Annotated in this window: 41 protein-coding genes and 18 pseudogenes (1 of these 59 cut by a window edge); 34 read left to right on the top strand and 25 right to left on the bottom strand. The window is 68.3% G+C overall.

The genetic code is table 11. The features are described from left to right. From TU31_RS35115 to TU31_RS35100, 4 genes are all read left to right on the top strand, one after another. Positions 1 to 670: ATP-binding protein (locus tag TU31_RS35115; protein WP_042162360.1), on the top strand; the 670-nt coding region annotated here is incomplete at its 5' end. Beyond that, on the top strand, positions 663 to 1,361 hold the full coding sequence (locus TU31_RS35110) for a response regulator (RefSeq protein ID WP_042162321.1): 699 nt from the start codon (positions 663 to 665) through the stop codon (positions 1,359 to 1,361). The genes TU31_RS35115 and TU31_RS35110, both read left to right, overlap by 8 nt. A gap of 181 nt (positions 1,362 to 1,542) precedes the next feature. Continuing rightward, complete coding sequence (locus tag TU31_RS35105; RefSeq protein WP_042162319.1) at positions 1,543 to 2,325, top strand: ABC transporter ATP-binding protein; 783 nt, start codon at positions 1,543 to 1,545, stop codon at positions 2,323 to 2,325. Positions 2,326 to 2,398: 73 nt separating this feature from the next. Continuing rightward, on the top strand, positions 2,399 to 4,972 hold the full coding sequence (locus tag TU31_RS35100; protein ID WP_042162317.1) for an ABC transporter permease: 2,574 nt from the start codon (positions 2,399 to 2,401) through the stop codon (positions 4,970 to 4,972). Positions 4,973 to 5,181: 209 nt separating this feature from the next. Here TU31_RS35100 and TU31_RS35095 read toward each other — a convergent pair whose 3' ends face one another. After that, entirely contained in the window at positions 5,182 to 6,258 is a 1,077-nt protein-coding gene (locus tag TU31_RS35095) for an Lrp/AsnC family transcriptional regulator (protein WP_042162315.1), read from the bottom strand. Positions 6,259 to 6,480: 222 nt separating this feature from the next. Here TU31_RS35095 and TU31_RS35090 point away from each other — a divergent pair. The 3 genes and pseudogenes from TU31_RS35090 to TU31_RS38920 all read left to right on the top strand — a co-directional run. Further along, positions 6,481 to 7,749: pseudogene (locus tag TU31_RS35090) on the top strand (M20 family metallopeptidase); the annotation flags it as partial. 97 nt (positions 7,750 to 7,846) lie between these two features. After that, entirely contained in the window at positions 7,847 to 9,391 is a 1,545-nt protein-coding gene (locus TU31_RS35085; protein WP_042162313.1) for an AbgT family transporter, read from the top strand. 37 nt (positions 9,392 to 9,428) lie between these two features. Continuing rightward, on the top strand, positions 9,429 to 9,566 hold the full coding sequence (locus TU31_RS38920; RefSeq protein WP_158894864.1) for a hypothetical protein: 138 nt from the start codon (positions 9,429 to 9,431) through the stop codon (positions 9,564 to 9,566). A 603-nt stretch (positions 9,567 to 10,169) separates the two neighbouring features. Here TU31_RS38920 and TU31_RS35080 read toward each other — a convergent pair. Beyond that, positions 10,170 to 10,676 carry a fascin domain-containing protein gene (locus TU31_RS35080; RefSeq protein ID WP_042162311.1) on the bottom strand — a complete coding sequence of 169 codons (507 nt, stop codon included), beginning with the start codon at positions 10,674 to 10,676 and terminating at the stop codon, positions 10,170 to 10,172. A 392-nt stretch (positions 10,677 to 11,068) separates the two neighbouring features. Between TU31_RS35080 and TU31_RS40075 the strand changes: the two are divergent. From TU31_RS40075 to TU31_RS35065, 4 genes and pseudogenes are all read left to right on the top strand, one after another. Continuing rightward, positions 11,069 to 11,167: pseudogene (locus TU31_RS40075) on the top strand (VOC family protein); the annotation flags it as partial. Positions 11,168 to 11,330: 163 nt separating this feature from the next. After that, positions 11,331 to 11,564: pseudogene (locus TU31_RS35075) on the top strand (nuclear transport factor 2 family protein); the annotation flags it as partial. Positions 11,565 to 12,005: 441 nt separating this feature from the next. Next, on the top strand, positions 12,006 to 12,413 hold the full coding sequence (locus tag TU31_RS35070) for a RidA family protein (protein WP_042162308.1): 408 nt from the start codon (positions 12,006 to 12,008) through the stop codon (positions 12,411 to 12,413). Between the two features lie 365 nt (positions 12,414 to 12,778). Continuing rightward, on the top strand, positions 12,779 to 14,188 hold the full coding sequence (locus tag TU31_RS35065; RefSeq protein ID WP_245698985.1) for an FG-GAP-like repeat-containing protein: 1,410 nt from the start codon (positions 12,779 to 12,781) through the stop codon (positions 14,186 to 14,188). Between the two features lie 723 nt (positions 14,189 to 14,911). On the opposite strand, the gene efeU is transcribed toward TU31_RS35065, so the two are convergent. The 3 genes from efeU to TU31_RS35050 are packed head-to-tail and all read right to left on the bottom strand — an operon-like array spanning position 14,912 to position 17,025. Continuing rightward, the gene (gene efeU, locus TU31_RS35060; protein WP_042162304.1) at positions 14,912 to 15,733 is read right to left on the bottom strand and encodes an iron uptake transporter permease EfeU; all 822 of its coding nucleotides are present in this window, start codon (positions 15,731 to 15,733) and stop codon (positions 14,912 to 14,914) included. A 60-nt stretch (positions 15,734 to 15,793) separates the two neighbouring features. After that, complete coding sequence (locus TU31_RS35055; RefSeq protein ID WP_052719148.1) at positions 15,794 to 16,420, bottom strand: hypothetical protein; 627 nt, start codon at positions 16,418 to 16,420, stop codon at positions 15,794 to 15,796. Between the two features lie 2 nt (positions 16,421 to 16,422). Further along, the gene (locus TU31_RS35050) at positions 16,423 to 17,025 is read right to left on the bottom strand and encodes an iron transporter (protein ID WP_042162302.1); all 603 of its coding nucleotides are present in this window, start codon (positions 17,023 to 17,025) and stop codon (positions 16,423 to 16,425) included. 275 nt (positions 17,026 to 17,300) lie between these two features. Here TU31_RS35050 and TU31_RS35045 point away from each other — a divergent pair, with 275 nt between their 5' ends. From TU31_RS35045 to TU31_RS38915, 3 genes are all read left to right on the top strand, one after another. Then, positions 17,301 to 17,702 carry a cupredoxin domain-containing protein gene (locus TU31_RS35045; RefSeq protein WP_245698983.1) on the top strand — a complete coding sequence of 134 codons (402 nt, stop codon included), beginning with the start codon at positions 17,301 to 17,303 and terminating at the stop codon, positions 17,700 to 17,702. Between the two features lie 416 nt (positions 17,703 to 18,118). Then, a complete protein-coding gene (locus TU31_RS35040; RefSeq protein ID WP_370682787.1) occupies positions 18,119 to 18,523 on the top strand; it encodes a hypothetical protein in 405 nt (134 codons plus the stop codon). A 336-nt stretch (positions 18,524 to 18,859) separates the two neighbouring features. Then, positions 18,860 to 19,021: a hypothetical protein gene (locus TU31_RS38915; RefSeq protein ID WP_158894861.1), complete on the top strand. Its 162-nt coding sequence runs from the start codon at positions 18,860 to 18,862 to the stop codon at positions 19,019 to 19,021. Between the two features lie 102 nt (positions 19,022 to 19,123). Here TU31_RS38915 and TU31_RS35035 read toward each other — a convergent pair whose 3' ends face one another. The 7 genes and pseudogenes from TU31_RS35035 to TU31_RS40375 form a co-directional block, all read right to left on the bottom strand. Beyond that, positions 19,124 to 20,104: a glycine betaine ABC transporter substrate-binding protein gene (locus tag TU31_RS35035; protein WP_042162296.1), complete on the bottom strand. Its 981-nt coding sequence runs from the start codon at positions 20,102 to 20,104 to the stop codon at positions 19,124 to 19,126. After that, positions 20,104 to 20,415, bottom strand: a pseudogene (locus TU31_RS38325) (ABC transporter permease subunit); the annotation flags it as partial. The pseudogene TU31_RS38325 and the gene TU31_RS35035, both read right to left, overlap by 1 nt. A 70-nt stretch (positions 20,416 to 20,485) precedes the next feature. Next, a pseudogene (locus TU31_RS40070) lies at positions 20,486 to 20,695 on the bottom strand (ATP-binding cassette domain-containing protein); the annotation flags it as partial. Positions 20,696 to 20,900: 205 nt separating this feature from the next. Further along, a pseudogene (locus TU31_RS35025) lies at positions 20,901 to 21,547 on the bottom strand (ABC transporter permease). 58 nt (positions 21,548 to 21,605) lie between these two features. Continuing rightward, a pseudogene (locus TU31_RS37620) lies at positions 21,606 to 21,768 on the bottom strand (Lrp/AsnC family transcriptional regulator); the annotation flags it as partial. A gap of 49 nt (positions 21,769 to 21,817) precedes the next feature. After that, positions 21,818 to 22,909 carry a serine hydrolase gene (locus TU31_RS39445; protein WP_275451879.1) on the bottom strand — a complete coding sequence of 364 codons (1,092 nt, stop codon included), beginning with the start codon at positions 22,907 to 22,909 and terminating at the stop codon, positions 21,818 to 21,820. Beyond that, on the bottom strand, positions 22,831 to 23,271 hold the full coding sequence (locus TU31_RS40375) for a serine hydrolase (RefSeq protein WP_219819241.1): 441 nt from the start codon (positions 23,269 to 23,271) through the stop codon (positions 22,831 to 22,833). Before TU31_RS40375 ends, TU31_RS39445 begins: the two co-directional genes overlap by 79 nt. Before the next feature lie 759 nt (positions 23,272 to 24,030). Here TU31_RS40375 and TU31_RS35015 point away from each other — a divergent pair. The 4 genes and pseudogenes from TU31_RS35015 to TU31_RS35005 all read left to right on the top strand — a co-directional run bounded on the left by TU31_RS35015 (position 24,031) and on the right by TU31_RS35005 (position 30,499). After that, the gene (locus tag TU31_RS35015) at positions 24,031 to 27,405 is read left to right on the top strand and encodes a pyruvate carboxylase (protein WP_042162294.1); all 3,375 of its coding nucleotides are present in this window, start codon (positions 24,031 to 24,033) and stop codon (positions 27,403 to 27,405) included. A 472-nt stretch (positions 27,406 to 27,877) separates the two neighbouring features. Further along, positions 27,878 to 28,361 (top strand): annotated as a pseudogene (locus TU31_RS37605) (IS5 family transposase); the annotation flags it as partial. A 310-nt stretch (positions 28,362 to 28,671) separates the two neighbouring features. Continuing rightward, positions 28,672 to 28,914, top strand: a complete 243-nt coding sequence (locus TU31_RS35010) for a hypothetical protein (protein WP_042162291.1) — start codon at positions 28,672 to 28,674, stop codon at positions 28,912 to 28,914. A 424-nt stretch (positions 28,915 to 29,338) separates the two neighbouring features. Continuing rightward, the gene (locus TU31_RS35005) at positions 29,339 to 30,499 is read left to right on the top strand and encodes a hypothetical protein (protein ID WP_042162289.1); all 1,161 of its coding nucleotides are present in this window, start codon (positions 29,339 to 29,341) and stop codon (positions 30,497 to 30,499) included. A 36-nt stretch (positions 30,500 to 30,535) separates the two neighbouring features. Here TU31_RS35005 and TU31_RS35000 read toward each other — a convergent pair whose 3' ends face one another. Together TU31_RS35000 and TU31_RS40065 are read right to left on the bottom strand one after the other, a co-directional pair. Beyond that, positions 30,536 to 31,006, bottom strand: coding sequence for a GNAT family N-acetyltransferase (locus TU31_RS35000; RefSeq protein WP_042162287.1), 471 nt, complete (start codon positions 31,004 to 31,006; stop codon positions 30,536 to 30,538). An 89-nt stretch (positions 31,007 to 31,095) separates the two neighbouring features. Next, positions 31,096 to 31,230 (bottom strand): annotated as a pseudogene (locus TU31_RS40065) (IS5/IS1182 family transposase); the annotation flags it as partial. A 104-nt stretch (positions 31,231 to 31,334) separates the two neighbouring features. On the opposite strand from TU31_RS40065, the pseudogene TU31_RS34995 reads away from it, so the two are divergent. The 3 genes and pseudogenes from TU31_RS34995 (at position 31,335) to TU31_RS40805 (ending at position 33,691) form a co-directional block, all read left to right on the top strand. Beyond that, positions 31,335 to 32,104, top strand: a pseudogene (locus TU31_RS34995) (transposase). A 245-nt stretch (positions 32,105 to 32,349) separates the two neighbouring features. Continuing rightward, complete coding sequence (locus TU31_RS34990; protein ID WP_042162285.1) at positions 32,350 to 33,462, top strand: ABC transporter substrate-binding protein; 1,113 nt, start codon at positions 32,350 to 32,352, stop codon at positions 33,460 to 33,462. A gap of 52 nt (positions 33,463 to 33,514) precedes the next feature. Next, positions 33,515 to 33,691, top strand: a complete 177-nt coding sequence (locus TU31_RS40805; RefSeq protein WP_181018739.1) for a hypothetical protein — start codon at positions 33,515 to 33,517, stop codon at positions 33,689 to 33,691. An 11-nt stretch (positions 33,692 to 33,702) separates the two neighbouring features. Here TU31_RS40805 and TU31_RS40800 read toward each other — a convergent pair whose 3' ends face one another. Further along, the gene (locus TU31_RS40800) at positions 33,703 to 33,921 is read right to left on the bottom strand and encodes a hypothetical protein (RefSeq protein WP_181018742.1); all 219 of its coding nucleotides are present in this window, start codon (positions 33,919 to 33,921) and stop codon (positions 33,703 to 33,705) included. 100 nt (positions 33,922 to 34,021) lie between these two features. On the opposite strand from TU31_RS40800, the pseudogene TU31_RS37590 reads away from it, so the two are divergent. Further along, positions 34,022 to 34,499 (top strand): annotated as a pseudogene (locus tag TU31_RS37590) (IS5 family transposase); the annotation flags it as partial. A 434-nt stretch (positions 34,500 to 34,933) separates the two neighbouring features. After that, positions 34,934 to 35,546, top strand: a pseudogene (locus TU31_RS34975) (transposase family protein). A gap of 238 nt (positions 35,547 to 35,784) precedes the next feature. Here the strand turns inward: TU31_RS34975 and TU31_RS34970 are convergent. Beyond that, positions 35,785 to 36,060 carry a hypothetical protein gene (locus TU31_RS34970; protein WP_306304282.1) on the bottom strand — a complete coding sequence of 92 codons (276 nt, stop codon included), beginning with the start codon at positions 36,058 to 36,060 and terminating at the stop codon, positions 35,785 to 35,787. 475 nt (positions 36,061 to 36,535) lie between these two features. Between TU31_RS34970 and TU31_RS34965 the strand changes: the two genes are divergently transcribed. Further along, positions 36,536 to 37,342, top strand: coding sequence for a pyridoxamine 5'-phosphate oxidase family protein (locus tag TU31_RS34965; RefSeq protein WP_052719150.1), 807 nt, complete (start codon positions 36,536 to 36,538; stop codon positions 37,340 to 37,342). Positions 37,343 to 37,505: 163 nt separating this feature from the next. Here the strand turns inward: TU31_RS34965 and TU31_RS40055 are convergent. Then, positions 37,506 to 37,592 (bottom strand): annotated as a pseudogene (locus TU31_RS40055) (DUF4287 domain-containing protein); the annotation flags it as partial. Further along, a pseudogene (locus TU31_RS40050) lies at positions 37,585 to 37,923 on the bottom strand (penicillin-binding transpeptidase domain-containing protein); the annotation flags it as partial. The pseudogenes TU31_RS40050 and TU31_RS40055, both read right to left, overlap by 8 nt. Before the next feature lie 24 nt (positions 37,924 to 37,947). Between TU31_RS40050 and TU31_RS40045 the strand changes: the two are divergent. The 3 genes and pseudogenes from TU31_RS40045 to TU31_RS34955 all read left to right on the top strand — a co-directional run. After that, positions 37,948 to 38,088, top strand: a pseudogene (locus tag TU31_RS40045) (helix-turn-helix transcriptional regulator); the annotation flags it as partial. 602 nt (positions 38,089 to 38,690) lie between these two features. After that, positions 38,691 to 39,251: a hypothetical protein gene (locus TU31_RS34960; RefSeq protein ID WP_042162282.1), complete on the top strand. Its 561-nt coding sequence runs from the start codon at positions 38,691 to 38,693 to the stop codon at positions 39,249 to 39,251. Between the two features lie 37 nt (positions 39,252 to 39,288). After that, positions 39,289 to 39,762 (top strand): hypothetical protein, encoded by a 474-nt coding sequence (locus TU31_RS34955; protein WP_042162280.1) that lies wholly within the window; start codon positions 39,289 to 39,291, stop codon positions 39,760 to 39,762. Positions 39,763 to 40,325: 563 nt separating this feature from the next. Here the strand turns inward: TU31_RS34955 and TU31_RS34950 are convergent. The 6 genes and pseudogenes from TU31_RS34950 to TU31_RS37570 form a co-directional block, all read right to left on the bottom strand. Then, positions 40,326 to 41,399: a PP2C family protein-serine/threonine phosphatase gene (locus TU31_RS34950; RefSeq protein WP_078886126.1), complete on the bottom strand. Its 1,074-nt coding sequence runs from the start codon at positions 41,397 to 41,399 to the stop codon at positions 40,326 to 40,328. 138 nt (positions 41,400 to 41,537) lie between these two features. After that, positions 41,538 to 41,912 (bottom strand): hypothetical protein, encoded by a 375-nt coding sequence (locus TU31_RS34945; RefSeq protein WP_052719146.1) that lies wholly within the window; start codon positions 41,910 to 41,912, stop codon positions 41,538 to 41,540. Between the two features lie 144 nt (positions 41,913 to 42,056). After that, on the bottom strand, positions 42,057 to 42,212 hold the full coding sequence (locus TU31_RS39290) for a DUF6131 family protein (protein ID WP_181018737.1): 156 nt from the start codon (positions 42,210 to 42,212) through the stop codon (positions 42,057 to 42,059). Positions 42,213 to 42,377: 165 nt separating this feature from the next. After that, positions 42,378 to 43,263, bottom strand: a pseudogene (locus TU31_RS34940) (SigB/SigF/SigG family RNA polymerase sigma factor). Positions 43,264 to 43,331: 68 nt separating this feature from the next. Further along, positions 43,332 to 43,631 (bottom strand): annotated as a pseudogene (locus tag TU31_RS34935) (YhjD/YihY/BrkB family envelope integrity protein); the annotation flags it as partial. A gap of 1,061 nt (positions 43,632 to 44,692) precedes the next feature. Beyond that, positions 44,693 to 45,349, bottom strand: a pseudogene (locus TU31_RS37570) (type III effector protein). A gap of 118 nt (positions 45,350 to 45,467) precedes the next feature. Between TU31_RS37570 and TU31_RS34925 the strand changes: the two are divergent. From TU31_RS34925 to TU31_RS34915, 3 genes are all read left to right on the top strand, one after another. Continuing rightward, a complete protein-coding gene (locus TU31_RS34925; RefSeq protein WP_052719145.1) occupies positions 45,468 to 45,941 on the top strand; it encodes a cupin domain-containing protein in 474 nt (157 codons plus the stop codon). 323 nt (positions 45,942 to 46,264) lie between these two features. Continuing rightward, the gene (locus tag TU31_RS34920) at positions 46,265 to 47,089 is read left to right on the top strand and encodes an alpha/beta fold hydrolase (protein ID WP_245698981.1); all 825 of its coding nucleotides are present in this window, start codon (positions 46,265 to 46,267) and stop codon (positions 47,087 to 47,089) included. Between the two features lie 454 nt (positions 47,090 to 47,543). Further along, on the top strand, positions 47,544 to 48,026 hold the full coding sequence (locus TU31_RS34915) for a hypothetical protein (protein ID WP_042162273.1): 483 nt from the start codon (positions 47,544 to 47,546) through the stop codon (positions 48,024 to 48,026). Between the two features lie 308 nt (positions 48,027 to 48,334). Here the strand turns inward: TU31_RS34915 and TU31_RS34910 are convergent, their stop codons facing one another. Then, positions 48,335 to 49,360 (bottom strand): glycoside hydrolase family 113 protein, encoded by a 1,026-nt coding sequence (locus TU31_RS34910; protein WP_042162272.1) that lies wholly within the window; start codon positions 49,358 to 49,360, stop codon positions 48,335 to 48,337. A gap of 103 nt (positions 49,361 to 49,463) precedes the next feature. Between TU31_RS34910 and TU31_RS34905 the strand changes: the two genes are divergently transcribed. The 4 genes from TU31_RS34905 to TU31_RS34890 all read left to right on the top strand — a co-directional run. Then, positions 49,464 to 50,120, top strand: coding sequence for a TetR/AcrR family transcriptional regulator (locus TU31_RS34905; protein ID WP_042162270.1), 657 nt, complete (start codon positions 49,464 to 49,466; stop codon positions 50,118 to 50,120). A 224-nt stretch (positions 50,121 to 50,344) separates the two neighbouring features. Then, a complete protein-coding gene (locus TU31_RS34900; RefSeq protein WP_042162268.1) occupies positions 50,345 to 50,728 on the top strand; it encodes a hypothetical protein in 384 nt (127 codons plus the stop codon). Between the two features lie 346 nt (positions 50,729 to 51,074). Further along, complete coding sequence (locus tag TU31_RS34895; protein WP_042162266.1) at positions 51,075 to 51,263, top strand: hypothetical protein; 189 nt, start codon at positions 51,075 to 51,077, stop codon at positions 51,261 to 51,263. A gap of 434 nt (positions 51,264 to 51,697) precedes the next feature. Then, positions 51,698 to 53,157 carry the 5' end (the start) of an NHL repeat-containing protein gene (locus TU31_RS34890; RefSeq protein ID WP_042162264.1) on the top strand. The gene runs 2,395 nt beyond the window's last position, so 1,460 of the gene's 3,855 nt are visible here — the first part of the coding sequence; its start codon is at positions 51,698 to 51,700; its stop codon lies beyond the right edge, outside the window.

The raw sequence follows: 53,157 nt of genomic DNA, 5'->3' as shown, positions 1-53,157 counted from the left end.
CACCGACGAGCGGGTGGCAGTCCAGGTGCGCAACGGCATTCCGCCCACACCGCCCGCCGCCGCGACCGGGCTGGGCTCCGGGCAAGGGCTGACCGGGCTGCGGGAGCGGGTGGCGCTGCTCGGCGGCGCCCTGGAAGTGCACCGGACGCCCGGTGGCGGCTTCGCCGTGGAGGCCGGCATCCCCGTCGACCCCGGTACCGGTGCGGAGACGGCGGACGCGGCACCGGACGACAACGGGCCGGTGGCCGTCGACGAGCCCGGCAGCGGGCTCTCCGCCCTCCAGCGGCGCCTCGGTGGCGCCGTCACCGGGCTGCTCGGCCTGGTGGGGGTGGGCGTGCTGATGATGTTCGGGCTTGTGCTGGTGGACCAGGCGCAGCACGCTCCCGAACCCCTGAGCGGCGAGGAGCCCCGGTTGGGGATGAGCAGGAAGCAGGTGGAGGGCACCGTGGGATGGGACAGCAACTTGTCGCGCGCGGCCGCCGCCGGGCGCGAGCCGCCGCGGCCGGGTTCCGCCACGGACTGCATGTATCCGTACACGGGCGAGAAGCTCAAGAGTGGGCGGCTGGAGATCGTCCGCTACTGCTTCCGGTCCGACACTTTGATCGCGACCGACCGTTTTACCGTTCCGATGGTGACCGAACCGCACGGTGGGAGCAGGATGCATGACTGACCAGGCCAACTCCGCGGGCTCCCGGGCGGATTCCGCGATCCGGGTGCTGCTCGCCGACGACGAGCAGATGATCCGGCACAGTGTCCGGGTGATCCTCCAGCACGCCGACGGCATCGAGGTGGTGGGTGAGGCGGCCAACGGCGCCGAGGCCGTCCGGCTCGCCGCCGAGCACGGGCCCGATGTGGTGCTCCTCGACGTCCGTATGCCCGTACTCGACGGGCTCGCCGCCGTCGAACCGCTGGTCGCCCTCGCCCCCGCGCCGCAGGTGGTCATGCTCACCACCTTCGATGACGAGGAGAACGTCATCCGGGCCCTGCGGGCGGGCGCCACCGGCTTCCTACTCAAGGACGAGGGACCGCAGGAGCTGATCACCGCGGTACGGGCCGCGGCCGCGGGGGACGCGGTGCTCTCGCCCCGCGTCACCGGATCCGTCATCCGCCGGATGCTGGGCGGCGGCCCGGCCGACGCCGTGGCCGCCGCCCCGGACAGCAGGGTGGCGGGGCTGACGGACCGGGAGCGGGAGGTACTGGTCATGCTGGGGGCGGGGCTGTCGAACCTGGAGATCGGCACGCGGCTCGGCATCGGGTTGGGGACGGTCAAGACCCATGTCGGGTCGATCCTGGGGAAAACGGGGTGCGAAAGCCGGGTGCAGGCGGCGCTGCTGGCGCACCAGGCCGGGCTCATGCGCTGAGCCCCGGACGGGGAGCCGTCAGGTCTGTCTTTCGGCAGAGAGGGCGTGGTCCGTGAGGGCGAGACAGCCGCGGCGGGTCTGACCTTCGGCAGGCGGCACATCCCCGCCCTGAGAGCGACGAGTTGGGGGGTGCGCCGCGGCCACGATGGTCGAGATCCCCGCACCCGTTCCAGGAGTAGCCATGCCGCAGTCCGCCACCCAGACCACCCGCCTGAAGGCACCCTCCGGTGCCGCCGCCCGCGCCACGGGACTGACCAAGGTCTACGGCGAGGGCCAGACGCGGGTCGTCGCCCTCGACTCGGTTTGCGTGGAGTTCGGGCGCGGGCGGTTCACCGCGATCATGGGGCCGTCCGGCTCCGGTAAGTCGACGCTTATGCACTGCATGGCGGGGCTCGACTCGCTCTCCGAGGGCTCTGCCCACGTTGGTGACACCGAGTTGTCCAGCCTGGGCGACCGACAGCTCACCAAGCTCCGCCGGGAGAAGATCGGCTTCGTCTTCCAGGCGTTCAACCTGCTGCCCACACTCAGCGCCCTCGAAAACATCACGCTGCCGATGGACATCGCCGGCCGCAAGCCCGACCAGGAGTGGCTGGACCTGATCGTCGGAACCGTCGGCCTCTCCGGGCGGCTGGGGCACCGTCCCTCGCAGCTCTCCGGCGGCCAGCAGCAGCGCGTGGCCGTGGCCCGCGCGCTGGCCGGACGCCCGGAGATCATCTTCGCCGACGAGCCGACCGGCAACCTCGACTCCCGTTCCGGCGCCGAGGTCCTGGGCTTTCTGCAGGAATCCGTACGCGGGCTGGGACAGACGGTCGTGATGGTCACCCACGACCCGGTGGCCGCCTCCTACGCGGACCGCGTGATCTTCCTCGCCGACGGAAGGATCACCGACGAACTGGCCGCCCCCACCGCCGAGTCCGTGCTCGACCGTATGCGGCTCCTCGACACCAACGGACCGGCGAGCTGACGCGCCCTCCCGCACGGCTCGTCCGCCCGTAAGCCTCCCTGCCTCCCCGCATCACTCCAGGACTGAATCCGACATGCTGCGTACAGCTCTGCGCAACGTCCTTGCGCACAAAGCCCGATTGATCATGACCGCGCTCGCGGTCCTGCTGGGCGTCGCCTTCGTCTCCGGCACCCTCGTCTTCGGTGACACCACCGCGAACGCCTACCGCACGGCCGCCGGCCCAAGCCTCAAGGGCGTGGCCGTCTCCGTACAGTCCCAACAGTCCCAGGAGCCGCCCGGCGGCCCGGACGGCAAGCCGACCAGCACGCTCGACACCGCGCTGGCACACAAGATCCGCGCGCTGCCCGGCGTCGCCGCGGTGCGCCCCACCGTCAACGGCGAGGCCACCGTGGCCGGTAAGGACGGCCTGCCGGTCAACACCGACAAGGCCTGGCAGAACCTGGCCACCAACTACCTGCCCGGCAAGGACAGCCACATCTCGCTGAAGGAAGGCCGCGGACCCGCCTCCGAGGGCGAACTGGCGCTGGACGCCAAGACCGCCGAGAAGGCCGGCTACCGGATCGGCGACACCGTGCGCTTCGCCATCGACGGGCCCGCTCTGGCCAAGAAGCTGGTCGGCACCGTCTCCACCGATGACCCGCAGGTCAACGCCGGGGGCACGCTCACGCTCTTCGACACCAGGACCGCACAGAAGCTCTTCCTCCACCCCGGCCAGTTCCACCAGATCACGGTCGCGGCCGAGGACGGTACCGACCACCGCGAGCTGACGGACCGGGTGCGGGCACTGCTCCCCGACAAGGGCGCCAAGGCCACCAGGGGCGAAGACCTGGCCGCCGAGCAGGCCGACCAGATCGTCGAGCACACCGGGGCCCTCACCAAGGCCCTGCTCGGCTTCGCCGGCATCGCGCTGTTCATCGGCGCGTTCATCATCGCCAACACCTTCACCATGCTCATCGCCCAGCGCAGCCGCGAAATCGCCCTGATGCGGGCCGTGGGCGCCTCGCGCCGCCAGGTCGTACGCTCCGTCCTCATCGAGGCCGCCCTCCTAGGACTCGGAGCCTCCACCGCGGGCTTCGCCCTCGGCCTCGGCATCGCCGCCGCCATGCGCCCGCTGCTCAACCTGAGCGGCGCCGGACTGCCCGGCGGACCACTGGTCATCTCGCCCACGACGTTTGCCTGTTCGCTCACGGTCGGCGTGCTCATCACGGTGCTCGCCGCCTGGCTGCCCTCCCGCAAGGCCGCGAAGATCGCCCCCGTGACGGCGCTCAGCAGTGTCGACCAGGCCCCGCCGGCCCGCGCCCTGGTCGTCCGCAATGTGCTCGGTGCCCTGCTCACCGGGGCCGGGGTGCTGGTGATGGTGTACGTCTCGACGCTCACCACCACCGACACGTCCAACCTGATGACCGCGATGCTCGGCGGCGTACTGACCCTCGTCGGCGTGATCGTGCTGGCTCCGCTGCTCTCCCGTCCGCTGATCACCCTGGCAGGCAAGGCCACCACCCGCCTCTTCGGCGTCACCGGCAAGCTGGCCAAGGAGAACGCGCTGCGCAACCCCCGCCGCACCGCCGCCACCGCATCCGCCCTGATGATCGGGCTCGCTCTGGTCACCGGCCTGACCGTGGTCGGGCACTCCGCCCAGCGCGCTCTGGTCGCAGAAACGACCCAGGGCCTGTCCGCCGACTACAAGGTCTCCAACGGCTCCTTCAGCGGTACCGGGCTCGACGTTGGCGCGGCCGCCAAGCTCGCGCGGGTGCCCGGGGTCGCCACGGCCGTCCCCACCACTTCGGCGGGGTTCGACACCAAGGGCGGGTTCGCCCTGATCACCGGTACGGACCCGAGGGCGTTCGGCAAGGCCGCGCGGCTCGACTTCCGCACCGGCTCGCTGCGCGACATCGGCCCCGGGAAGATCGCGGTCTCCGACGAGTTCGCCGACAAGGGCGGGCTCAAAGTTGGCAGCACCCTCAACGCCGACACAAACACCGGCCGGGCCGAGAAGGAGAGGAAGGTGAAGCTGAAGGTCGTCGCCGTCTACGCCAAGACCCCCACCACGAAGGATGCACTGGGCACGCTCGCCGACATCCTCCCGTACTCCGACAACAAGAAGCTCGAAGAGGTGCTGGTCAAGGCCGAACCCGGTCAGGCCGCGGGCCTTGAGCGGAAGATCCGTGCCGCGCTCGGTGACAGCCCGCTGATGGAGGTCCAAAGCCACGAGCAGGCCATCAACGACGGCGGCCGGATGATCAACATGGTCCTCAAGATGATGTACGGGCTGCTCGGCATGGCCCTCCTCATCTCGGTCCTCGGCGTCGTCAACACCCTGGCCATGTCGGTCTTCGAGCGCACCCGCGAGATCGGAATGCTGCGAGCCATCGGCCTCGACCGCTCAGGCATCAAGCAGCTGGTCCGGCTGGAGTCGGTGGTTATCTCGATGTTCGGCGCGGCGCTCGGCATCAGCACCGGCATCCTTCTCGCCTGTGCCGGCAGCGGCATAGCGAGTTCGACGATGGACACGTACGAGATAGTCCTGCCATGGGGCCAGCTGGGGATTTTCCTGGCGCTGGCGCTGGTGATCGGTGTCCTGGCAGCGATCTGGCCGGCCCGCCGGGCGGCCCGCCTGAACATGCTCCAGTCGATTCGGTCGAGCTGAGCCGAGCGACGCAAGACCGGGCCACGGTGCGCACCACACCAGCCGCACCGTGGCCCGGGAATCGACGACGCCATGCCGGCAGCCACGGAGGGCGGTGCCGTGCCCCGGCCCACCGCCCAACCGCTGCACCGGAAGAGCCCGCCGGCTCTGACGTACCGACCAGCGCCCCGGATTTGCTCATCCACTGCTGGGGAGCGACGTCCCCTTCGTCAGCTCGTCTCCCCGCTGACTCCGGTGGTGGGCAAGTCGGGTTCATGGTCATACCAGGGATCGATGGGTGCGCTTTCGCGTTTTCTTCCCAGCTCATCCAGGATCCAGCCTTGCCGCTTCACGGTGCGCAGGACGATGGCATGATTGACGATCTTGAAGTCGGGGACCTCGGCGGCGATGCGTTTCTCCAGGTCCAGGGTCTGGTCGATGGAATGCAACCACGTCGACAGGAAGACGTTGGTATCGCCGCTGGTGGCCGTCAGCAGACGGACGCTGGGCATTTTCGCCAGTTTGACGAACGCAAGCTCGCGATCAACGAGAGGTGCCCGGCCCCACAGGAGCGCCGTCACGGGCCATCCCGTGATGTGCTGAGCGATCTCGCACCGGAAGGAGACCAGGCCGGAACGCACCAGACCGGACAGCCGGCGGCGGGTCGCGGAATGACTGGCACCGGTCAGTGCGGCAAGTTCCGTCACCGGCAGCCTGCCGTCGGGCGCCAGCGCCAGCAGGAGCGCTCGGTCCGAATCGGAGAGCCGGCCAAGCTGCGCTCCTGAGCGTTCTTCCGCAACCGATTGGAGCCGCGCCCGCTGGCCGCTCGAGAGGGCATCCAGACGCCAGTCGCTGCCGGCCACGTGGATCCGCGTGGTGACCTGGCAGTTCACGTTCACCACGCCGGGGAGGCGACTGACCCGGTCGAGAATGAAGCGTGACAGCCCCGGCAGATCCCGGGTGACGACGTTGACGTGAAGATCCCGGCCGCTCGCGAGCTCCATCACGGACTTGGTCCGGGGATCGCGGGCCAGCGCGAGAGCCACTCGGCTGCGCTCAGCCGGGTGGCAGTCGACGTCGATGAAGGCATTGCACAGTGAACGCCACAGCTCTGGGCTGCCGGTCGCGGTGACCCAGGCGAACCCACTGTCGGAGATGTGGCTCCAGCGGCGGGCCACAGTGACAGCGCTGAGCCCGAGCACGTCACCCAGCGTGGCCCAAGAGGCACGTGGCGCGATCTGCAGGGCGTTGGCGATCGCGAGATCCGTCTCATCCAGACCCGTACACGGTGTGGCGAAATCCTTCATAGTTCGAACCTTGTCGGCGATTCTCAACGATTTCGTGGCTGGTGAACGCGAGATGGCCACCATGTAGCACCACGATGAGCCGCGCAAGAGCGTCGGCCCTGGAGACCAGTGAGCACAACGCTCGCCTCTGGAAAGGTCGAGATCCAAATGAGTGCATCCGAGTTGCAGCCTGGGGAGTGGAACGAGCCGACCCGGCGCCGACACATTGAGCACGTTAGGCCGGCGGGTCTGCGCGAACCGGAGCGCGACCCGGCCACGATGTCCGAGCCCCGGCTTGACGCCCTCGACCGGCTCGCCCGGAAGGCGGACGGCCCGGTTCCCACCGTCGCGGCCCTCACCGCCGAGCAGGCCGAGTCCGTCCACGCTTGGCTCGGCGATCACCGGGAGGCGATGGTCGCCGATCTCGCCGCCTACACGGCACACGAGAGTTCCAGTGACGACCCCGAAGCGCTGGACTCGTGCCTGACCTGGCTGCGCGGCTGGCTGGACGACTCCCTCGGCAGCGCCGGGACAGAGGAACTGATACCCCGCGACAACGCCGGGGACATCCTGATCCGGCGCTCCCCCGGCTCCGGCGGCCACCCCGTCCTGCTGCTGTGCCACTACGACACCGTGTGGCCCACCGGGATCATCGAGGAGTGGCCGTTCCGCCGCAAGGGAGACCGACTTTCCGGGCCGGGCGTCTTCGACATGAAAGCGGGCCTGGTGCAGGCTGTGTGGGCACTACGGGCACTGGAAGCCCTGGGCCTGCCCCGCCCGGCCTACACGCTGCTGCTGAACGGGGACGAGGAAACCGGCAGCCTCGCCTCCAGCGACGTGATCGTCGCCGAAGCGCGCGCGTCTCGCGCGGCGCTCGTCTTCGAAGCAAGCGCCGAGGGCGCCGTCAAGACCACCCGCAAGGGCGTCGGCCTCTTCACCCTCACCGTCGTCGGAGAGGAGGCGCACGCCGGACTCGACCCCACTGCGGGGGCGAGCGCGATCAACGAGATGGCACACCAGGTCCTGCGGCTCGAGGCACTGCAGGACCTCGATGCAGGAACCTCTATCAACGTCGGGGTCATACACGGCGGTACCCGCAGCAATGTCACCGCCGGCCGCGTGGTCGCCGACCTCGACGTACGGGTCGCCTCCTCGACGGAACAAGAGCGGATCACGTCGGCCCTGGCCGCACTGCAGCCGGTGAACCCGCGCACGAAGATCGTCGTCGACGGCACGTGGAACCGGCCGGTGTTCGAGCGCACCTCCGAGGTGGCCCAGTTGTTCGAGCTGGCCCGCCAGTGCGCGCACCCGCTCGGCATCGCCTTGCGGGAGACAGCGGTAGGCGGCGCCAGCGACGGAAACTTCGTCCTCGCGGCAGGCACCCCCGTCCTGGACGGCCTCGGGGCAGTCGGCGCGGGTGCCCACGCACGCTCCGAGCACGCCACGCTCAGCGGCATGATCGAACGCGCCGCGCTGGCCGCAGGAGTTCTGGCTGCATTCGCCGCGTCCTGAGTCGAGAAGCCCAGTAAGCAGTGTCAGATCCACAAGGAGCTGACCTGGTCCGATCCCGGACTCCTGCAAGTCCCCTCAGCCCAGGGAGTTTTCCCGAATGAGCACTACCGGAGCGATGACCTCGCGGTCGAAGGTTCTGCGCGCCTCCTTCCGCGGCTTCGCCGTGATCGAGAAGGTGGGCAACAAACTGCCCCACCCCTTCTGGCTGTTCTGGATCCTGGCGCTCGTCGTCGTCGGGCTCAGTGCGGTGCTGGCGGCGGCCGACGTCAGCGCGGTCCAGCCGGACACGGACAAGACCATCACCGTCCTCAGCCTGCTGAGCAAGGACGGCCTCGCGCTGATGGTCGAGGGCGCGGTCGAGAACTTCGCGAGCTTCCCGCCGCTGGCCACGATCATCACCGTGATGCTGGGCATCGCGGTGGCCGAGCGCAGCGAGCTCATCAGCACCCTGCTGCGGCGGATGGTCGCGCGGGTGCCCGGCAGGTACCTGACCTTCGCACTGTCGATGACCGCGATGGTCGGCCACGTCGCCGGTGACGCCGCCTACGTGACCCTGATCCCCCTCGGCGCGCTGATCTTCCGCGCCGCCGGCCGCAGCCCCGTCCTCGGCTGCATCGTCGCGTTCGTCTCGATCTCCGCGGGCTACGACGCATCACCCTCGCTGACCACCACCGACGTCCTGCTCTCGTCGATCTCTACCGCCGCGGCACAGACGATCGACCCGAGCTACGTCGTCACTCCGGTGGCCAACTACTACTTCGGGCTGGCGTCGTCGGTGCTCATCGCACTCGTCATCACGGTCGTCACCGAGAAGATCATGGCCCGCCGGCCCGACCTCGAGACCGACGAGCCCACCTCCGGCCTCGGCGCCGAGGAACTGGGCCAGGTCGAGATCACCGCCGCCCAAAGCCGCGCCCTGCGGGTGACCGGGCTGGTCGCGCTCGCCTACGTCGCGGTCCTCGTACTGATCATGCTCCCCTCGGGGTCCCCCCTGCGCGGCGAGGGCGGCAGCGTGGTCGACTCACCGCTTTTCCGGGGCATGGCCTTCCTCCTGGGCATATTCTTCGCGCTGGTCGGCACCGTGTACGGCCGGATGACCGGCACCCTCGCCGGCGCGCGGGATGTGGTCGGCTCGATGGTGGAAGGCGCCAAGTCGATGGCGCCGATCCTGGTGCTGTTCTTCGCGATCTCCCAGTTCCTCGCCTACTTCAAGTGGACCCACATCGGCGAGATCCTCGCCATCAAGGTCGCGCAGACACTACAGAGCCTCGACGTGCAGGGCTGGGTGGTACTGCTCGGCCTCGCCGTCCTGGTCAGCTTCATGAACCTGGTCATCACCAGTGGCTCCGCCCTGTGGTCGCTGGCCGCGCCGGTGTTCATCCCGATGCTGATTCTCGTCGGCCTCAGCCCGGAGACCACCCAGGCCGTCTACCGGGTCGCCGACTCCGTCAGCAACTGCATCACCCCGATGAGCCCGTACTTCGCGATGGCGCTCGGGTTCATCCAGCGCTACCGGAAGTCGGCGGGCATCGGCACGCTGGCGTCGTTCACGATCCCGCTGGCTGCCGTCATCTGGATCGTGTGGGTCGGATTCTTCCTCGCCTGGTACCTCCTGGGCATCCCGCTCGGCCCGGGCGCCTGAGAAGTTCGAAGCACAACCAGTACGGAGAGAGCACGCCATGATTGCTCAACGCGCGCGCCGCGCGGACGCCGCCGCGGACATCACCGAGCTCGTCGGCCAGGTCCGCGATGCCTCCTGGCATCACACGGCTGAACGAACCCAGGACTTCCAGGCCCGGATACGTTCAGCCGTGTGAGCACGGACTTCCAGACCGCCAGAGTCCTCCTCGGCGCCGAGCGCGGAGGAACTCTGTCGAGGGAAGGCTGAGAAGCGGCTGGGATGGGTGAGATGGAGGGCGTCAGCGATCGTGGTCTTCCTCCCGGCGCCGTCAGAGCGCAGGTACCCCGGCAGTGGCAGGCGCCGCCCCAGCACCAGCCGGCGGACCTCGTCGGCGTAACGGCCCTGGCCGCGCACAGACCCTCCAGGGTGACGAACTGCGTGCTGATGTGCGCGTTGTCGGCGTCGGTCAACGGGTGGTCATCGTTGACTTCGCGGAATCGTTTCGCGAGTCGCCGCTTCAGGTCCGTCTCCGGCATCGGGCCGCCTCCACGTTCACCGGTACGGTTCTCTTGCGCACGGAGTCGGAGCGCTATCGGCCGGATGGTTTCAGCACTCACCGAACCGTCCAAGGGGGGCAAGCCTGGTCCGCTGAAGGCCGATCTGACAGAAAGTGCCTTCTCCGCTTCCCGGCGGAGAAGGCACTTTCGCGTTTCCGGGGTGGTCTACCCCACGTCACGTACGATTTCGCGAGAAACCACGCGCGAAACCAGGCGTGACAATGTCCCGGGCGACCCGGTCATCAGGCCCTGTCGAGATAGAACTTCTCATGCTCGCCACCGTTGGCGTTGACCTGACAGTTCACCGTTCCGCCGGGGCCGGTGGCGGTGGTCACCCCGCTGCCGGTCACCATGCGCAGGTAAGTACCCGGGAAGGCCGCCGACTCGAAGGAGAACGAACCATCCGCCTGGGCGCGAAGGTGGTACTTCTCGTAGGGGTGGGCGCCGTACTGGCAGTTGACCTTCCCCCCGCCGGCCATCGTGGCGGGAACCTCGGTGCCGTCCATGCGCAGGAATACGTTCGGGAAGGCCACCGACTCGAAGGCGTACGACCCATCTGCCTGCGGCCGGACCTTGTATCCCGTCCAGGTGCCGGTGCCGTACTGGCAGTTGACCGTCCCGCCGCCGGAGCCGGTGAAGGAGGTCACCCCGGTCCCGTCCATGCGCAGGTAGATGTTCGGGAAGAACGTCGACTGGATCGTGATGGGCGTGTCCCCGAGCTTTCCGAGGTCAGCTGCCGATAAAGGCATGATCGCCTCTCCTTCGGTATGAGTGTGTCTTGGACGAGTCGAATTCAGCGCCGATGGCGGCAGCCTTTGCGACGCTGAATGCCGAGATAGAGGATTGGATCGGGATGAACCGCGCGGCTTCATCGGCTCTATGAGTAACTTCCCCTAGAAAGGAAGCCCGTCGAATCCCAGATAAGACGGCATTGCGGCCGCCATTTATGTCACCCCGCCCCCTATTTCCTGCTCTCACAGGCCCCGAACTCACTGTATTCGCGTGAACACAGCCTGTCCACCCTCGTGCTTCAGTGGGCCTTTCCAACCTGTCGGTGAAGCTGGGCAGTTGTCCTGCCGGACGAGGGAAGCCCCTGGTAGACAGGTTTTCGCCCAAGAGGACCCGCTCCACCAGAGGCTTCATCCTCGGCGAGGTGGCGCAGTACGAAAACATCTACCGACTCTGCAACCTCCGCGGCCCCTCGGGAATCATCGCCGCTCTGGCCGAACGGATCGGCTAGGCCGTTTCGTTCGGATCACTCCCGCTGAGCGGGGATGCGATATCACGAGGGGCAGCCTGGACGATGGCGAGTGGGAGGCGTGCGGCCTCTAAAGCTGTCGCGGTGCTCTTCGCCACTGGTACGACATGGGGATGGTTACTGAAGCCCTTGACCTGTGGACCGAAACATCCTGGTGACCCTCACCTCCGTGGCAACAGCGACGGCCACCACCTACTTCACGACATCCCGTGTCGATGGACATACCGATGGCTTCATGCCACCACGGGCTCCTACGCAAGTGGGCCACTACGAGGACGCCTTCCTCAAGGTCGACGGCCTGTGGCTGCTCCGTTCCCGTTCCGCGCTCCTGGCCTTCGCCGGACCGACCGAGCGCCTCGAACCAGCTGACAAGCCGTAAGCCCCACTTCGGAAGCGGATATGGGTGAGCGAGATGAGCGGACGCTGCCCCGCCGTATATGCGCTTCGGCGTCTGGTCCGGCAACAACGGCTCGATCCTGATGCCCCGTCTGATCATCCCCGTCCAGGGAGGCATGGCATGACCACGGTGAGAGGTACTGAGGCCCGTGGTACAACAACCGTGAGACGACGGCTCTGCGGTTCTTCCGCGACACCGGCTGGGCCGTCCACGTCCCCCGCCGCCTCAAAGAGCTGCTTGCCGATGTCATGGGCGAGGACGACCCGGCGAGGAGACTGTCGAGAACCTGAGCACCCTCGCACCACTGCTGCACCAGCTGGACGAGCGCGAGCGGCAGCTGATCAAGCTGCGCCGGTGGGTAGAGTGCATCATGAGGCCGGTGTGGTGTTCCGGCCTGATCCATGGCTACTGAGGAAGTGTGCTGTGCCGCGTACGACGTTTCAGCCCGAGGCCCTGTTCCCCAGCCGTCCGTGGGGGTTTTCCCAGGTTGCGGTTTCGCCGCCCGGGAAGATCGTCAACATCGCGGGGCAGGTCGCGTGGGACAGCAACCACGAGGTGACGGCGGTGGGGCGGGAGGCACAGCTCCGCCAGGCGCTCCAGCATGTGTTCATCGCCCTCGAAGCGGTCGGCGGCAGCCCGGATGACATTCAGATCCTCCGGCTCTACCTTCCGAACTTCGAGTCCGGTCCCGAGGCGGATCTGATCGGCCGCGTCCTGGTCGACGTGTTCGGAACGGAGAACCCGCCCCCGTCCTCATGGATCGGGGTGCAGGGCCTGGCGCAGCCCGAGTACCTCGTCGAGGTCGAGGCCATGGCGGTCGTTCCGGAGTAGAAGCGGGCGGGATCGGCGACACGACCTCGCACGGTTTCCGACGGGGCGGAGCGAGCCTGCGCGTGCATGCCGGGCTCGCGTGCCCGCACCCTGTGCTTGCCGGTCCGAGCACAGCGGACCCGCTCACCCGGGAGGCCGGCCAGAAGGCCAAGCCGCCCAGATCAGGTGGGCGGCCTCTCGAACGGGGCGTAGCCAGTAGCCCACCGCCACGAGGCCCTGGCAACAGCCACGCCCGAGCGACCTCGAACGAGGTTGTTTACTTGTGATCCACTCAGGCACAACCTTCTGTGCGGCCCGTCTGTCCCACACCAGAACGATCGATCATTCCCTCGCTCTTCTGGGAGACACTGTTGCGCATAAGAACCATGGCAGCGATCGCCACGGTAACGGGCCTGGCTGCCGCAGGACTGACCCTGCCGCTCGCGGGGTCCGCCATGGCCGCCCCGACCACGCGTGCCGACTTCAACGGCGATGGCTACGACGATGTTGTGGTCGGCATGCCGAAGGCGACCGTGGACGGCAAGGCCAAGGCGGGGTATGTGAACGTGCTGTGGGGCAGCGCGAACGGGCCCGCCAAGTCCACCGTCGTCAGCCAGTCCACCGCCGGGGTGCCGGGCACCTCCGAGGCGGGCGACCTGTTCGGTACGGCGGTGGCCGTCGCCGACCTCAACGGCGACGGCTACGGCGACCTGGCCGTCTCCGCCTCAGGCGAGTCTCTCACCAGCTCCACCACCGAGCACCACGGCACCGTCACGGTGGTGTGGGGTTCCGCGTCCGGCTTCATCAAGGGTGGCCTCACCGCCGCCAAGGGTGACTCGGGGTTCTCGCGGCTCGGAGGGAAGATCGCGACCGGCGACTTCGACCACGACGGTGACCAGGACCTGGCCCTGAGCGCCTCCGGTGAGGAGGGAGGCAGCACGCGGATGCGTCCGGGCCCGTTCACCGCGGGCTCGCCGACCAGCACCCAGCTCATCGACGGGTACGCCTTCGGCGGCGCCCGTGCCCTGGCCGCCGGTGACTTCGACGGCAACGGCACGGACGACCTGGCGGTCACCTTCAAGGGCATGGAAAGCTCCGGCACCCGTGTCTATAGCCGGACGTCGGGCGCCTGGTCGACCACGTGGAGTACCAGCGACTACGGCAGCGCGATCGCCACCGGCGACTTCGACGGCGATCACACGGCGGACCTGGCCATCGGCCTGGTCCAGCCCAACCCGGAGGCCGACGGCACCTTTTGCGCGGACCGCCTCGGCGGTGCGATCGCGGTGGTCTACGGCAAGGAGGGCACCACGCTGGGCGGCAATGTCGCGTGCACCACGCAGTCCTCGCCGTATGTCGGCGGCACCGCCGAGGCCGAGGACGACTTCGGCGCGTCCCTGTCGGTGGCCAACCTCGACCGGGACAACGTCGATGAACTCATCGTTGGTGTCGGCCATGAGGCCGTCGGCTCGAAGACGAACGCGGGCTCGTACCTGTGGCTCGCGGCGAGCCACACCGGTGTGATGACCGGCCCCGCCTTCAGCCAGGACTCGGCGGGTGTGCCCGGCACCGCTGAGGCGGGCGACCTCTTCGGCGCGGCCGTCTCGGCCGGGGACTACAACGGCGACAACTATCCGGACATCGCGATCGGCGCCCCCGGCGAGAACAGCAAGTCGGGCGGCGTCTGGTTCCACCCGTCCCGTGAGGAGGGCACCCCGCCCCCGATCACCTCGGTGACCCCTGGCAGTCTGGGGCTCAATGGCGCGGTCGAGCACGGCGGTGTGCTGGGCCGCTAGGCGAGCAGGGCCGGGTGCGGTACCGCGTTTCCGCACCCGGCTCCCGTGCCTGTCCGCCGGCCGGCAGCCCGGCCCGGCACCGCGGGGGGTCAGCCGGAACGTTGCCCCGGACGGTCGCCTCGTAAGGCTGCGGCGGCGGGGGAGTGGCTTTCCTCGGGACGCGTGACCGCGACCTTGCCGACACCTGCTCCAGCGCCGACATTGCACGGCTGACCGTGCTCAGCCGCAGGCGGATCTCTCAACTCCGCGCCGATGCACGCCCTGACACTGTGTCCGCCGTTCCGGACGCCGAGGGAAGTCGCGGTCGTCATTGTGGCGCCCGCGCATGCCGCCACCGCTGAACAATGGCGACGGGTCTTCTGACAGAGAGGTCACCGTTTCTCTCTAGTGCCGTGCCGGCGATGCGAACGCGCCGAGGTCCGTAGCGGGCAAGACATCCGATGCGCTCGACGGGGTCCGAGGCGGCGGTGACCGGGACGGGGGAAACCGCAGCGGCTCCGGGCGACCAGCCGGCCATTCATCAGCCCCTGAAGGTCAGCCCCCGCGGGCGAGTGCCCAGGATCTTGACGGCGAGGCTCGCCAGGTGCCGCCTCATTTCTTCGCGGGGGACGCACTCGTGTCCCCGGCCAGGTGCTCGACGAGGTCGGCTCGAGCTGCTTGTTCCCGCTCCCCGGCAGGCCGCAACCGAACGTTCGCGACCGGCCATCCGCATCCGGGGAGGGCTTACGCCGTGGCCGGTGCCTCTTTGGCGGGCTGAGGACGCAGGAACCAGAACAGGACGGGTGCCAGATAGAGCGCCCAGGCGGTGGCCTGGAGCACGCTCGGGTTGGGCTGGAAGTTGAAGATGCCCTTGAGCAGGGTGCCGTACCAGCTGTCGGGAGGGATGGTCGCGCTGATGTCGAAGAGCCGGTCGTCCAGGCCGGGGAGGAGGTCGGCCTCCTGTAGGTCGTGGATGCCGTAGGCGAGGACGCCTGCTGCCACGACGACCAGCAGGGCGCCGGTCCAGGTGAAGAACTTCGCCAGGTTGATGCGCAGTGCGCCGCGGTAGAAGAGCCAGCCCAGCACGACGGCCGAGAACAGTCCGAGGGCGGCTCCGAGCACCGGCTGTGCGCCGTCGCCCGTCGACTGGACGGCAGACCATATGAACAGCGCCGTCTCCAGGCCCTCACGGCCGACCGCAAGGAATGCGGTGGCCACCAGCGCGCCGGTGCCGATGGTCAGGGCTTCGTTCAGCTTGCCCTGCAGCTCGGCCTTGAGGTGCCGGGCGGTGCGGCGCATCCAGAAGACCATCCAGGTGACCAGCCCGACGGCCACGATGGACAGGGCGCCGCCGAGCGCCTCCTGTGCCTCGAAGGTCAGTTGGGAGGAGCCGAATTGCAGTACTGCGCCCACGGCCAGGCTCAGGCCGACAGCGATGCCCACGCCGAGCCAGATCGGCGGCAGTTTGCTGCGGTTGTCGGTCTTGACGAGGTAGGCGACGAGGATGCAGACCACGAGGCTGGCTTCCAGGCCCTCGCGCAGGCCGATCAGATAGTTGGCGAGCACGCCGGTCTCCTAGCGAAGATCGTGGAGGTCGTGAAGTGTCGGTTCACGTGAGGTGTCGATTCAGGGGTGGCTGTTGAGGAAGCCGATGACGCTGGCGCCCCACCATCCGCCCTGGGAGATCGTGGCGGCGATCCCCGTCTGCATCAGCAGGCGTCGCGGTACGCGTCCGGGGTACTCCTGTACGTGCCTCAGGCGCTGACCGAGCCAGTGGGCGTAGAGGCCGTTGAGCATAACGGCGAGGACGAGTCCGAGCTTGACCAAGGTCAGCGGTGATGACAGGTCCGGGCGGAGGAACAGCCCGCTGAGGACGAGTCCGCCCAGCCCCAGCCAGATCGGTGTGTGCAGCGCACAGGCGGTCTGGAGGACATCGCTCAGACGGCGACGTCCGAGCAGCCAGAGCAGTGCGAACCAGTCGACGGCGAGCACGGCACCCAGCCCGACGATGAGCGCCGCGAGGTGGAGGAAGCGGGCTGCGGCCTGCAACGGCGGGTCGGCGTGGACGTGGGAGGCCGTCCAGCAGGCTGCTGTCAGGACCGCGCACGCCACGACGCCCAGGGCGACCAGCGCCCATGGCGGTGTCGGAGCGCCGTCGGGGCCCTCGTCTTCGACGGCGAGGGCCGGCCGCCCCGGTTCCCCGGCCGGCCGGGGTCCGAGTGCAGCCTGGCCTCTGGCGGAGGTGGATTGCACCGTCAGCTCTCCGGCTTGAGTTCCACGTTGCGGAACGTGGCGGTGGCCCCCTCGCTGAGCGCGGGCTTCTCGCCGCTGGCGCCGTGCCGCAGGAACGTCGGGGTGTCGAGCTTCGCGCGGAGGGTGTACTTACCGGCCTTGGGTATCGAGAAGTTGTTGGCGTAGTGGAAGAACTCCGAGTAGTAGAAGTTCAGTTCCTTGGCCTGGACGACCTTGCCGTCCTTGTCGACCACTTCGAGCGTGATGGGCACGTCGGGCACGATGCGGCCGGTCTTGGCCTCCATCGGGATGATCTCGATGTGGTGGGTCTCGTCCTTGGCCGGGGCCCGGTGGACCTGCTTGCCGTGTGTGCCGTGCTCCGCGTGGAACCACGGCTCGGCCGCCTCGACGATGTAGCCGACGTTGTAATCGCCCACCCGCGTCTTGCCGCCCCTGGCCGCGATCTCCGCCGCCAGCACGGTGTGCTGGTGCGCCACGCCGGCCGGGGCTGTCTCCTTCGACTTGCCCTGGGCGGCGGGCTTCTTGTCCGAATCGGCGCCACCGCAGGCGGTCAGGGCGAGAGCGAGCGGCACCGCGAGGCACACGGCAGGTACGAATCTGGGCATGGCTGAATCCCTTCGGGACAGAGGTGAGGTTAGGCGAACCTAAGTATATGGCGCGCTCGAGTCAACCCCTCCCGCAATTCGGGCATTAGCGAGTGAAGTGGGTGATATTCGTGGGAACGGACCGCCGCTTTCGTGGGAGTTGTGCGGAGTCGAGCCATTGGTGGCGCTCAAGAAGTGCCGATGGTTGGGCGAGATTTAGACAACTAGGCCGCTCTGTTGCTTACACTGCGTCCGCCTCCCCCATCCCCGCCTCCGCCCTCCCAGGGAGAACCCTCATGACGCTTCGCATGCCCCAGCCCATGGCCGCGACCCTGCTCGCCGCCGGAGCACTCGCCGCCCTGACCGGCTGTGCCGAGAAGAGTGACAGCAGCGACTCGAAGTCGGGAGCCATCGCCGTCGAGGCCACCGATGACGCCTGCAAACTCTCCAGGACTTCCGCCAAGGCCGGGCCCATCGCCTTCAAGATCTCCAACCAAGGCAGCAAGATCACCGAGTTCTACCTCTACGGACCAGACCGAAAGGTCGTCAGCGAGGTCGAGGGCATCGGCCCCGGCACCTCCCGCACGATGAGCGTGAAGGTGTCCGAGCCCGGGACGTACGCCACGGCATGCAAGCCGGGCATGGTGGGCGACGGCATCCGCGGCAAGTTCACCGTCACGGCCAAGCAGCACGGATGACCTGAATCCGTCCGTGGTGCCCTCGGGGTATCGAGGCGTCTGCAGTGAGGCAGCCGCAGCCGGGTATGACACTTTCGCACGGCGCGCCGCAGTGGAGAGTGTCGATCACTATCGGCCGCGCGGTGCTTTGAAGTCTGCGGTCCCCCCCCGCCCCAAGTTGCCGCGCGCGGCGCGGGTGGCCCCCAGCCGGCGGCCCGCGCCATTGACCCGCCGATTGTGAGCTATCGGTCCGAGGGCATCGATGTGAAATAGCGGTGAAGGGAGTTTCGGAATCGCCCAACGGGAAATGCGCGAGACCCGTGAGCTGCCCCAATGAAGGCATACCGCAAAATCGCCCCTACGGCTTCAGTCGAAACTCTCCCTGCCGCGGTGGATCAAACTCGCCGGATTCTGGTGATACGACTCCGCTGCCGTTTATCCAGGCGGATGTCCCGCATCGCAGCAATTCACCCTCGCCCTACGCCCCCGGCCCAGCCGGCCCGTACAACGCCGTTCCGAACACAAACTCCGGTGCCAGAGGGAGTGGGAGAGGAAACCGTCGAGGCAACGGAGCGGACCGACTCGCCTTGATCATTCACAGCTTCGCGGATGTCGCCGCGGCATTCCTCGGTCTGTGGATCCTGCTGTATCTGCTCGAAGCGAATCAGGCGAATGTCTTCGTCGGCTTCGTGCACGGTGTGGCCGACTGGCTCGCGGGCTGGTCGCAGGACATCTTCATCATGGAGACGGAAGGGCTGCGCGCATTCTTCAACTACGCTCTTCCCGCCCTGATTTACCTCGGGGTCGGCCACGGCGCAGCCGCATGGCTGCGACGCCTCTGACTGCGCTTCCGCCGAGCTCAGGGGCGCAGGCTTCCCGTGCCCCCTGAGCGCCGAGACGAATGCCCACCCGACTGGCGCACCCCTCCCCGCACGTGGTGAATTTCGCGGAATTGTTGTACGTGAGGTAGCCGCTGGCCAGCGCCGCGTACTCGCCAGCAGAGGTTCGACGAGATCGGCATCCGACACGGCGGGCGGGGAAGGCTCATGAGGGCCCGTCATGAGCCCGGATCTTCGCATAACTCAGCTCGCAAAGCCGCCCCCGTCGCCCTTGAGTGAACGGATTCTGCGTACCGATCGGAGATCAGCAGAGGTTCAGCTGCCCCCGCCCTTGTCCTCATGGCGCTGATGCACCTGTCTTTCACTAACGACACCGCCGACGCTGTCCTGAGCAAGGGCATTGAGCTAAGCCCGCTCGCTGTGGGAGCCATGTATGCGGCCGGCGCGGCATGGGACCGGTACGTGCGCCGGCCCGAGGACGGCGATGAAGAGGGCGGCTGACCTGATGTAGCGGGCGGTCGAGCGAACCTCCGGACGGCAGCGTCTACGCGAGCGGCAGGGCGCTCTCCTCCTGCTCGTCGGACGCTCGTGAGAATCCGTCTGTCAGCCTTCCCGGATGAAGCCCTCCCGCATCAGCCAGTCCTTCGCCACCTCGTGCGGGTCCTCCCCGTCCACGTCCACCCGCGCGTTCAGCCGCTGGGCCTCCGCCCCCGTCAGCCGCTTGGTGATCGGGGCGAGGAGGTCGGCGATGGCGGGGTACTTCCTCATGGTGGCGCTGTTCATCTCGGGTGCCGCGTTGTAGTTGGGGAAGAAGTGCCGGTCATCCTCCAGCACCTTCAGCTTGAGTTCGGGAATGCGGCCGTCGGTGGTGGCCGCCACGCCGAGGGCGCAGGCCGCGCCCTCGGCGACCTGGGTGTAGACGACGCCGTCGTCCATCTTTTTGAAGTTCCCGCGCCGGAGGGCGAATCCGTACGTCTTCGCCACGCCCGGCAGGCCGTCCTCGCGCACCGAGAACTCGCTTCCGCCGCAGATCGTCGCCGCGCCCGGGTCTTTCTTCGTCAGACGTGCCACGTCGGAGAGTGTGCGCAGCCGGTACTTCTGCGCATTCGCCTGGTTCGCGACCAGCGCGTAGGTGTTGTTGAGCGGGGCGGCGGCCAGCCAGGTGATGCCGTTGCGGCGGTCCTCCTCGCGTACGGCCTCCCACTGCCCGTGCGGGTCGACGACCCGCTTGGTGTGACCGAGGTAGGTGATCCAGGCCGTGCCGGTGTACTCGTACATCCCGTCCGCCGCACCGGACTTGACCGCCTCGCGGGCACCGATCGAGCCCTGGATGTTCGTCCGGTCCAGGACTTCCGCGCCGGCCGCTTTGAAGACCAGCCCCATGATCTGGCCCAGGATGATCTGCTCGGTGAACTCCTTTGAGGTCACGGTCAGTTGGGCGCCCTCCAGCGGTCGCCCCTTCCCGATGGAGCCGGGCTGCACCGAGTCGGCCAGCGGGCTGCCGCTGGTCAGTCCGCAGCCGCTCAGCCCTGCGGCGAGCAGCAGGGCGCCCGCGACGGCCGTCCGTACCTGGGCCAGGCGCATCAGTCCACCTCCAGGCCGCGTGGGCGTAGCAGCAACTCGACGAGCCTCCCCAGCCAGTCCATGATCAGCGCCATGGCGACCGTCAGTACGGAGCCGAGCACCAGCACCGCCATGCGCTGGTTGGTGATGCCGGAGGAGACCAGGTCCCCGAGTCCTCCTCCTACGCCGAAGGTGGTCGGCGTCGCGGTGCCGACGTTCAGCACGATCGCGGTCCGTACGCCCGCCAGGATCAGCGGGACGGCCAGGGGCAGTTCGCCCCGGAACAGCATCAGCAGCGGCGACATCCCGATGCCGCACGCCGCCTCCACGAGGGCGGTCGGCGGCCACGGTGTTGCTCATCTCCTCGACCCGGTCCCGCACCTTCGCGCGGGGCCGGCCGGCCATCTTCGGTGCGAGCCCGATGCTCTCGGTGACGGTCATGTGCGGGAAGAGACCCGTGGCCTGGATGGCGTAGCCGATGGTGCGGCGGAGCGCCACGGGGTTGATGCCGGTGACGTCCTCGCCGCCGATGGTGATCTGCCCCGAGGCCGGCTCGATCAGCCGGTTGATCATCTTGAGGGTGATGCTCTTGCCGCAGCCCGAGGGCCCCACAAGGATCTCGGTTTCGCCGGCCGCTTCGTCCTGGGTCACGTCCTCCACGGCCGGGGCGTGGCTGTCCGGATAGCGCTTGGTGAGGTTGTCCAGCCGGATACTCGCGCTGGCGGCGGCTGGCCGGCCGTGCCCGGCGGATCGGGCGGATCCGCCGGGGCCCGCGGCGCCGGATGTCGGGGAGGTCGGTTCGACGATTTCGGCAGAGTCAGCCACGGATCCCCCGTGAGATGGTGAGCCGTCCGATCAGCACGTACCCGGCGTCGAACGGCAGGGCTGGGACGACGATTCCGAGCGTCCCCGACAGTACTTCGTTGAGCGTGTTCGCACTGCCCAGGCTGGAGATCCCGCGGAAGATCTGGTTGCCAGGCCCGGGCCCTGAGACAAAGGCCGCGATCGCCGCGATGCCCATCAGCATCCGGGTCGGCACCCTGACACCGGTGAGGATTGGCGGCCGGGCGAGGGGAGGTTCGCCCCTGAGCAACTGGGCGAACGTGACATCCCTATGCCCTTGGCGGCCTCGACGAGGGCCGGGTCGACTCCGCGCAACCCGACGACCGCGTTACGGACCACCGGCAGCAGTCCGTACAGCGTCAGCGCGATGACGGCCGGCGCGACGCCGAGGCCGACGACCGGGACGAGCAGGCCGAGGAGAGCCAGGGAGGGGACGGTGAGGATGCTTGCGGTCAGGGTGATCGCGAGGTTTCCCGCCCACTCGGTGCGGTAGGTGAGGACGCCGATCAAGACCCCGAGCACCGTGGCGACGACCATGCACGGGAAGACGACGCCGGCGTGCTGATAGGCGCCCACCAGTAGCTGCTGGCAGCGGGTGCCCAGGTACTCCCAGAAGGTCACTTCTCGGTCCCTCCCTCAAGGCCGGTCCTCCAGCGGTCAGCGGTCCATACGGCGCCTGCCGCGACGCCTGGCGCACCAGTGGAGTGAGCCGGAGCGACACCGGATTCTCCAACGTGATCGCCGTCGAGGCCCGCACGATGCCATCGAATCCCACCCATCCGGTCGATCACGCGCTGCAAGTGGGCATTCGAGCGTGCCACCAAACGGCACAGCATGTCACCACCCCGCCGGCGGCGAGGAGTACTTGGGCCGCGCCCGACGGGAGCCGCATCACCGGCTCAGCAAAGCGCACTGCTCGCCAACCGCTGACCCACCCGGGCATCCGAGTCCTACCAGCTCCCGGCACTCAAGGGCCTGGCCCCGAAGGGCGGCAACCTGCGCAAGGGCGGCCCGGCCGTCATGTTCCAGCAGGCCCCTCAGCAGACCTTCACCAATCCGCTTGCGATCCGCGAGGTGGCATCGAAGCAGCGACTGTTGCCGGCGATCCCGAAGGACCTGAAGGTGAACAAACGACCGGGCGATGACATCTGACGATTTGAAAGGTGTCCAGGGTAAGCCCCTGCCCCAGTCGTCGGCTTGACCGTCGCCCTGTGGTTCACCCTGCGCGCTGTCAAAGCGGGCCGCACCGCGATGAGGGGACACCGGCTTGTCTCGGGCGTTTGACGTTTGTTGTCCAGGGCTCCCGTGGTCGGGGGACAGCTCCCCTCTGGCGCCTTGTGCCGTCGCCGGGCGGGACGGGCTGCCAGGTGCCGCGCTGCGTGCACAAACGGCATGGGTCCGGAACACGGGAGGGCGGAACGATGCGAGACCAGTCCAGTTCACCTCGCATGCACCACTTAACGCGCGAACAAGCCATAGGAAATCGGCTTCTTCATCGTGGTGCTGGGTGATGGAGCGCAGGGCGTCGAAGGTCTCCTGTTCGTCCTGTTGGGTTCCGTAGTTGCTCATTTTGACGATGACGGTTCGGGCGTCGGGGGCCACGTAGACGTCCTGGCCGTAAATGCCGATGGCCGAGAAGTCCTTGCCGTTGCCACCGGAGGGGTGCCACCACTGGGCGGAGTGGCCCCAGGTGTCGATCCGGTGGGCTGCCGGCGTGGCCAGGCGGTGACCCATTTCTTGGGGGCGGTCGAGGTTCCAGGTCGCCGTGTGCGTTGCGCCCATGGGCTTCCAGATGTTTTGACCGACCAGGTCGGCCGGCGTCTTCTTCTCGACGCGCATCAGGATCAGGCCGAGCATCAGGGTGTCGACGCCGCGATATCTGGCCCGGCTGCCGGGGGTGTAGGTCAGGGACGGTGGTACTTGACGAATGTCCGCAGGTCGCCGGTGAGCATCATGCGGGCGGTACCGGTGAAGGGCCGCCAGGGGCTGTGGTTCTCGTCCACGTCGATGCCGGAGGACATGTCCGGCAGGTCCCGGACCGTGATGCTGTCGTAGGTGTCCTTGGAGCGCAATTCCGGCAGCAGGTCGACCAGGCGGTCGCTCTCGTGGAGCTTGCCGCGCTCTATCGCCTGGCCGACCAGCAGCGACACGACCGACCTGGCCACGGACCAGGACGGCATGCGGGTGTCGGCCGTGAAGCCGTCGCCGTACCACTCGTAGGTCACCTTGCCGTCCCGCAGCACCAGGAACGTCCCGCAGCACCAGGAACGTCCCGCAGCACCAGGAAGGCGTTCGTGCGGGCCTTGGGCAAGAACTCCTTGAACGAGATCTGCTTGCCCGTCCACGGCACATGCTCCGGTGCCGCCTCCAGGGAAGTCGGCAGCGCGGTGGAGTGCCCGGCCGTGGCGATGGTGCGTGCGGGGAACAGCTCGCCCCACCCGGAGGGCGGCGTGGTCTGGAGCCGACCAGGTCGTGGGGCGAGGGGATGTCCATGATCGAGGTCGCGGCGTACGCTCCGCCCACGAGCACGGCCGGCGCCGTTCCCGCGGCGATCAGGGTCCGCCGGGCGGGGCGGCTCCTGGGCAGCAGGCCGCGCCGCCGGGATGCCGTGGCCGGTTCGGCAGCGACAGCCGCACCCGCGCCGGGCGGTTCTCGTCCCGGACGAACGGAATCCCGGTGGGCAGATGGGCGGTGCTGAAAGCCACAGGGGAGTCGAAGAGGAGGCCTGGGTGTCCACCACATCGGCGGACGGAACGCACCATCTCGCGCCTGCGAAGTTCTGCGGAAGGTGGTATCGGCCGGGCTGGCGTTATCCCAGGTCAGAGCGCTCCAGCAAGGGCAGACGCCGAGCCGCCAGTGATCGACGACTACCGTCGGCAGGTTCTTCGTCGGTTCGTGGGACCTACGCTCGTAGCGGTGCTGACCTGCTGAAATGGCGGCCGTGGTGGCGTCGGCAGAGCATGGATCCGTGAAGGATCCGGATCTTGACGTCGGCCAACGGAATGATCAGGCATGGTTCGGAAACAAGTCACTGCGGGTCCGGAGTCCGATCTGCCCGTGGCGTACACCATGGTGTCCCTCATGGCAGGCTGAAGGGGTCGAGAATGTTCCGCAAGGTACTGGTCGCCAATCGTGGTGAGATCGCGATTCGCGCTTTCCGCGCCGGCTATGAGCTGGGCGCGAAAACCGTTGCCGTCTTCCCGTACGAGGACCGCAACTCACTGCACCGGCTGAAGGCCGACGAGGCGCATCAGATCGGCGAGCCGGGGCACCCGGTGCGTGCCTACCTCTCCGTGGAGGAGATCGTCCGTGCCGCGCGCCGGGCGGGCGCGGACGCGGTGTACCCGGGCTACGGGTTCCTGTCCGAGAACCCCGATCTCGCGCGGGCTTGCGAGGAGGCGGGCATCACGTTCGTCGGGCCGAGCGCGAGCACGCTCGAACTGACCGGGAACAAGGCGCGCGCAGTGGCTGCCGCGCGCGCCGCCGGCGTACCGGTGCTCGGTTCCTCGGAGCCCTCCAGCGACGTGGACGAACTGGTCCGTGCCGCCGAGGACATCGGTTTCCCCGTGTTCGTCAAGGCGGTCGCCGGCGGCGGAGGACGCGGTATGCGCCGCGTCGAGGACCCCGGCGTGCTGCGCGAGTCCATCGAGGCGGCGGCCCGCGAGGCCGCGTCCGCGTTCGGCGACCCCACCGTCTTCCTGGAGAAGGCCGTCGTCGATCCCCGCCACATCGAGGTGCAGATCCTCGCCGACGGGCACGGCGAGGTCATCCACCTCTTCGAGCGCGACTGCTCTCTCCAGCGCCGGCACCAGAAGGTGATCGAACTCGCGCCCGCGCCGAACCTCGACCCGGCGCTGCGCGAGCGGATCTGCGCCGACGCCGTGCGGTTCGCCCGGGAGATCGGCTACCGCAACGCGGGCACCGTGGAGTTCCTGCTCGACCGCGACGGGAACCACGTCTTCATCGAGATGAACCCGCGCATCCAGGTCGAGCACACGGTGACCGAGGAGGTCACCGACGTCGACCTGGTGCAGGCCCAGCTGCGTATCGCCGCGGGGGAGACACTCGCCGATCTCGGCCTCACACAGGACACGGTCGTCCTGCACGGCGCCGCGCTGCAATGCCGTATCACCACCGAGGACCCCGCCAACGGCTTCCGCCCGGACACCGGCCGGATCAGTGCCTACCGGTCGCCGGGCGGCTCGGGAATCCGCCTGGACGGCGGCACCACACACGCCGGTACGGAGATCAGCGCGCACTTCGACTCGATGCTGGTCAAGCTCAGCTGCCGCGGCCGGGACCTCAGCACCGCCATCGGCCGGGCCCGGCGCGCGGTGGCCGAGTTCCGCATCCGCGGCGTGGCCACGAACATCCCGTTCCTGCAAGCCGTGCTCGACGACCCGGACTTCCGGGCCGGCCGGGTCACCACCTCCTTCATCGAAGAGCGCCCGCACCTGCTCACCGCCCGCCACTCCGCCGACCGCGGCACGAAGCTGCTCACCTACCTCGCGGACGTCACGGTGAACAAGCCGCACGGCGCACGGCCCCAGCTGATCGATCCGATCACCAAACTGCCACCCCTGCCGGCCACCGAACCGCCCGCCGGCTCCCGGCAGCGGCTCGCCGAGCTCGGCCCGGAAGGGTTCGCCCGGTGGCTGCGCGAGTCACCGGCCATCGGAGTCACCGACACCACCTTCCGGGACGCCCACCAGTCACTGCTCGCCACCCGGGTCCGTACCAAGGACATGCTCGCCGTCGCCCCGGTGGTGGCGCGGACGGTGCCGCAACTGCTGTCCCTGGAGTGCTGGGGCGGCGCCACCTACGACGTTGCCCTCCGCTTCCTCGCCGAGGATCCCTGGGAGCGGCTGGCCGCACTCCGTGAAGCCGTGCCGAACATCTGCCTCCAGATGCTGCTCCGTGGCCGCAACACCGTGGGCTACACGCCGTACCCGACCGAGGTGACCGACGCCTTCGTCCAGGAGGCCGCGGCCACCGGCATCGACATCTTCCGGATCTTCGACGCGCTCAACGACGTCGGCCAGATGCGGCCCGCCATCGACGCCGTACGGGAGACCGGAACGGCCGTGGCCGAGGTCGCCCTGTGCTACACCTCCGACCTGTCCGATCCGTCCGAGCGGCTCTACACCCTGGACTACTACCTCCGTCTGGCCGAGCAGATCGTGGCAGCCGGCGCCCATGTCCTGGCCATCAAGGACATGGCGGGGCTGCTCCGGGCGCCGGCTGCCGAGACGCTCGTCTCCGCCCTGCGCCGGGAGTTCGATCTGCCGGTGCACCTTCATACCCATGACACCGCGGGCGGCCAGCTGGCCACCTACCTCGCCGCGATCCGGGCCGGCGCGGACGCGGTGGACGGCGCGGTCGCGTCCATGGCCGGCACCACCTCGCAGCCTTCGCTGTCAGCGATCGTGGCCGCGACCGACCACTCCGCACGGCCCTCCGGGCTGGATCTGAAGGCGGTCGGGGACCTGGAGCCGTACTGGGAGAGCGTCCGCAGGATCTATGCGCCGTTCGAGGCGGGCCTGGCCTCGCCGACCGGCCGCGTGTACCACCACGAGATCCCCGGCGGGCAGCTGTCCAACCTGCGCACGCAGGCAGTCGCGCTCGGCCTGGGCGACCGTTTCGAGGACATCGAGGCGATGTACGCCGCCGCCGACCGGATTCTCGGTCGCCTGGTGAAGGTGACCCCGTCGTCCAAGGTGGTCGGGGACCTGGCCCTGCACCTGGTGGGCGCCGGGGTGAAGCCGGAGGACTTCGAGGCGGCACCCAACGAGTTCGACATCCCCGATTCCGTCATCGGCTTCCTCCGCGGCGAGTTGGGCAACCCGCCCGGCGGGTGGCCGGAGCCGTTCCGTGCCAAGGCGCTGGAGGGCCGCGCCGAACCCAGGCCCGTGCAGGAACTGACCGCGGACGACCGTAGCGGGCTGGAGCAGGACCGGCGCGCGACGCTCAACCGGCTGCTGTTCCCCGGGCCGGCCCGCGACTTCGAGACACACCGGCAGGCCTACGGCGACACCAGCGTGCTGGACAGCAAGGACTTCTTCTACGGACTGCGTTCCGGAACGGAGTACGCGGTCGATCTTGAGCCGGGGGTACGGCTCCTGATCGAGCTGGAAGCTGTCGGAGAGGCCGACGACCGCGGTATGCGCACCGTGGTGTCCACCCTGAACGGCCAGCTGCGGCCGATCCAGGTACGCGATGCCGCAGCGGCCGCCGACGTACCGGTGACGGAGAAGGCCGACAGGAGCAACCCGGGCCATGTCGCCGCGCCGTTCGCCGGAGTGGTGACGCTCGCGGTGGCCGAGGGCGACGAGGTGGCGGCCGGCACCACCGTGGCCACCATCGAGGCGATGAAGATGGAAGCCGCGATCACCGCCCCGAAGAGCGGGCGCGTGGCCAGGCTGGCGATCAACCAGATCCAGCAGGTGGAGGGAGGCGATCTCCTCGTCGACATCGGGTGAATCGCCTCCCGCTACGGCATGAGCGGTGCCGTCGCCCTGGTCGGCACCATCCACGCGCACCGACCCTGGGGGAGGCCACCATGGCGGCGGCGAGGAGACCGCCGGGCAGGCGAGCAGCCGGCGCCGGCCCTCCTCGCCGAAGCCACCGGCGGGACGGGTGACGGCTATTACGTTCTCATCATGTGCCCATCGAGAAATGGACGTACAGGGGCGCGAACGTGTCCGTCATCGGGCACTTCGCGCTCGTTTCCGGGCTCCCCGGCCCGGGCATCCGGAGGCTCGGTCCTGGGGCCGTGTCGGGCGGCATCACGGCTGTGGGCGTCCGGTGGCCCCGCCTGCACCGGCGTCGAAGGGCAGACGGATGACCTCGCATTACTGTCGGGGCGGCAATCCCGCCGGGGGTGAAGTCTTCGCCACGAAGCTTGTACCGCCGGTGTCGGGGGTTCCGGTCGGCGAGCCGGACGGCCACGCCATCGGCCGATCCCGCGGCGGGCTGACAACGAAGATCCATCTCGCGGCCGACGGCAACTGCCGGCCCCTGGCTTCCATCTCACCGCCGGACAGGCCGGTGACGCGCCCGCCTTCGGTGACGTGATGGCCCGCTTGCGTGCTCCTCGAAGGCGTGGACGGCCCCGGAACCGGCCAGAGGCCGTCCTGGCCGACAAGGCGTATTCGTCACGAGCCATCCGTGAACACCTTTGGCGGCGCGGCATACAGGTGGTTATCCCCGTTCCGGCCGATCAACGCGGCCACCGCCTGCGGCGGGGCTGCCTGGGTGGCAGGCCGTCCGCCTTCGATCGCGAGGCATACAAGCAGCGCAACACCGTCGAACGCTGCATCAACCGCTTGAAGCATTGGCGCGGGATCGCCACCTCGCCACCCGCTACGAGAAGACAGCGGCCATCTACCTGGCCGGGCCGCACATCGCGGGTATCTCCCTCTGGTCTGCCAGATGATCCAAACGAAACCGCCTAGTCGGCCGGTGGGGTTCGCGATCCCGGACGGCCAAGTCGGCTGGCACGGCGTCAAGTTGGTGTGCTCGTGGGCGTCGCGACCGGTTGTTTCGGGGCAGCACCTGGTCGAATGCGGTGTCGACGCAGAGGGAGAGGCGAGTGCACGCAGGCCCGTCCGGTAAGTGTGCTCGCTGCCTGCCTTTTCGCTCTGTGCTGAATGGTTCTCGTTCGCGGAAGTGGGTTGCCCTGACTGCGGTGTTGGGGAGTCGGTCTCTTAGACTGCCTTGGTCCCACAGTTTGATCGGAGCACGACATGCGTCGCCTCACCCTCGTCCCCATCCTCATCGCGGTCGCCGCCTTCGCACTCGCCGGGTGTGCGCAGGATTTCGGTCGCGGCCCTGAAGGCCGGGTCACTGAAAAGACCAAGGACGGGAAGAAGTTCTACCTGGTCGTCGATCCCGCGAAGGAGGGCAAGGAGGAGAAGTTCCGGGTCAGCAAGTACGACTACCACGACTGCAACCGGGGCTCGAAGTACCCCAAGTGCATCGACGATTAGCCCACGCAGGCCCACTTTGCTCGGCCACCTCGCTCCAGGGTCCGAGACGGGCACAGTCACCATTCGGCTGAGGGAGGTGTTCCACGTGCCCGTTCCTCAGCGCAGAAGCCTCGACGGCTCCCCATCGTGGCGCACTCGACGTCCCGTAACACCCTGGTGGGGTGGGTGAGATGCTGGTCGGTCACCCGCCGAGGGTGACCGGCACTGCAACTCTCCCCGCCAGCGGGCCCCGGTCACACTCGTGTGTCTCCTAAAGCGCGACCCCGCGCTCCTCTCGCCGCAGGCAACGCACCCTCGGCAATGCGTGACGGCGCATTGCCGGTGGTGCGTTGCCTGCTCTGTCGTGACCTGTAAGTAATCAACACCCCGTAATCTCCCCCGAGTAGGGGGTTCAAAGGATGCATGACAAAGACGGGGGAGTGTCATGACGTATCGGCGTGCGGTGTTACCGGCAGTGGCTGGAGGGCTGCTGCTGACGGCCCTTCTGTGGTGGGTGGGGGCAAGTGCGCACGCACTGCGCCTGCCGGGTGCCGCCGGCATGCTGGGTGGCCAGGCCGCCGCCGAGCTGGAGCACTGGCTCATCCCCTGGTCGTACGATCCTCCGGCCTCGGCTCAGTTCCGCACCGAGGTGCCCGGCGGGACCGGGGCCGCCGACACTGACTATCTTGCGTTGTACACCACTGCGTTGCAGATCCGGTTCGGTGCGGTCTTCGCCTTCTTCGTGCCCGGGGCGCTGCTCCTGGTCCGCAGGCTGCCGCCGGTGCAGGGCCGGATGCCGGCCGCGCTGCTCGCTCTGTGGACCTGGGGCGTGGTGGCCGGGACCCTGGCGGTGACCGTCTCTGCGCCGTGGCTGATCGCCTCGGCAGGGCACGGAAGTTACCGTTTCCTGCCCCAGCTGGCGAGCGTCATCTCCTCCGGGCGGCAGGTCTTGGTGGCGGCCGCGCTGGTCGCGGCGGCGTTGACCGTGTTCATCGCGCGCCTCGCCGCCAAGGGGGCCGACCGGCTGTCGCGCGAAGACGTCCCGGCGCGCGCCGCCCGCCGGGCCGCCACCGTCGCCACCGCCGTGATCGCTCTGTCCCTGGTGGTCCTCTCGTACCAGCCGGTCGCCGCTGCCCTCCAGCAAGTCTCCCCGGGCATCGGGCCGTTCGCTGAACCGGGCGACCTTCTGCGTCAGTGGCTGCTGCTCGGCGCTTGGGCGGGCCCGGGGAGCGCGCCGCTTGGTGCCTGGCTCCTGTACCGCGCCGGCGATGTGCTGCTGCTCGTGGTGGTGTGGTGGGTACTGCGGCGGCTGCCTGGACTGCTCACCCGGGCCACTGTCCCCGCGATGGCGGCCGGCGCGGTCTGCGCGACCGTCCTCGGGCTGCTGGCGAGCCAGCTGCTGAGGGTGGTGGTGGACGGAGTGGGCTCCAGCCTGCGCTGGGACCTGCTGCACCTGTCCGCCAGTATCGGCGACGGAGTCCCGGCGGCTCTGACCTGGGGCCTGGTGGCGGGGGCCGCGGCTGCCTGGACGCTGCGGGCCGCGGTGGGCCGCGCGGAGATCACCGACGCCACTACCCCCGTTCAGGGCCCCGCCCGCCGTGGATAGAACCACAGGGCTAGGGTCCGTCCGATAGGTCGAGTCCTAGCGCAAGTCCAGCTCGCCGACTGTTTGGCCTCCGCTGGTCTCACCCGTCAGGCGGAATCCGAGCCCGAGGTAGAAACCCTCGGGGCCGCCCGTGCCCGGATGCCAAGTGGTGGTCAGGCGGGTGCCGCCGCGACGGCGGATTTCAGCAGCAACGGACTCGACCGCGAAGCGACCGTAACCTCGACCCTGCTCACCATCTGCGATATTGAGGCGCCAGAGACCGGAACGGATGTCGGTGCCTGTGCCGTCGCCCCTCCAGTCGATGCCGAAGAAGGCCATGAGGAAACCGATGGGACGGTCACCGTCAAGGATGAGGCGGGGCCAAGCTATGCCGGGATAGACATATGCCTCGGCCAGAGATTTCACGACCGGCGCGACCAAGTGCTCCTGATCCGGACGAACCCGCAGACCGATCGCTGCGTCGAAGTTGGCCGAGGTGATCTCCCGCAGACAGAGTGTGGTCGTCATGCAGGAACCCTAAGCCAGTCGATCAAGTGGACTCTGCGGATGCGTCGTCGGACGCGGGAACCCTGCTCGATGGCTCGTATGCCCCGGGCTCAGGCTCGGAGCCAGAGCCGTATGGCTGCGGTGGTGACGGTTCCGTGGAAGACGTAGGCCCGCTTGTCGTACCTGGTAGCTACCGCCCGAAACGTCTTCAGGGCGTTGATCGTCCGCTCAACTTCATTGCGGCGCCCTGCGTCGCACAGTACCGGCCGATGACAAGACCGCCCAGCGAAATTCTGTCAGGTACTGATCTCCGTAAGTCCGGGCTCCGGGGTGGTGGGACGATCTTGACGTGGCAGCAGTGATCACGGCGTCACAGCCGTCCTGGATAGGCCCATTCTCGGGGCTGAGCCGGCGCTGCTTCGGCAAGCTGGTGACCGCCCTGCGTCGTGAGGGAGCCGACACGGTCCGCCGAGGCCGGCCGTGGAGCCTGCCCCTGGAGGACCGAATCCTGCTGGTCGCGGTGTACTGGCGCGCGAACTTGACGCTGCGCCAACTCGCGCCGTTGTTCGGAATCTCGAAGTCTGCGGCCGACCGCATCATCAACCGCCTCGCACCGCTGCTCGCGCTGCAGCCGCGCCGACGGTTCCGCAAGGGCACCGTGCTCATCGTGGACGGCACCTTGGTCCCCACGCGTGACCATGTGGTGGCCGAGCAGTCGAAGAATTACCGGTACTCCACCAACCACCAGGTCGTCATCGACGCCGATACGCGGCTGGTCATCGCGGTCGGCCAGCCTCTGCCTGGCAACCGCAACGACTGCAGGGCATGGGAGTTGTCCGGAGCAAAGGCCGTCGTCGGCAACACCACGTGATCGCTGACGGCGGTTACCGCGGCACTGGCCTGGTGATCCCGCACCGCCATGGACCCGGCCAGGCCGAACTCCCGGCCTGGAAAGAGGAGCACAACCGCTCACACCGCAAGGTCCGTGCCCGCGTCGAGCACACCTTTGCCCGCATGAAGAACTGGAAGATCCTCCGCGACTGCCGCTTGAAGGGAGACGGCGTTCATCACGCCATGCTTGGCATAGCCCGCCTGCACAACCTCGCGCTCGCCGGATAGACCGAGACCGGCCCAATGCGGCCATCCCCGATGCTGACCGTATTGAGTCAGTGGAGCATTGCGGGGACAGCCCTTAGCGAACGAATAATCGGTTGCGTATTGGCGATGGTGGTGGATCCAATGACCGGCATGATCACTCGGGCGTGCCTGCCGCGGCGAGACGTGATGAACGCGAACCGCTGGCCCCGGCCGGAGCGCGATCCGGGTGGATCGCGACCGCATCGTCCGAGGGGAGACACCACCCGATGAACATGCCGCCATTGCAGTCCGGAGTGGAGCACACAGACGGGTCGTCCGTCCGCCTGGGCGCTCTCGTCCCGCTGACACGGCCCGGTTGGGTCGAGGCGGGCCGACACCTGCTCGCAGGACTTGACCTGGCCGTTCGCGAGGTCAATGACGCCGGCGGGATCGACGGTAGACCACTGGAGCTGGTAGTCCGGGACACTGCGGCCGATCCGGAGCGGGCCGCGGCGGCCGTGGACGAACTGGCCGGCCTGGGCGTGGCCGCCGTGGCGGGGGAGTACCACAGCGTTGTCGCCCGCGCCGCCGCCGCCCGGGCCGACGCCCTCGGCGTGCCGTTCCTCTGCTCGTCCGCGGTGCTCGACGCGCTCACCGAGGAGCCGACGAAATGGGTCGCGCGCCTGGCGCCGGCCCAGTCCCGCGGCTGGCGGATCTACGCGGACTTCCTCCTCGGTGAGGGCCGGCGTCGGATCGCCGTGGCGACCCAGCCGAGCGCCTACTGGGCGTCCGGGACCTGCGTCCTGCGGGACCACCTCGCTGCCCGCGGCGGCACCGTCGTCGAACTCAACACGAACGCGCTCACCCCCGAGGCCCTGTGTGACGCGCTTGTCGACCACGGCGCGACGGCGCTCCTCCTGCTGGTCGGCCATCCGGAGCCGGCGGTGCCGATCGTCAGGGCCGTCCGGGGCGACCGGCGGCTCGCGGAGATTCTGATCGGCGCTCCGGCCGGACAACCGGAGTTCGCCGAATGGGACGCGGCGCTGGGCGAGGACGGCGCCGGGATCCCCTTCCTGCGCTACCTGCCCGAGCGCCTCGGTCCGCTCGGCGAACGCGTCGGGAAGGAGTTCCGCGAGCGGCTGGGCGAATCGCCCTCCTTCGTCGCCTTCGAGGGTTGGGACACCGTCGCCGTCCTCGCCGCGGTGCTGCGTTCCCACGGCACGGACCGGGCAGCCCTCGCCGAGTCATGGCCGAGCGTGGCGGTCGAGGGCACCCGCGGGCCGATCCGGTTCTCCCGCACGCCCGGCATCAGCGTTTGGCAATGGGCTTGGACCCCAATCCAAGTCGTTGATCGGGACCCGGCGGAACCCGATCGCTTTCGGATCCTCCACGCCGGCTGAGAGAGCACGGAAGTCCGACTGCCCAGGTCTGTCCGAACTTAAGGCTGTCTACATGCCGGGCGGCTCCCTTTGCAGAGCCGGTGGTGATGTGATCGCGGAGCTGACGACCGACCACCGGGAGGTCGATGAGCTCTTCGAACAGTTCGAGGACGCTCCCCCGGGGAGTGCGGACCGCAAGCGTCTGGTGGACGCGTTGACGATCGAACTGGTGCGCCACTCCGTAGCCTAGGAGGAGTACCTCTATCCCGCGGTGCGTGAGCACCTGAGGAGGAGGACGCGCTGGCGGACAAAGAGCTCGCCGACCACGCGCGCGTTGAGCAGCTCCGCGACGACCTCCAGCAGCGCCAGGCCGGTGATCGCGACTTCGACCGGCTGGTACTGAAGCTGCGCACCGAGGTGACCGCCCACGTCGGTGACGAGGAAGATCACCTCCTCGCCCAGCTGCGCACACACGTTCACCCATACGTTCTCGAAGAGCTGGGCAACAAGGTCCGGCAGGCGAAGAAGAAAGCACCCACCCGCCCGCACCCCCACGCCCCCCAGCACGCCGCAAAAGAGGGGGGATCATGTCGGCCCCTCGCCAGTCGACCGCGCCCGTCCCGGCTCCAAGCACCACCTGATCGTCGACCGCCATGGGACTCCACTCGCAGCCACACTCACCGGCGGCAACTGCCACGACGTCACACAACTCCTGCCCCTGCTGGACGCGAACCCACCGATACGGGGGCTTCGGGGTCGGCCTCGCCACAAGCGTCGGCGTCTGTACGCCGACCGGGGCGACGACTTCGACAAATACCGCCGCCTGCTATGGACACGCGGCATCAGGCCTGTGATCGCCCGACGCGGTGTCGCCACAGTTCCGGGCTGGGCAAGGTGCGGTGGGTGGTCGAGCGCACCTTCGCCTGGCTGCCCAGTTCAAACGGCTTCGCATCCGTTACGAGCGACGCGCCGACCTCCGCCACGGGCTGCTGGACCTGGCTTGCGGCCTGATCTGTCTACGGCGACTCCAGCAGACGCGCCGACCGCTGGGTCAGTAGCGAAGGCGAGCCTCAGACCCGTTGATTCGCAGCACGCAGTTCTTGAAGACCTGTAACGGAGGCTGCTGGCCGTCAACCGGAGCCAGCCTGAGCTCCAAGTCCTGCAACGGCTTGACCACAGCAACAGTCCGAGACCCGTCCGGGTCCGGGCCCTTGAGGGCCGCCCATGCCTCGAACAACGCCCTCACGCTCTCCCACCCTGGGCCGGGGTGAAGCGCGCCAGGAAGAACGGCTGATCGCAGCCGTACTCACTGAGCTCACCGACCAGGACGTCCCCCCGCAAGAGCCGCCAATGCGTCATCAGGTGTCCCCGCCCTCCACCGCCCAGTCGAGATCGCATCTTCGCAGTGCACAACCGACTGGCCAAGCGCTTCATTCTGAAACGATCAGTAAAGCGTGTTGCAGAAGGCCGTGTTCCGGGGCATTTTCCCTGCATGGGTGGGGTGTTGAGGACTGAGTCGTTGTGGGTGGAGACGTTCACGGGCCTGCGGATGCGGCAGTTCGAGCGATTGTTGAAGGTCGTGCGAGCGGGGCGGAATCGGCCCCGGTAGTGGCCGACCGTGGTACCTGCCGCTGGTGGAGCGGGTGCTGTTGGTGGCCGTGTACTACCGCACGAATCTCACGACGAGGCAGCTCGCGCCGCTGTTCGGCGCCTCGTCGGCAACGATGTGCCGAGTCATCCAACGGCTGCGGCCGCTGCTGGCCCTGGAGCCGGCTTCCCACCCCGCTGACGCGGTGGAGCGGCTGTGGATCGTGGACGGCACGTTGATCCCGGTCCGTGACCGGAAGGCCGGCGCCTCCTCACGTAACTACCGTTTCTCGGCAAACGTGCAGGTCATCATCGACGCCGACCCCCGCCTGGTGGTCGCCGCGGCCCGCCCGGTGCCCGGCACCACCGCCGACGCGAAGGCACGGCGGGACTCCGGCCTCGCCCGGACATGCAGGGACGTGACCGTCCTTGGCGACGGCGCCTGGCGCTGGAACTTCGCCGGCACCTCGACCACTCCGGCCGTCAAGGCGACTGGCGACTACGTCGACGTGCAGTAGCGCCCAGCAGTTCGTGGCGCCGGGTGGCGTGGAGGCCCCGGCGCCTTGCCTCTCGCAGCACTTCCACGGAGCGGTGAAGCCGCCGAGTTGGCGCGCCCCGGACATTTTCTGGAGTGGAAGTAGCCCGCTTCCAGAACTGTTGCTGAACCGCCTTCGTTTCTTCACAGGTTTGGATTGACGCAACAGGGTGAACGGCGGCAAATCCGTGCGGCTATTCCCTGTCCGGCCAGCAGATAGATCACGGCTGGCAGAGCGTAATTGAGGAGGCGCCAACGCCCTCTGTGTGCATGGTGAAAATGTCCTGTGACCACCAAGTCAGCCCATCCGCCAAGCCGTTCACCAACTCGACGAAGATGCTCACCTGATTGGCTTCGAGCAGGTAGAGCAGGATCCACAGGCCCTGGAACACAGCGGGGGTGTCGGCGATGGTGTGGACGACCAGGGCTATCCGCCTGTCCCGGTTGCGGTCGAGCCGGTGGTTGCCGCCCTGGCTGCGGGGCTGATTTGCCGGCATGGGTTCGGTGTTATTCGCTGGAGTCCCAAACTGATGCGGACCTCGCCTTGGCGGTATAGGAGCGGCCGCAGGCAGAGTGAAGGGTGCCGTTGCGCTACCAGGCGAGCGCAATTCGTCCGATACGGGCGCGCACGAGAATTCGCTCGCCCTGCGGGTGTGACATTTGATGAGCCGACGGCGCAGAACTGAGTGTGCCGATTGATCGTCGGCACACGACGGATCCAAGGTCCCCCCGGCTGCAGGATCCGTGCCCGACGCGGGCGGGGATGTGGCCCCCCGCTCAGCCCCGCCCGCGTCCGGCATCTACTTCTTGGTATCGGTACGCCATCCGCTTTGCCGAAGCCGGAACTCGGCGGTTGGAGCCTCCCGCTCGGCCGGGACCGGTACGTGGAGAGGTGGCGTCCAGGCGGCGCTCAGGGAGGACCAGGTGGCGGACCAGATGTCCACGGCAGGCTGGATGCCCACGGTGGATTCAATGACCGCTGCAGACTGCCGGGTCAGATCCGGCAGCGATGGCGAGCGTGAACTCCAGGAGCGCATGGGCACCACCGCACGTGCTGACAAGTTCTACGACGAGCAGGTCCTGGACCGGCTCAACACCAGGATGCGGGACTTCGTGGCGCGCCAGGAGATGTGCTTCCTGGCCACCTCCGACCGGAACGGTGAGTGCGACAGCACTTTCCGGGCCGGTCCGCCCGGCTTCCTCCAGGTCCTCGACGACAGGACGCTGGTCTACCCCGAGTACCGGGGCAACGGCGTGCTCGCCAGCCTCGGCAACATTGAGGAAAACCCCCATGTCGGTCTCCTGATGATCGACTTCCTGAAGGACCGGATCGGCCTGCACGTCAATGGGCGGGCCCGGATCGTCTCCGACGAGGAGATGCGCCGCGCCCGGCCCGAGCTGCCGATCGACCCCGTGCCCGGGCGCCGAGCCCAGCTGTGGGTCGAGATCACGGTTGAGGAGGCGTACATCCACTGCGCCAAGCACATTCCGCACCTGCAGAAGGCGTCGGCCGAGCAGCGCCAGAGGCAGGCGTGGGGCGCGGACGGCTTCAAGCGCAAGGGCGGGGACTTCTTCGGTGCGGCGGCCGATGCCCCGGGCCGCCCTCCGTACCAGCCGCGGCGGCGCAAGCGTGACGTTCCGTCGTGGACGCAGGCGGGAGAGCTGACGAGGGCCGCTGTATGGCAGCGCGCGGTCCAGCGGCTGCTGGCGGCGGTGGCTCGGCGGGCCCCCAGCGCGGAGGAGGGGGGTGAGGGGTCCTTTCGAGGCTGGTTCTGCTAGCCAAGGCCTGTTGCTGGACGCTGGTGAAGCGAGTGTGTGACGGTCCGCCCCGCGTGTCGCTGGAATCCAGGTGGCGTATGAGCACGGTGGTGGCGGACCGGCGCCACGCTCTGGCTTCGCCCAGGACTGCTGTGGCCCTCTTCGAGGGTTCTCCGGTGGACGCTCATATACCGGTGTCTTCGGCGAGGGTGTAGGCGACCAAGGCGTTGGCGTGTCCGTGCCCCAGGCTGTGTTCGGTCTTGAGCCAGGCCGTTTCGGTAGGCCGTGAACCAACCGTTGGGCTTCTTCTGCCCGTCGACCTCCGCCGATCCGGTCTTCGCACCGAGCTTCCCGTCGAGCCCCGCCATTGCTTCGGCCGCGGTGCCCGAGGTCGCGGTCAGCTGCATCAGGGAGCGCAGCTGCTTCGTGGTGTCCTCGGACAGCGGGCGGGACGACTTGGCGAGCTGCCGTGTGTCGACCGAGGAGCGACGATGTACGGCTGGTGGAAGGCTCCCGAACGGACGGTGGACGCCACCGATGCCATGGTGAGCGGGTTCATCCGGACTTCCACCTTGGCCGATCAGCGAGGCAGCCTTCGGGGCACCGCGTCACCGCTCCCGGGTGGCATGCCGGCCGTCGTCCTGCGCGGCGGCGCGCGGCTGCGTGAGCTGCGCACTGAGGCGGGCCTGAACGGCAAGGACATGGCCGACCGCCTGGGCCGGCAGCGCTCGGTCTCCCGGCTGGAGCACGGCAAGCAGACGCCCTCACACCCTCGTCCGCCAGAACAATGGCGTTGCCATCGGCGTCAACCTCCTGGGCCTGGTCGCCGGCGCCCACGGCTCCCGGTTGGTCGATCGATGTACCGGCTCATCCGCCGTTGGTAGCAGGCAGCCGGCGAAGAGCCGGGACGAAGCACGGGGGACGCTTTCACCTTTCAGGTGTCCCGGTGGCGAGCGCGGGTTCGTACGGTGCTTGAGCAGCTGGAAATCCGCTGGAGGTCGAGGAAGGGAGTGTGCGCATTGGGCGGCGTGATGCGGGGGGCCAGGGGCTGACGTACGCGTAAGGGGGAAAGCGGGCGGTGGACGATTGGTCGTTCACGGTGCGTGGCGGACAGGTAACTGGCTTTCTGGGGTCGAACGGGGCGGCCAAGTCCTCGACGATGCGGATGTGAGCTGGACGTCACGACCGGCCCAGCTGGCCTTGGCGGGCCGGAATCCACAGCGTGAGGGTGGGGCGGGCGCCAGATCATTCCCGGGATTTCTCGCCTCACTCCGTATCCTGCACCCTTCTCGCAGCTCTGTTGCCCGGTCAACCACATTCCCCGGTTCTAAGCTGAGACCGGAGCCGCCTTTGTAAGGAGGTTTGCCCGATGTCAACAGGCACACTTCTGGCGATCATCATTCCCCTCGTGGTGGTGGTTGCTCTGCTCGCCGTCGGGATCACGCTTTTCGTGGGCCGCCGTCGCCACCTGCGTGAACGCTTCGGGCCGGAGTACGAACGCACCGTTGAGGATGCCGACAGTCGGCGGGCCGGCGAGCGAGAGCTGAGATCACGCGAAAAGCGTCATGATTCGCTGGACATCAAGCCCCTGCCCAGCAGTAGCCGTGAGCGTTACAGCCGCGAATGGGGCGGAGTGCAGGAGGAGTTCGTCGACCGCCCGGAAGAGGCTGTGCATGACGCAGACCGGCTGGTGACGTCGCTGATGCATGAGCGGGGCTACCCGACCGAAGGCTTTGAGCAGCAGCTCAGGGACCTCTCCGTCGAGCACGGACGCACACTGGAGCACTACCGCGCCGCCCACGAGGTCGATGCGCTCAGTACCCAGCACAAGGCCACCACTGAGCAACTGCGAGGCGCCATGGTGCACTACCGCGCCCTTTTCGACGAACTGCTCTCCGACGGCGGCGGACGCGAACGCGCCCCTGCCTGAACGCACACCCCCACCACAGCACCCAAAGGATGGAGAAATGCAACGCGATCGAGAACCCGCCCCCGGCCCCGAGCAGAGGGGCCTGACCACCGAAGATCTGGCCCAGCCCCCCGAGGCCCCTCCAGACGCGGGAGGAACATCACCCGCCGCAGAGGTGCCCACCTTCCCTGGCGAGTCCACTCCGACACAAACGGAAACCTCCACTCGTGCCCCCGAGAGCGCGGGCGCCGTTGAGGAGGAGGCTCCGCAGCTTCTTTCGGCAGAGGACGCCGACGGATTCCGCAGCCGCTGGCAAGAGGTCCAAAGCAGGTTTGTGGATGAACCGCGCGAAGCCGTGCAGAGCGCCGACGCGCTGGTCGCAGAGGTCATGCAGAGCCTTGCCACGACGTTCGCCGACCACAAGAAGGCGCTGGAAGAACAGTGGAATCGCGGCGAGCAAGTCGACACCGAGGGCCTGCGCATGGCACTGCGCCATTACCGGTCCTTCTTCAACCGCCTGCTCGCCGAGTAAGGGTCGGTGCCTGCGCCTGGGCACTGGCGGCATGCCGCCCCGGGCACATGGTGTGCCCGGGGGGCGTCATACGGCCCGAAGATACTTAGCGGCCGAGGTCCCGCCTGTAGCACGCGACATCATGCCCCCGGCGCGGAGTGCATCGGATCTGAGGACAGCAAGGGGGCGACGAGTTCTTCGCGACGATGCCCTCACAAGGTCCGACGGTTACCGGCTCGTTGGCATGGTGGCCTTCGCTGGCGTCGCCCGCGAGCTGTCCAATCCAGGCCCTTTCCGCCGACTGACGGCGGCCCGATTGCCGGCGTCCACCGGCCGGACCACCGCCCGAGTCTGTTCCGGTCGCGCCCGGCGGCAAGGAAGCGGCGGCACGGCGGTTCTTTGTCTGGTACCGCTCGAAGAGCCGGTCCCGTGGGGCGGCTGTTGCTCTCTCCACAACTCACGCCACGAGGGCTCTGGCCAGCCCACCCTCCACAGTCTGCCTCTGGAGGTCTCCTCAACCTCAGGACAGGCCGACTGCGAGACTGCGGTTTCGGATCCGACGCGGCAGCAGGATGCGCTCCGGCTCACTTGCCTGCCGGCGCCGTCGAGGATGCGGGGGTGCACGAGAGTGCGATCATGGCTGCGTCGTCGCCCAGGCTGCCGTCGCTGTGGGCGAGCAGGTCATCGCGGATGTGTCGCAGGAGCGCCTCGGGGCCGTCTCCCTCCCACGATGCGACCCGCTCGGTGAGCGGGTAGAAGGCGCCTGCGCGATCGCGGGCCTCGATGACGCCGTCGGTGTAGAGCATCAGGAGGTCGCCGGCCTCGAAGGGGAAGGTTTCGACGCGGTAGCCGGGGTCCGTGAATTCGCCGAGGCCCAGCGGTGGTTCGGGCTGGCGGACCTCAAGTGGTGTGACCTGGCGGTGGCGAATGAGCAGAGGCGGGGGGTGCCCGCAGTCGACCAGATGGATCACGGGCTCGTCGTCGGGGATGTCGAGGACAGCGGCGGTGACGAAGTCCTCGTCGGCGTCATGGTCGGTCTCGGCGAGCTCGGCGAGGCCACGGCTGACGCTTCCTTCCAGATAGCGGGTGAGTTCGGCAAGGGTGGCGTGCTGATGGGCCGCTTCACGGAACGCACCGAGGAGTACTGCGGCGTCGCTGATGGAGCTCAGCCCCTTGCCGCGCACGTCGCCGATGACCAGCCGGGTCCCGTCGTCGGTCCGGGCGGCGGCGTAGAGGTCGCCGCCGATGTGCGCCTCGGCCTCGGCGGCCAGGTAGACGGAGGCGACCTTGAGCGGACCGATGCAGCGGGGGAGCGGGCGCAGCAGCACGCGCTGTGCCGCCTCGGACACCGAGCGCACCTGTGTCAGTTGCCGCTGCTGGCGCTCGCGCAGACGGCAGAAGATCATGATGACCGCCGTGACGACCACAAGGGCGAGGATCTGCATCTCGTGGTTGAGCGTGATCCACCCGCGGCGCACCAGAGCGATGATCAGTTGGGCCACCACGGCGAGGGCCCCGATCGACGCCACGAGCCTGGCCCCGCCGAGAGCGGCCGTCATCGCCGGGGCCGCGACCAGCAAGGGGCCGAGGTGGACGTCGGGCGGGGCGAGGATGTCGACCACCACGACGACCACGATCAGGCCGACGGGGAACGCCACCAGCACATGACGGGGTCGCCACGACCGACGGAAAACCGATGACGGCTGCCGCAGACGCACACCTCCTATGTACACCGCCCACAGCTCAGCCGCCTGCCTGCCGTCGCCGCCCTCAGCTTCGGGACCCGTTCCCGATCCTCACGCGTCCCTCTGCCATACCCGTGAGCCCCTGCACCGCCACCAGGCAACAAGCCAGCCCGCTTCGATGACGGCGTCAAGCGCGTGACTGCGACGCACCTTGCCCGCCGGTACGTAGACCAGGTCGATGGCGAGCAGTGTCAGGGCCGTCCCGACGCCGATACGGCGTGCCTGGACCAGGCATTCAGCGGTAGTGCAGGTCCGGATCTGACTCCAGCCGCAGGAGACCAGCAGCCCTGAAACCGTCTTCACCAGCCAGTCCTGCTCCTGTTTCACCCTCTGGGGCCCGAAGTAGCGTTCGAAGCTGTGGGGGCGCAGCAAAGCCCACGCCCCACCGCCGGTGTAGAAAACACCTTGTGCGCGTGCCACGAGCATCGGGTTCACGACGCAGCCTTCACGTTCGAGGTGACCGGGGTTCACCTGGCGTCACCGTTCGTGGTGCGCCGTCGTTTCGCGGACGGTCGGAGGTCTTCGGCATGCTCCGTTTGCGGACCCGCCGACAGCGGGGAGCCGCTGTCGCTACCAGTAGTGCTTTCGTCCCGCGACGGCGTGCCCCATCGCGCCGAGGAGCCACAGAATGGCGCCGATCGCCACGAGCACGATGCCGATGGTCCACAGGATGGCGATGCCCGTCACGAATCCGATGACCAGGAGAACGATGCCGGCAAGGACCATGACAGCTCCGATCTCGTATAAGTGTTCCCTTTTACTCTGGTCCTGGGCTCCGGCAACAGCAACTGCTGCACCGCGGGGCAGCAGGCGAGGGCGCAGCACCAGGACAGGCCGAGCGCAACGGGGTCGGGAGGTGTCCTGCCCGGCCCGTCAACGCCGTCGACGGCTTCACGCTGTGGCGAGGAGTCCTTCTCGCAGCTTGCTGCAGATGCGGGTCAGCAGGCGGGAGACGTGCATCTGGGAGAGGTTCAGTGCGTCGCCGATTTCGGTCTGGGTCATTTCGGCGCCGAAGCGCAGTTGGAGGAGGGTGCGTTCGCGGTCGTCGAGCTTGGCCAGGTGCGGCTTGAGGGCCTGGATGTCTTCGGCCAGGGCGAGGGCGGGGTCCTCGGTGCCGATGAGGTCGGCGACGAAGCCGGTCTGCTGCCTTCCACCACTGCCGGCCTGGATGGGCCGGTCGATGGAGTCGCTGTCGTAGCCGTTGCAGGCCACCAGGCCCTCGGCCACCTCGTCCTCCGGCATGTCGAGGTGTTCGGCGAGCTCGGCGGCGGACGGCTCGTGGCTGCCCTGCCCTTCCAGCTCTTCCCGGGCACGGGCGAGGTCGATCCGGAGCTCCTGGAGGCGCCGTGGCACATGCACCGACCAGGTGGTGTCGCGGAAGAACCGCTTGATCTCGCCCTGGATGTACGGCACGGCCAGCGTGGTGAACTCCACGTCGCGAGAGGCGTCATAGCGGTCGATGGCCTTGATCAGACCAATAGTGCCGACCTGAAGCACGTCCTCCATGGACTCCTTGCGGCTGGAGAATCGGCGGGCGACGTAACGCACGAGGGTCAGGTTCATCTCGATAAGGGTGTTACGCACGTACTGGTACTCACGCGTGCCCCTCTTCCAGGGCCTCAAGTCGCTGGAGCAACAGCTTCGAGAGCTTCCGTGCGTCGGCGGGAGCGATGTGCCGCGGGTCCGGGATCTGCGGCAGCACCGTGGGGGCCGGAACGGCACGCGCCTTCGATGAGGTCTCCTGCGCCGTTCCGGTCGCCAAGGTGCTGTTGCTCATGCTCTGGCTCCTTCCGGTTGCTTGGGCCCTCGTCACAGGGCCCCTACCCGCCACCACCACGGGCATGTCCCGGCAGACGTGATCACCTGCATCACTGAGCCAAGGCTCCACTGCTCAGGTGGAGTTGGGGTCACCGCGTTGGTGATGATGTCGCGGGCCGAGCCCGGGGTGAGCTTTGTGAGGTTGTCCAGGATGCTCTTCGTGGCCGACTTGCCGGCGATGCCCAGAAGGGAGACGAGCACCAGCAGGGTGGGAAACAGCGTCAGGATGCCGTAGTAGGTCAGGGCCGCCGCCCGGTCGGCGAGTTCGTCGTCCTTGAACTCCGCCACCGTGCGCCTGAGCATCGCTCCCCACGAGATGCTGCTCATCCCGAGTGCGCTGCCACTTCGCTGCCATGTTCAACGGGTAACCACACGCCTCGTGTCGCGAACATCCCGTTCCGCGGATTTCGCGTTTGCACCAGCGGATCGTGGGGGCTGGGGTGTTTCGCTCGGGTGTGGTGGTCCGGCGGCAGGGCCGCTGTGTCGAGTTGGTGGCATGCCGCCGCGACGCGTGCGAGCCATGACTGCCTCAGGGGGCTGGGTCGGCCGAGTGAGGTAGTGCCGGAGGAGCGATGGCCCCACAGCTGCGAAGGGGTTCGACCCGTCAGCTGCATCGGCTCCTCCGGCGTTGCGGGCCGGATGCCAGTGAACGGCATGGCCCTGGCCGATTGGCCACTGTCGCCGCCAACGTGCTGGCCCCTCACCTCCTGTCGCGTGCCCTCGCTGTGCAACGGGACGCAACATCAGCCAGAACCACGAGCGGCTGACGGGTCCATCGGCCCTCCTGGGGAGCCCACCCTCGGTGCAGGGTGCCGATCGCCGGGCGCCTCAAAGGAACAACGGGTGACAACAGGTGGGCCAACTGCTGAGCTCCCCAGAGGGGACGGGCGGCCCACCGCTTCCCACGTATCCATTAACCCCGGGGGAAGAAACACGGGCAAGGGCGTTGACGAACGGCCCTCCATTCGGCGCAGCGCCCGAGGGCGCTCACCGCCCCCTCCAATGCCAAAGCCTCACGCGCAGGCCGCTTGCGCGCCCGCACACCACCCGCGTGACGAACCCTTGCAGGCCAGCACCCCACGGTGCCAGCCAGATGCCGCGCGCAAGGGCACCCGCTCACCGACGCGGCTCGGATTCGAGCCCGCCCCACGTCGTCGCGTCGGTCGCAGTAAGTGGCGCATCCTTGTCCACGGCATGCACGGCATTACTACCAGCACTACCAGCACTACCAGCCGGTCTTCACGCCCCCTCAAGGGAGTGGGAGCCGGCCTGCACCATTGCTTGCGCACCTGGGGGAGAGGTGCTGCTCCCCGGCGACGGAGTGCCGCACCATCTCGCTCGTCAGCGCTTCCAGCAGATGTCTGCGTCTTGAGCTCGCCCTCACAAGCTCAGGCGGTGCGGGGCTGATCGTTGCTGTGGTGGCGCAGTTGTTCGGCGTGCCGGGTGAGGGTTTCGATGCGGGTGGCGAGGTCGGGGTGATTGTGCTGGAGGTGCGGCGCGGTGGCGGCCAGGGGGGCGAGGAGGTTGGCGGCGCCGTTGTCGGCGAGGGCCTGGTGGAGGTGCTCGATGGGGGCGTGGGCGTTGGCGGGGAGGTGGTGAGGGTGGTGATCTGGCCGGCGAGTCGGCGCAGGTCGGCGGCATTGTTGCGGGCCCAGGCGGCCACGGTGCGGTTGGCGGCGCGGCGGTCGCGGGTGGCTTTGACGCGTTCTTCGCCTGTTGGCGGGGTCGGGCCGCAGGCAGAGGTAGCGGCGTTCGGCGGCCTGGCGGCTGGCGACGCCGAGTGGCTGGGCCAGGTCTGCCCAGCTGGCGCCCGCATCCCGGGCCGCTTCGATCAGGCCGGTCGCCCAGTCCGCGAGCTGTTCGCGGACTTCACGAAGCAGCACCCAATACGGACGCGCGTACAACAGCGGGTCGACGTCCGCGTCGACGAATCCGACGACCTCGATCACCCGCTTTGTGGGCAGCGGCAGGGCTTCCAGGTCAGCAGCCTGGATGACCACGAGGTCGAGTAGCCCGCCAGGATCGCGAACTGTAGTACCTCTCATGGCCGCCCCGCAGCGCCGGCGCTTGACCATTCCGGCCGGCCTACCTACCCGGACGGCGGCCTTTCGTCAGGTCACTCGCGGGAATACGTGTGGAAGCTACGAGGTAAGGAGCGACCGCATGGCGAAGAACTCCGTCGTACGCCGGAAGGGCGAAGGCGACGCATTCTGGATGCTGAACGGCCTCTACGAGGTCAAGGCGTCTGGTGAGGAAACCAACGGCGAGATGACCGTCATGGAGATGACCATTCCGGAGGGAGGGGGCCCACCGCCGCACATTCACCCCGGGACCGAGAGCGTCTACGTCGTCGAGGGGACGCTGCGCTACCACATCGGCAAGGAGACGTTCGAAGGCGGCCCCGGCTCGTTCTTCCACATCCCCGCGGGGACGCTGGAGCGATTCGAACCTACGAGCACGGTCCGTATGGTGATCACCTACACGCCGGGCGGAATCGACAAGTTCTTCGCCGAAGCCGGTGAACCGGCCCAGCGGCGCGAGCTGCCCCCGCCGTCGGACACGGCGCCGGAGGTCGAGCGCATGGTGGAGATCGGCCGGCGGCACAACATTGACATGAGGCCCATGCACCTGGCCTAGCACTGCAACGGTGATTGTGCTGATGGGTGGGCAGTTCTATGGGCTGTGTCTGCATCGCGTGTAGTGGCTGATGCGGGCCTGGTGTTGTCGCCTTCGGCGCCAGTGTGACCAGTGCAGGATGTGGTCGACGGCTGGAGGGAAGCTGCCGCGCATGTGTTCGATTCTATGCACCGGGGCGCCGCTCGGACGGGCGCGGAGCTGATGTGACCGAGCGCTCCAGTTGGCGGATGAGTGCGGTAGTTGGCGAGTCGAGCGCGATAGGTGGCGGGTGTGCGCGGCACGCTTCGAGATTCACGTGAGCGTCTTAAACAAGCGTCTTGTACATGCGTATAGATCTGCTCTACGGTGAAGCCATGGACACCGATACCGCCGAGCGCTCCGCGCTCACCGTCGACGGACGCACCCTTTCCTACGTGGACTTCGGCGGCCCCGGCCGCCCGCTGCTCGCCCTGCACGGGCACATGTCCGAGGGCCTGTCGTACGCCGAGCTCGCCGCCCGTCTCGCCCCGGAGTGGCGGGTCCTGGCCCCCGATCAGCGCGGCCACGGCGAGTCCGACCGGGCGGCCGACTACAGCCGGGAGGGCTACCTCGCCGACCTGAAAGCCCTCATGGATCACCTGAACCTGGACCGGGCGGCCCTCCTCGGCCACTCGCTCGGCGCGATCAACGCCTACCAGTTCGCAGCCCGCCACCCCGAGCGCGTCACCGCGCTGATCAATGCCGAGGGATGCGCTGAACTCGGCCTGGACGGCAGCAATCCGCTGGCGTTCGTCCTGAACCTGCCGGAGGGCAGCGCCCCCGACCGGGAGGCGTTCGTCGCGCAACTCGGCCCGTTCGCACCGCACTTCAAGTCAGTCGTCCGTGAACGACCGGACGGCACCTGGGGCCTGCACTTCCACCCCCAGGACATCCACGACTCCGAGGACCAAGTACACGGCGACCACTGGGCCGACTGGACCGGCTCCACCTGCCCGGCGCTGCTGGTGCGCGGCGCCAAGGGCGGCGTGCTGCCGACGGAGCAGGCAGCACAGATGGTCACCCGACGCCCCGGCACCCACCTCGTCGAGCTGGAGACCGACCACTTCGTATACGCCAACGACCCGGCCGGCTTCGCGGCCGCGGTCCGCGACTTCCTCACCACGGTCTAACCAGGTCCGCAGCCGCCCACGCCTCAAGATCACCGAACACTGGGCGGTCTCCGAGCGCTTCAGTCGACGCATCCCGCCAACTGAAGCACTCAGTCACAGCTGATTGTCCTGTGTCATCGAACCTTGATCTTTGCCGGCGAACCTTGATGATCATTAGGTTGTGTCACCGATGTTTGAGTGGCATGACGTGCTGGGTCGTCAGGGGTGGCAGTGGCGGCGCTCGCGGGAGCGTACGCAGATCCGGACCTTGCGGCGTTTGACCTGGGGTTCTTCGAAGACGGCGTACAGGTTCGACGGCCTTCGCCTCTTGTCGGGCCGTTCTGGCTGCCCTGGCACGACGGCCGCCGCAGGCGCCGCCACGCGCCCGCCAACTTCCTACGCCTCGCGGACGGGCGGGCTCGCGGCCGCGGCCGCGCATCGGCCGCACGCACCAGACCACCGAGAGGATCCGCTGATGAACCGTTCCAAGGTGGGCCGGAAGGAGACCGCCAAGCAGGCCGCCGCGATCGTAGCTCTCGGCGGATTCTTTGCACTGTCGCTGTGGCTCGGTGACGAGGTGTGGGATCTGGCGGCGTACTGGCCGGCGACCGGCATCGGATTCGGCGCCACGGTCGGCGTGCTGCTCCCGATCACGTTCACGGCCGCCAAGCGCTCCTTCCCCCGGGGCAACTCGGTCAAGAGCAAGCACTCGCCCCGATGGGCCGTGGCCGGCATCGTGTGCGCGGTCGTGGCCTTGGTGAGCGCGTTGGCCGTCTCCCGCGCGATACCCGGAAAGCGCTCCTCGAACTCCTGCCTCAACGAGTGGCAGCCATGCTGGGTGAACCACCTCTATCCGGGCGCCTTCTTCGTGACAATCGGCAGCTTGGCCGCGACGGTGACCATCATGACCTGGCTGCCGCGCTGGATGCCCAAGCTGCGCGGCCGGTTCCGCCAGTAGCCGCCGAGGCGACAGAGAGGGACGGGAGGTGGCCGGAACCGCCAGGAGATGGCAGGGTCTTCCCTGCGAATCTCAAGATCCCCGACAGCGTCGACTCTGAGAGCGCCAACGAGCCACCGCTCAAACTTCGGTGTCACACGCTCAAGGTTCGATGTCACAGGACACTGATGTGACTGAGCGCTTGAGTCGGCGGGGCTGAGCACCCCCATTGGCGGGCGATCCGTTGCTGACGTCGACGCCGGGCAGCTGTAGTGGTCGAAGAGGATGGCTCCCCTTCGGGCCCCCTGCTTACGAGCTGTGCGACGTGGTCAGGCGCGGTACGAGTCGGCGAGTGCGGTGAACGCGGTCTTGGGTTCCCAGGGCATGTCGGGATAGGTGTCGCCTTGGTGGTTGTCGAGGACCTTGACGATGCCAGGACTGGCGAGGTCGAGGTCGTCGCGGGGGTCCCCGTCGGGGCGGTGGGGGAAGTTGTCGAGCGCGAAGAGGAACGCGAAGGCGCTGTCGACGCCGTTGGTGTCGAAGATCTCCACCAGCTCACGAAGGTAGGTGGCCTGGCCGGCTTCGTCGCGGGTGAACTCGCCGTTGAGCCGGATCGGCGCACCGGTCCCCTTGTCGTACTCGGCGATCTCCATGCAGCGACCGCCCAGGTCGCCGGCGCCGCGATAGGCGGCGGTGCCGAACTCTGTGATGGCGACCGGCTTTCCCTGTGCAACGAGGGTGCGCACGCCCTCGGAGAACTGGTCGGCGACCTCGGCCGACCGGTACAGGTCGACACTGACGAAATCGAAAGGTGTCCAGTCGATGCGTTCGAGCGGTATGGAGGCGTAGGTGATCTTTCCGCCGAAGTGCTCGCGGGCGAGGGATGTGGCCTCGGCGAGGAAGTCGTTGACGCGCGCACTGATTTCACCCACCCGCTCGTGCAGGCCATCCCGCTGGTCCAGCAACAACTGGAGCCGGTCCTCCTGGGTGTCGCCGGGCAGGAACCCCTTGTTCATCAGGCTCAACTCGGCGCCGACGACGAATACGACCTCGGCTCCCCGCTGTCGCAGCCGCTCCGCACGCTCGGCGCAGTCGGCGAACAACTCGAGCATTTCCTTGCTGGTCAGTTCCAGGGCGTAGGGCGAGAACCAGACCTCCAGACCGAGATCGGCGGCGTAGGCCGCGGCCCTCTCCAGTCGCTCCGGATCACCGCCGATGACGCGAACGGCGGTGCAGTTCAAGTCGTCACGGATGATGCGCAGTTCGCGCCTGACGACGTCCGGGTCGAAACGCTCACGGGAGATTGTTCCACCGCGGACGAAGCCGGTGTCGTAGCTGATGCCCTTGGCCCGCATGGTGCTGGTCCTTCCTGCCGGATGTCGGAGGGCCTGACACTAAGAGCAAAACTTGCGTGCACGCAAGTTTGCGCATGCGCATATTTTGCCGGATGCTGAGGCGGTGACGACACGACGAACCGGATTGCGCGAGCGGAAGAAGCAGGTCACGCGAGAGGCGCTGCGTGAGGCAGCGCTGCGGTTGGCCCTGGAGCGCGGGCCGGACAATGTCCGCGTTGACGACATCGCGGAGGCCGCCGGTGTCTCGCCCCGCACCTACAACAACTACTTCTCCAGCCGCGAAGAGGCGATCGTCGCTGCCATCAGCGCCGAGCGCGAATCCCGCGTGGCAGCAGCCGTAGCCGCCCTCCCCGCCGGTGCCCGCCTCGCCGATGGCGTCATCGACGCGATCGTGGAGCAGTACACCGCCCCGGGAGAACCCGGCCGCGACACACTGTTGCTGATCACGACCAGTCCGGCACTGCGCAACGCCTTCCTCAACGCCACCGCTGCGATCGAGCGTCCCCTCGCCGACGCGATCAATGATCGCCTCGACGAGACCGACCCGTACACCGCCCGCGTGCTCGCGGCGAGCGTCGCCGCCGCCGTGCACGTCGCGCTTGAGCGGTGGCTGCAGCCCGCCACCACGTCCCCGACCGCCGGTGACCTCGTCGTCCCGGCCGGCTCCCTGCCCGACCTGCTCCGCACCGCGCTCGCACCCCTCACACCTGCCCTCGACGCGGCCGAGAAGCGACCACCACGCGACGAGCAGCATCGATGAAGCGACCGCAGCGGGGGGGAGAAGGGGCGCGGACCGCCCCGCCAACTCGAACGCTCAGAATCGCCAACTGAGGCGCTCAGTCACAGCTGAGACTCAGTGCTCCAGTTGGCCCTTCATTGCTTCAGTCGGCCCGTGAGCGAGGGAGTTGGCCTGCTGAGTCTCTGTGCCCTGTTGCCCTCACGAATGCTTTGGCTGGCCGCCAACCCGGCGGGCAGACTGCGCACATGCAGCTCCCCACCGAAGCCGTTGCCGCCACTGTGCTGATCGAGGTCGTCAGGATCTCCGCCCTCCCGACCAAGCGGGGCGCCGCGTACCCCGGCAGGGCGGTCGCCCACTGGGCCGGGAACGAGGCCGCCGACGCCCTGGCCTTGATCGAGAACCTGCCCGGCAGCGAACAGCACCGCTGCGGCTTCTCGCCAGGCTGGAGCGTCCGGGCGTACGGGAACTCTCTCGACCTGGCGCTGTTCGAGGCGGCGTTCTGCTTCAGGTGCCACGAGGTCCGCATGCACGGAACGGCCGTGCCACCCGAGCTGGCCACGCAGTTCTTCGACGCGGATACCCCGCCGGCCCAGGCCCTCCTGGCCCTCTTCCGCGCGGCGGCCCCGTAGCTGGCCGACCGGCGAGCGGGCTCGCGCAGCCCTCGGGCCGTTAGCTCCTCAAGCACCACTGCAGGTCAGAGGCTTCCGAATGTGGTCCGGCAGCGGGTGCGGGCTTTGGGCACCGTGGGTGGAAGGTGCAGCCGGGCGGGGGTGCCGCTGCTGCGGATCGCGGCACCGGGAGAGCCGCGGGAGGTCGCCTGTCACTTCCGGGAGGCGGACTGAACACGGTGGTGCCCCGGATCCGGGGCACCACTTCGTTATGACACCGTCTGGATCGTGGTAAATAGGGCTGAGCGGGGGCGGCAACCAGCAACCCCCGCTCAGATGGGTCGGGGAGGGGTGCGAGTTCGTCATCGTGCACCACCAGCCGGGTCATCGCGGCGACGAAGCGTACTGCGGCAAACCAGTCAGCGCCGGTCTGGCGATGCTCGACAACTCCTGCTCCTACCTACGGCAGTTCACCCCTGACGTGCTGAAGGCCATCAAGTTCACCGGCGGTACGGGCACCGAGGAGGCAAGTGAGCGGCGCATTGGTGGAACCTGACGGCCCTTATGCGCTCACCCGAGCACTCGCGCTGCCTGCTGCTCCGTTCACGCCGTGGGAACACGCCATAGCGCCAGTGTCCATGCCGTCGCGCAAACCCAAACGACGGCGATTCGGCCGATGCGAAGGTCCCCTCCCGGCCTCGATCGTCCTCGCACTGGCGCCCCCACACCCCACCCACCTTTCGATGTCGTACTCATGCACGAAGCAGACGGACGGCATTCCGTCAGTGCGTCATGCCTTACCGATGGTAGGCAACACCTTGTCGGCCGCCGTGGCGGGTTATCCCCTCGTGGCCGGATACGGCGGCTGCGGCCTATCCTCCACCCACCTAACGTTCGGGACTCTGCCGCCGCCGGGCCGTACAGGGACGACTCGCTCCGTCCCTCCCTGACCGGCCATGCCCCGCACCCACACGGCCAGGAGTCCTCCCGTTGACCGTCTTCCATTTCGACCTGCGTCATGCCCGCGCCATCGACGGCCTCCAGGTGGACGTACACGGGGCGGCGTACGCGTTACGCCCGCACACCGACGAGACCCTGGCTGTCGCAAGGCGAGAGCACTCCGTGCTCGCGGCACTGCACGCGACGCCACCGAGTCCTCAAGCGGCACCCGCCCCGGTCTTCACGCACTACGCCGAGGTCGACGACACGGACCTCGACACCGGCGCCGTGCGGTGGATCCGCGTCCTTCGGCCGGCGCCGGAGGGCGTGCACCTGCCCGAGGTGGTCATGCTGGCCCAGTACCTCGCGCCGCAGCGACTGCGTTCCGTCCTGCTCGCCCGTCGGAACCGCGAAGGTCGGGAGATCACCCGCAGCGGCAAGCTGGCCCGGCTCGGCGTCGGCCCGTGCGAAGGGGAAGCGGCGCTCGAACTGCGCCTCCATGCCGAGACGTTGATCACCCACCACGACACGGCTGTCGGGCTCATCGCACACCATCCGGATCTGGCGACCACTGAGCCGCACACGGCTCAGGTCCTCCGGGACGACCACATCGCTCCCGACAAGGAGATCGATCCTGACCAGTACAACGCGATGGCGGAACTCGCCCGCACCATCGCTGATCTGGGGCAGGGCTGGTCGCGGCGGGTCCCCTGCCAGGGCGTCGACGGCACACCGCTGACCGCTGGGTACTCCGTGGACGGCATCCAGGCCGGCGACCAGCTGTACACCTTCGACCTGCACGACCGGGTCCTCGACAAGAGCCGCCCCGTGGTCGCCGGGGCGCGGCGCACGTCCTCCGACGACGAGTGGCTTCGGGGCAAGACCTGGCGCAGCCGCCCCGGAACGTCCGTGCTCGTCACCGACGGGCAACCGCTCGCTGCCGGGCGACCGGCGACCGGTACAGCCGCGCCCCGGAATCCTTCCTACCGCTGGACCGTCGACGAGCCCACCTCCCACCATGGCGTGAACGTCGGCGCCCCCACCGTGGTCGAGGGCGGCACCTTCAGCATCGACGCCTCCAACTCCTATCTGCGCACCCTCTACCTGGGCTATGAGCTCTTCGACGAGTCGGGGACGTCGCTCGGCCCGGTCACCAAGTGGGGCTCGGTCCCGGCGGTGGACACCATCCTCGGCATCCCCGTTCCCGCGGAGCCGAAAGAGGTGTCGTTCGCGCTGGAGAAGGCCGCCTCGGTGAAGCTGTATTTCGGCAGCCTGGGAACCTCAGATTGGAACGCGGACGTCAGCACCGAGGGAGCTTTGCTCACGGCGCTGTGGGAGTACGGCGTGCCCCTGGTCTGCCTGGCCGCCGGCAAGGCGCTGACCAGCACCAAGCTCTTCAACCGTATCGTCAACGACCGCGACCTGCTCGCCGCGGCCCTCGGCGTGGGCCTCCCGCTCGCCGGGGGGACGATCGCTGTGGGCACAGCGATCACCCGGTCTTCCAAGTTCCT

Origin of the sequence: Streptomyces lydicamycinicus (assembly GCF_000829715.2) — a bacterium.
Lineage (GTDB): Bacteria > Actinomycetota > Actinomycetes > Streptomycetales > Streptomycetaceae > Streptomyces > Streptomyces lydicamycinicus.
Note: the sequence above shows the minus strand (reverse complement) of the source record. Positions and strands in the feature narration are given on the sequence as shown.

Coding starts and splice junctions, on each gene's coding strand:
- TU31_RS35110 (WP_042162321.1), top strand. CDS start 663: ATGACTGACCAGGCCAACTCCGCGGGCTCCCGGGCGGATTCCGCGATC.
- TU31_RS35105 (WP_042162319.1), top strand. CDS start 1,543: ATGCCGCAGTCCGCCACCCAGACCACCCGCCTGAAGGCACCCTCCGGT.
- TU31_RS35100 (WP_042162317.1), top strand. CDS start 2,399: ATGCTGCGTACAGCTCTGCGCAACGTCCTTGCGCACAAAGCCCGATTG.
- TU31_RS35095 (WP_042162315.1), bottom strand. CDS start 6,258: ATGAAGGATTTCGCCACACCGTGTACGGGTCTGGATGAGACGGATCTC.
- TU31_RS35085 (WP_042162313.1), top strand. CDS start 7,847: ATGAGCACTACCGGAGCGATGACCTCGCGGTCGAAGGTTCTGCGCGCC.
- TU31_RS38920 (WP_158894864.1), top strand. CDS start 9,429: ATGATTGCTCAACGCGCGCGCCGCGCGGACGCCGCCGCGGACATCACC.
- TU31_RS35080 (WP_042162311.1), bottom strand. CDS start 10,676: ATGCCTTTATCGGCAGCTGACCTCGGAAAGCTCGGGGACACGCCCATC.
- TU31_RS35065 (WP_245698985.1), top strand. CDS start 12,779: ATGGCAGCGATCGCCACGGTAACGGGCCTGGCTGCCGCAGGACTGACC.
- TU31_RS35050 (WP_042162302.1), bottom strand. CDS start 17,025: ATGCCCAGATTCGTACCTGCCGTGTGCCTCGCGGTGCCGCTCGCTCTC.
- TU31_RS35045 (WP_245698983.1), top strand. CDS start 17,301: ATGACGCTTCGCATGCCCCAGCCCATGGCCGCGACCCTGCTCGCCGCC.
- TU31_RS38915 (WP_158894861.1), top strand. CDS start 18,860: ATGGCGCTGATGCACCTGTCTTTCACTAACGACACCGCCGACGCTGTC.
- TU31_RS35035 (WP_042162296.1), bottom strand. CDS start 20,104: ATGCGCCTGGCCCAGGTACGGACGGCCGTCGCGGGCGCCCTGCTGCTC.
- TU31_RS35015 (WP_042162294.1), top strand. CDS start 24,031: ATGTTCCGCAAGGTACTGGTCGCCAATCGTGGTGAGATCGCGATTCGC.
- TU31_RS35010 (WP_042162291.1), top strand. CDS start 28,672: ATGCGTCGCCTCACCCTCGTCCCCATCCTCATCGCGGTCGCCGCCTTC.
- TU31_RS35005 (WP_042162289.1), top strand. CDS start 29,339: ATGACGTATCGGCGTGCGGTGTTACCGGCAGTGGCTGGAGGGCTGCTG.
- TU31_RS35000 (WP_042162287.1), bottom strand. CDS start 31,006: ATGACGACCACACTCTGTCTGCGGGAGATCACCTCGGCCAACTTCGAC.
- TU31_RS34990 (WP_042162285.1), top strand. CDS start 32,350: ATGAACATGCCGCCATTGCAGTCCGGAGTGGAGCACACAGACGGGTCG.
- TU31_RS40805 (WP_181018739.1), top strand. CDS start 33,515: ATGCCGGGCGGCTCCCTTTGCAGAGCCGGTGGTGATGTGATCGCGGAG.
- TU31_RS34970 (WP_306304282.1), bottom strand. CDS start 36,060: ATGCCGGCAAATCAGCCCCGCAGCCAGGGCGGCAACCACCGGCTCGAC.
- TU31_RS34965 (WP_052719150.1), top strand. CDS start 36,536: ATGACCGCTGCAGACTGCCGGGTCAGATCCGGCAGCGATGGCGAGCGT.
- TU31_RS34960 (WP_042162282.1), top strand. CDS start 38,691: ATGTCAACAGGCACACTTCTGGCGATCATCATTCCCCTCGTGGTGGTG.
- TU31_RS34955 (WP_042162280.1), top strand. CDS start 39,289: ATGCAACGCGATCGAGAACCCGCCCCCGGCCCCGAGCAGAGGGGCCTG.
- TU31_RS34945 (WP_052719146.1), bottom strand. CDS start 41,912: ATGCTCGTGGCACGCGCACAAGGTGTTTTCTACACCGGCGGTGGGGCG.
- TU31_RS39290 (WP_181018737.1), bottom strand. CDS start 42,212: ATGGTCCTTGCCGGCATCGTTCTCCTGGTCATCGGATTCGTGACGGGC.
- TU31_RS34925 (WP_052719145.1), top strand. CDS start 45,468: ATGGCGAAGAACTCCGTCGTACGCCGGAAGGGCGAAGGCGACGCATTC.
- TU31_RS34920 (WP_245698981.1), top strand. CDS start 46,265: ATGCGTATAGATCTGCTCTACGGTGAAGCCATGGACACCGATACCGCC.
- TU31_RS34915 (WP_042162273.1), top strand. CDS start 47,544: ATGAACCGTTCCAAGGTGGGCCGGAAGGAGACCGCCAAGCAGGCCGCC.
- TU31_RS34910 (WP_042162272.1), bottom strand. CDS start 49,360: ATGCGGGCCAAGGGCATCAGCTACGACACCGGCTTCGTCCGCGGTGGA.
- TU31_RS34900 (WP_042162268.1), top strand. CDS start 50,345: ATGCAGCTCCCCACCGAAGCCGTTGCCGCCACTGTGCTGATCGAGGTC.